We start from the raw sequence: 46,789 nt of genomic DNA, 5'->3' as shown, positions 1-46,789 counted from the left end.
GAAAATGATCGACGTTGTCTTGCCATTGGACACCTCTTCCTACGGTGGTGACTTTACCACCTAAATTGGTGTCCGGGTTCATTGAACCACTACACTTACTTCCCACCTTCGTTTTGTGAAAAACCACCATCAAAAGATCGCGCGTGTAGCCTTAGCCACAGATTCCATGCTCGGTGACTTTGCGGAAAAAATTGCCGGTCACTTTGTAAGTGCAGAAATTCAGGCATTTTCTTTTCAAGAATTTGATAAAGCCAAATCCTGGGTTATTGGCAATTCCCAATAGTTTATTTGTCAGGTAGTCCGGTGCCACACTGGCCATCGGTGTTACGACTTGGGCCCTGTCTCCTATCAAGTTCCAGGCCGATATGGGTATCCTGCTTACATTCATGTTTGTGTGGAACATGCTTGGGGCGCTGATACTGCTACCAGCCCTCGCCTGCTTCCTGCATAAGCGCAAAAGCACCACACAGACGCACCAGCACTGCCTTGAGTCACGTAAAGACTGCGTAGGCTAAGCCAACGGGCACACCCTCTGGGCCATCAGTATCTACCCCTTCAGATATTGATGGCCCAGCACCAACCTAGACCTAACATCCCCGGCCATGCGGTGTTTATTTGTGCCCAACTCACGCTGGATCAGCTAACAACACCTCCGTGCCATTCCCTCAAGCCTATATGTTCAGGAGATCATCATGCTGTATAACATCTTTACCCTGTTGAAGGTGTGCGTTGCTACTTTTTATCTGTTTTGCCTCGAGTCCCTGGTAATGGGAACGATGAAGGCATATCACTTAACTCTAATCTCCATCGTGACTGCTTTGCTGGTAGCCCACCTGATGGAATTCATTGCCGTCAAACAAAAACTCAAGGCGTTGCATCGAGGATCGACCAGAATTCATTTCCTCAATGTTTTGCTGTTCGGTTTCTTGCATTGGATACCTTTACTCTATTCTCCTGACACCAACCGGAAACTGAGCCGTACCGAATAACCGCCTGGGAGCACATCCTGCGCTCCGTCCTACAATACGGATGCCCTCGCGGAGCATGGGAAAACAGACAATCTTGATGGTATTCACCCAAACTAACGGACATAAAAAAGCGTAGCTTGGCCATCGTGAAGCGATGCCCAACCGGTCGACACAAAACGCCCCCTTGCCTGTTGGGCTTCGCGTTGCGAAGGCCAACCTACAGCCAAATCGCTTTATCGGTTTCCTCGCTCCCACGCTCCGCGTGGGAATGCATATACTCTCCGCCCTTATAATCCGGATTCCCACGCAGAGCATGGGAACCAAACGATGTTGACGGTATTCGCCCTAGCAAACAGGCATAAAAAAGGGAGGCATTAGCCTCCCAAAGCTCACTTTAACGGATGAGTAGAAGAAATTGTGCGGGGATGGATTGAGATGAATAGATTGAATACACCTAGAGGACGTTAGTTTCCACGTGCGCCATAAACTCGGCAGCTTCCTGTCGTGTGAAGAACTCGCCAAGACGAACAAAACCCGAAACAATGCTGGCTTTTACTGTAACCACCCGACCTTTTACGTCCCTTTCCAGGATCCATTTATCCGGTAATCCATCCAGCAAATGAAAGGGTGCGGGCTGACCGTTTTTAAACCGTGAGATCTCAACCTCTCCGGTACCGGCATCCTGAAATGCGGGAGCGAAATTGGCTTGCGCATTGTTTTCGCTTACACCACCGGTACCGGCAAACTCTCGGTTTTCTTCAGCCAGGCTAGGAACTTGGTGTCGGGTTAACATATTCGCCACCTCTTTTATCGTGTATTGAGGCTTAACTCTTTCTTCCTTACGTTCATTGACTGCAAATGCCTTGGATCCTTTGTTTCTTTAACTTACCGTGCTGAGCAATATTCGAAATCACCCAAAAGGGGGGTAATAACGGCATTTGGTAGGATTTGGGCGTGAGATTACCGGGGCTTGGTAAACAGAGCCGTCTGGATAACGCTCTTCGAACGTTATCCGGCCTTGAACGTTAAACTTTAAAGGTCGCCACCACACCCTGTAACTGATCAGCCTGAGCTGTCATCTGCTGGCATGCTGTAACCGTGCCTTTGGCACCATCAGCAGTTTGAATGCTTACATCGCTGATTGAGCGCACATTGCGCTCAATCTCACTGGCAACCATGGTCTGCTCTTCACCTGCAGACGCTATCTGAGCGTTGAACTCAACGATGCGAGAGATCGCCTCTGAAATGCTTTCTAGCGTGCGACCAACCTCCGACGAGTTAGTCACCGTTTGACCGACTTTCTCATGGCTAACCTCCATTGCCCGTACCGCATCGTTTACGCCAGCCTGCAGGCGGGTAATCATCTCCTCTATTTCCGAGGCCGAGTCCTGCGTCCGTTTCGCCAGCGTTCGCACTTCATCAGCCACTACGGCAAATCCACGCCCCTGCTCTCCAGCCCGGGCGGCTTCTATTGCAGCGTTAAGCGCCAGCAGATTGGTCTGCTCCGCTACCCCCTTAATGACATCCAACACCTGGGTAATGCTGTCGCTGTCTTTGACCAGTTGATGGATCACAGCCATCGCATCATCAATATCTCGGGACAGCTGATCGATGTCGGCCAGGGTGTTTGTCACCAGCTGCTGCCCCGTCGCAGCCTTGCGGTCCACCTCTTCTGATTCTTGTGATGCGATCAGGGTTTTGTCGGCCACTTCCTGTGCGCTGCCCACCATCTGATTGATTGCAGCCGCGACCTGATCCGTTTCCCGGCGCTGTGTTTCAGTCGCTTCGCTGCTTTGCTGGGCGATCGCATCAACCACTCCGGCTTGGGATGCCACCGACTCAACCGTCGTGGTAACCTGCGACAACAGTAATCGCATTCGCTCGATCATCTGATTGAACTGAGTGGCTAAAGTGCCCAGCTCATCTCGGTTGGAAATCTGTACCTGGCAGGTCATATCGCCCTGCGCCACACGCTCGGCGGCATCCAAAATCGCCTGAATGCTGCTGCGTACCGAGAAGTTAAAGGCCAACATCAAATAGTTGGTGATCACAAAAACCGCCAGGACAACGGCCAGCAAGCCGAAGTACCGGTTACTTTGTGCACTGTCCCTCACTTGCAGACGTGCCTCCACAAAGTTGAGCGCACCATAGATAAAGCTATAGATTGCCTCCCCCGTATCCGACTCCTGCTGGAAATACTGCTCCCAGTTATGATCCAGGTTCTCGTCGATCAGAATGTTGTTCTCAAAGCGTTCGGCCCCTTGTTTCAACTTCACCAACGTTGCTTCAGCCCGTGCAATCAGGTCCAGTCCAAAGACCCCCTCCGCCGCGGCAATCGGGCGTAAGCTACTAGCCAGGCGTTTCTGATCACTGACCAGTTCATCCATAACCCGATTAAGCGTTTCCATCACACTGGAATTCACCATCCCGGCCTTGACCACTCGAGTGGAAAAGGCACGCTGCTGCCCCTGATGCTCCAGCAAGGGTTCCATTCCATCCAACACCACCTTCATCAGGATAAAGTTGTGCGGGTCTCTGTCCTGATAGACGCCGGTCTCGTAACTTAGCCTGTGCACCAGTATCCAGGTCTCCAGCACCAGGGCATTGTTTTTTACAAACATCGCCGCTTCGTTCAGCGTGCCTGCACCTCTTTCCTCCGCAGCCAAGCTACGCAGCTTGGATATGAGCTCTATCAGCTTTTCCGCCCCATCCATTCTGGCAATATCCTGCTCAAGGTCGTTCAGGCCCTCACTGTATTTGCCCTGCAACGCATTCAACTTCGCATTCACGTCTAATCCGCTACCCTGAACAACGGTCAGGTCCCGTAGATCCGATGCGGTTTGGGTCAGTGCTATAGCCTGGCGCAGTGCTTTTATTCCACTTAACTCAGTTCGGGTAATCTGTTGTGACACAGAGATCTCATCCAGCTGCATATAAGCAAGGCTCAATAGCGGGATAAGAAACAACACATTGATAAGTGAAAACTTATAGAGGTAGTTCAATCTGTTCATCAGACCAATGGCCGGAGACAGCAATGCACTCAACATACTTCAGTCCTGATTTATTATTTTTTTAGTGGCCAGGTAAGCCTGGCTTACCTGGCGCCCCTTGGGTACGTCGGAGATATGTGGCGTAGGCCGCTTTGAATTCAAAGCAGTCAAAACTCGCCACCTAGACAAACGTCTAACGGACTATTCTGGCTAGTTTCTGACCTGCGAAGCTATTACCGATCAAGCCATTAAGTTGATAATTTCGGACAGGGCATTGAGGTGTGTGCAGGAGAGTAAAGCTAAAAAAGACCGGTACATCGCACCATGCACCGGCCAAGATCGATAATCGATATCAGAAGATTATTGAGGGACACAAAGTTTGTTTTACACCGGAGGCGAACGGTTGGTTAAACCTGCTCACGAATCAGTTTCTTGTTGATCTTACCGACGCTGGTTTTCGGGATTTCAGTGACAACGTTGATCTCCTGTGGGATCGCCCACTTGTTGATGCGGCCGCTTTCCACATACTGCTTCAGGTGTTCCTGCAACACCGTTGCACAGAGTTCAGCGCCGGCCACCGGAACCACCAGCGCCAATGGTCGTTCATCCCATTTCTCGTCCGGAACACCCACCACGGCCACTTCGCCAACAGCCTCGTGCTGACTGATCAGACTCTCCAGCTCCAGCGAGGAGATCCACTCCCCGCCTGTTTTGATCACGTCCTTGATGCGGTCTTTGATCTGCAGCACACCCGCTTCATCAATCGAGCCCACATCGCCGGTATGCAACCAGCCATTGGCCCACAGCTCCTCGCTTTTTTCCGGCTCTTTGGCGTACCCCTGGGTCAGCCAGGGTGCACGCACGACCACCTCCCCCATCGCTTCACCGTCGTGGGGTACGTCGTTACCCTCCGGATCAACGATACGCAGATCGACCATGCCACACGGCATCCCAGTCTTGATGCGCTGGGGCATCTGATCGCTCATCGCTACATCCCGCTCGTTGCTGTGCAGGTAGGTGGCGGTCAGCAGCGGACAGGTTTCGGACATGCCGTAGGCGGTATGGAACAGGATGCCGCGTTCGGCCATCTCACGTGCCAAGCCCAAGGTTGGCGCGCTGCCACCGGTGAGCAGTTTCCAGCCGCTCAGATCGGTGTCTTTGGCTTCGTCGCAACCCAGGATCATCTGCAACACGGCAGGCACACCATGCGAGAAGGTCACGCTCTCATCGCGGAACAGGCGCACCAGTTTGTTCGGTTCGTAACGGCCCGGATAAACCTGTTTTACACCCATCATGGTTGCCACATACGGTACACCCCAGGCGTGCACATGGAACATCGGCGTCATCGGCATATAGACATCGTCAGATCGCAGCAGCGGCAGGCCCTCGTAGGCGCCCAGTGTGGTCGCCATATTCAGCGTGTGCAGCACCAGCTGACGGTGGCTGAAATACACCCCTTTAGGATTGCCGGTGGTACCGGTGGTGTAGAACGTGGTGGCAACCGAGTTCTCATCAAAGTCAGGGAATTCGTACTGATCATCGGCATCCGCGATAAGGCTTTCGTATTCGCCAAGGCTGTTCAGAGAGGTCGAGAGCGGCTTGCCATCATCAGACAGCTGGATGTAACCGCGCACACTCGGGATCTGATCCACCAGGGTTTCGGCAATTGCCAGGAAGTCATCATGCACCAGCACCAGGTCATCCTCGGCGTGATTCATGGTGTAGGCGATCTGATCCGGGCTGAGGCGGATATTCACATGGTGCAGCACCGCACCAATCATCGGTACGGCAAAGTAGGCTTCCAGATAACGGTGGCTGTCCCAGTCCATCACTGCCACAGTATCACCGGCACCGATCCCGGCGTTGGTCAGTACGTTGGCCAGCTTGCGGATACGCTGGTTGAGGGTGCGGTAGTCGTAGCGGATGTTGTCGCCGTAAACAATTTCACGGCCCGGTTCGTAACGCTGTCCAGACAGCAGCAGGCTTTTGATCAACAGGGGATACTGATAAGCGCTATCGGTTGGTGCGAGGATTTTGGTTTTCATCGTCTTCTACCTTTCGGTGTCTGTTTATTATTTTTCAGGTGCACATCGACGTAGGTTGGTCTTCACATCGTGAAGCCCAACATCGGTTCTAAGCTGTTGGGCTTCGCTCTGCTCAGACCAACCTACGTTTGGAAGCTACTTAAAGTTGCACTGCGCCAGCATGGCACCGTAGGCCTGATCGCCCGGGATCACCTGCTCAATGGCAAAGATATCGTCGTCGTTTTTGCGCTCGTCGGCTTTTTTGATTCGTACCTGGTACATGTCGTGCACCATACGGCCGTCGTTACGCAGGGTGGCGTTGCGGGCGAAGAAATCGTTCGGTGGCGTGTTTTTCATCTCGCGCATCACCACATCGGCATTATCGGTACCGGTGGCTTTGATGCTGTTGAGGTAGTGCATGGTGGCGGAGTACACACCGGCGTGGGCCATGGATGGGATACCGCCGTGACGTTCCTTGAAGCGTGCGGACCACTGGCGGCTGTCGTCGTCCAGATCCCAATAGAATCCGGTGGTCAGTTTCATGCCACCGGCAATAGCCGGATCCAGTGCTTTAGCGTTCTGGGTAAAGGCCAGCAATCCCGCCACATCCATCATCTCAGTAAGGCCAAATTCAGAAGCGGTCTTGAGGGAGTTCACAAAGTCAGCACCGGCATTGGCCAGCGCAACTACGTCTGCACCCGAGGACTGGGCCTGCAACACGTAGGAGGAGAAATCGGTGGTGCCCAGCGGAACCCGCACGGAACCCACCACTTCACCGCCGTTCTTGTTGATTACCCCGGTTGCCACCTTCTCCAGTGCATGGCCGAAGGCATAATCGGCGGTGATAAAGAACCAGTTTTTCTTACCGGCCTTTACCATCGGTTTCACCGTACCCTGTGCCAGTGCCACCACGTTGTAGGTCCAGTGGGCGTTGTACGGACTGCACGCCTTGGTGGTAAAGGCATGGGACGCGGAGCCGGAGATCAGGGCGATCTTCTTGGCATCGGTGAGTACCTTGGTTACCGCACCGGTCACGGAGGATGCCACCAGCCCGGTCACGGCATCCACCTGCTGGCTTTCAATCCACTCCCTTACTTTGGCTGAGCCGATATCCGGTTTGTTCTGGTCGTCGGCACTGATCACCTCGATCGGTTTGCCCAACACCGTACCGCCAAAATCCTCGACAGCCATCTGGGCAGCGGTAACACAACCCGGCCCACAGACATCGGCGTATACACCGCCCATGTCGCCAAGCACGCCAATCTTCACCTTGTTATCTGAGATACCCTGCGCCTGCGCGGTTGAGAATGTCATTGCGCTGGCGATAACGGCGGTCAGCAGTGAAGACTTCATCGTTTTCATCATCTGTTCTCCTGGAACGTTTTTTATTGTTATTTGTTGCATGACAACTCCATTCAACAGCAGGAATCTGGCAACGGTTTGCCACAAATGCACCGAAATGTGCGCACAGGCAGAATTCGGCCAGGATTGGCAGTAGACTGAACGGAAATGGCAGACAGGTTTTATGTTCGATGATGTCAGGCACAAAGCTGGTACGGCGCTTCTTCTGGGTGATCCTGATGATCATCGCGGTGATGTTTATCGCCGTATACGTTTACTCCGTGCCCATGATCCAGAAAGAGGTGTACGAGATTGAGCGCAACTCTGCACGACTGGCACTGAACAATGTCTTTCAGCTCGCGAACAAGATGTACTCCAATCTGGAGAGCTTTCGTGCGCAGGCGTTGGATGCCCATAAGCAGCGTCTTAAGGCGGTGGTGGAACTCACCGAAGCCCAGATCGCCAATACCTTCGCGCAAGCTGAACGCGACAACCTCAGTGCCGAACAGGTGCGCACACGACTATTCGCCAACCTGCGCAACGTCACATACGGCAACGACGGCTATATCTGGGTGGCCGACCATGACGCGACCCTGCTCTCCCATCCCGACCCACGCTTCCAGGGCTTTGAGATTTCAAAAACCGACAACCGTGACCAAAGCCACCTCATCCGACAGGTGATCGACGCGGCGGTAAAAGAGGGCGAAGGGTTTTATCAATACAAATGGCAGCGCCTGAGTGAAGGCCCGGCCATCGACAAACTCTCTTACGTGAAGAACTTCCCGCAATGGGGATTTGTGATCGGTAGTGGGCTCTATCTGGATGACCTGGAAGCGGAGGTCCAGGCCCGTAAGCAAGCGGCGATTCAGGAGGTACGTGAAGCGCTCAGTGAGATCCGGGTGGCAAAAACCGGCTACCTGTATATCTTCGACAATAAAGGGCACTTGCTGGCCCACCCCAACCCCAACATCGATCAAACCAGTGCCCTTACCCTGATCAATCCCTCTTCCGGCCGCCCGATCATCGAGGAGCTGATCGACATTGCGGATACGGGCAAGGAGTTGCACTACAAATGGGATAGCCCATCCGACCCAGGTAACTACGTTTACGACAAAATCTCCCTGGTGCGTTCGATGGAGGGGTTCGGTTGGTATATCTGTTCGTCAGTCTATGTGGATGAACTACGTCACAGCTCGGTCCAGCTCAGCCAACGTATCCTCACTATCGCCCTGATCTCTATCTTGCTGGCGATGGGCTTGGCGGTGTTTTTTATCCACCGCATCGTGCAACCCATCAAGCAGCTGGCCCTCACGGCCGAGCGGGTTCGCGGGGGCGACCTGACCGCACGCAGCGGAATCCAGCGTGACGATGAACTGGGCATGCTGGCGCAGACCTTTGACAGCATGGTGCACCGACTGCGCACCAATATTCAGACCCTGGACAGCAAGGTGCAGGAGCGCACCCAGGAACTCGCTTTGCTGGAGGAGCGTCAGCGCCTGATCCTGGACGCCCTACCCGCACAGATCGCGTACCTGGATGCAGATCTACGCTACCTCTTCGTCAATCAGGGCTACGCCGATCTGTTCGGCGGTGATAAACAAAGCATCGTAGGCCGTTCAATTGATGCGGTGATCGATCCAGAGATGATGGACACCATCAAACCACAGATCGAACAATGCCTGGCTGGCGAAGAGGTTGCCTTCGAGTACAGTTTCAATCGTGACGGTCAGGAGATGATCACCAAGCGGATCCTGCTACCGGATATCAACAGCAACGGCGAGATCATCGGCCTGCTCAACCTCTCCCTAGACATTACCGCGGAAAAAGAGGCGGAACGCCGCCTGACTGAAGCCCAGCGGATGAACGCCGCAGGGCAACTGGCCGGTGGTCTGGCCCACGATTTCAACAACCTGCTGTCGGTTATTCAGGGTAACCTTTTGGCAGCAAGTGATCGCTTTATTGAGACCCAAGGTCTGCAAAAATACCTCACCCCGGCTATCCGGGCCTCCCGTCGCGGCGCCGATATCACTGCCCGTCTACTGGCTTTCTCCAGGCGTCAGGCCCTGGCACCCACAGCTGTTGACGTAAAGTCATTGATTGAGGACACCGTCGAACTGGTCACCAGCTCCCTGCCCGGCAACATCCTGGTGATCCAGGAGATTGAGTCCGACGCTGCGCTGTTTGTCGATCCCGGCCAGCTGGAAAACGCGCTGGTCAACCTGGCCCTCAATGCCCGGGATGCGATGCCCGAGGGCGGCGAGATTGAACTTCGGGTGCGCAACCTCCGTGTCGACCGACCTCTTGAATATGATGAACCCGTGCCAAGAGGCGACTACGTTGAGATACGGGTCAGCGACACCGGCTGTGGGTTTCCAGATGAGGCGCTGGCCCAGGCCTGTGAACCCTTCTTCACCACCAAAGGAGCGGGCAAAGGCTCCGGCCTGGGCCTCAGTATGGTGTACGGTTTTATCAAGCAATCCCGTGGCTTCATTACTATTGTGAATCGCCCGGCAGGTGGCGCCTGCGTCTCTCTGCTGTTGCCGTTAACCGACGTGGACCTTCAGCCACATCACCCCCAAAACGTGCCCGCGCCAACTCATCAGGATTTCACAAATCAGCTTATGCTATTAGTGGAGGATGATCGGGATGTACGTGCAGTGGTCCGTGATCAATTGATCACGTTGGGTTTTACGGTGTTGGAAGCCGGTGATGCAGACGAGGCGGAACAGCTAATCCGGTCGCTGCCGGAGATTGAGGGATTGGTCAGTGATATCGACATGCCCGGACGGCTGAATGGATTTGGCCTGGCAGAGCTGATGCGTGAACAGAACAGTAACAGCACCATCGTGTTGATCAGCGGAAACGCGGTTTATCAGCAGCCGGAGAGTACACACCAAACATGGGAGATTCTCCCTAAGCCCTTTGAGGGTGATACCCTGGCCGCGGCCATTAGTGCCGCCAAACGACCTCAAAGCGCCAACAGATAAAACAAGAACAATCAACGTTAAGGACAATGGGCATGAACAGAAGTGACCTGATCTATGTAATAGATGATGAAAAAGACATCTGCGATCTGGTCTGCACCGAGCTGGACTACTACGGCTTTGATATGCGGGCGTTTCACACCGGCGCACAGGCACTGCAGGCAATCAAACGCCAAACCCCAAAGCTCTGCATCGTTGACCTGGGCTTACCCGATATGGATGGATTGGCGCTGGTAAAAGAGCTATGTGACAGCGCCAATATCGGTGTTCTGATCCTGTCTGGGCGCGGCAGCCTGCCGGACCGGGTTTTGGGGCTGGAGCTGGGCGCCGACGATTACATCACCAAGCCGTTCGAACCCCGGGAACTGGTTGCACGTGTGCACAGCCTGCTGCGGCGGATCAACAAGGACGAGGGCCCAGCTCAGTCATGCACAGTAAAGAAAGCCCGCTTTGCCGACTGGATCTTTAACCCATCCACTCTGACCCTGAAACGAGACTCTGGCGAGGAGCTGACGCTGAGTACTGCCGAAGCCGACCTGCTTGGCACCCTACTCCGCGCGCCACAACAGATCCTCTCCCGCGATCGCCTGTTGGGAGAGCAAGCCATCCCTTACGACCGCAGCATTGATTCACGCATGTCCCGCCTGCGTAAAAAGCTGGAAGCCGATCCCAAAGACCCACGGATTATCAAAACAGTGTATGGTGCGGGTTATATGCTTTGTACGCCTGTTGAGTGGATAGATAGCGAAGGAAAGAATCGTTAACGGGAGACTCATCAGACCTTCAATGGATTGTGGAACTGTCCATTAAAGGTCTTGGCGCTATACAGGCAACATGCCGGTCTTGTTTTGCGTGATGAAGGGGAAAATTGACCTGAGCCTGACAAGGTTCTGCTAATAGAACGCGCTATCGGGGGAACGATCTGCCGCAAGACACGTTGAAGGCATGCGGTGAATAACCTTTCCTAGCCTACGCCTGGAAATGACCTTCTCCCAGCAGAGTGCCCTCCGGGACCCACTTTCGATGCTATGCTTTTTCTGACTGCGCCGACCTTTAGGCGTGCATCGCGAGGAACTGACATGCAACAGCGGGTTCTGCTTCTTCTGGGCTGTCTAATGCTCAGCCTCAGCCACCTGACAATGGCGGAATTCAATGTCCCCGAGCCTCTCAGACCTTGGAAAGATTGGGTAATGAGGGAGCACCTGTCCTTCGCCTGCCCCTTCCTCTATAACCGATTCGACCAGAAGCGCTGCGCTTGGCCCAGTCGTCTGGAGGTCACCACCGACAACACACAAGCGCAATTCATCCAGCAGTGGACTCTCTATGCAGAAAGCTGGATCACTCTCCCCGGCAGCACTACCCTCTGGCCGACCGACGTGAGCGCCAACGGCTCCCCGTTAAAAGTTACTGAACACAACGGCGTTCCCTCGGTGTTGTTAGATCCAGGACAATACGAACTCCGAGGCCATTTACGGTGGCGAGAACCACCACGCTTCCTCCCGATTCCGACGGACACCGGGCTGCTGTCATTGCGTGTAGACGGAAAGCAGGTCTCCAGCCCGGTGTTTGAAAACGGACGCCTCTGGCTGGGTAAACAGGAGACCGCGACGACGGAAGTGATCGATACCCTCAATGCCCGAGTCTACCGTAAGCTGGTGGACGCTCTGCCTCTGACAGTCGAGACAGAACTGCAACTAACCGTTTCTGGGCACGAGCGTGAGGTCCTGCTCGGACGTCTGTTACTGGCCGATTCAACGCCATTGTGGTTGCGGTCTCCTCTTCCTGCCCGCATAGAGCCAGATGGCCGATTGCGTATTCAACTCCGCCCCGGCAACTGGATTGTGCGCCTCAAGGCACGCTTCAACCATCCCGTATCCACATTGGCTATGGAACGCCAAGATGAAAACTGGCCGGAGCAGGAAGTCTGGGCGTTTCAGCATCAACGCCACCTACGCGGTGTCGAGATACAAGGGCCCCGCCTGACTGATCCCAAACAGGTCGAAGCACCGGCCGCCTGGCAAGCCCTGCCAACCTATCTGATCACCCCTGAAGACATATTCAAACTCGAAGAACGCTATCGCGGAGATGCCTCGCCGCCCCCCAGCGATCTTAGCCTTAAGCGCCAGTTCTGGCTGGACTTTGATGGTCAGGGGCTCACCGTTAAAGACCAGATGAGCGGGCTCATCCATCGGACCGACCGCTTTCGTATGGTACCCACTTATACGCTGGGGCGTGCGTCGCTTAACGGTATCCCCCAACTGATCACTGTGCTGCCGGATGAAGAACCAGGCCTGGAGGTTTCCCCCGGAAGCCTGTCGCTGGAAACACTCAGCCGGGTGGAGTTGCCCTTCTCTGTCACGAGCAGTAGTCTGCCGGTGGTGGGATGGAATCAACATGTTAACCAAGCATCCGGGACCCTGAACCTGCCGCCGGGCTGGCGTCTGCTGCATGCGAGCGGTGTCGATCAGGTCAGCCTCTCCTGGCTGTCTCGCTGGACACTATGGGACCTTTTCCTCTGTCTTCTGATTGCCGGCGCGATGGCACGTATTACACGTCTGCACTGGGGCGTACTGGCAGGGATAACCTTAGCGCTGACCTACCATGAGCCCTTTGCCCCGGTTGGACTCTGGCTCAATTTGATCTTGGTCATCGGACTACTCAGAGTTATACCAACCGGCAAAATGAAAAAGCTGCTGCGAGGTTATCAGTTGGTCAGCATACTGGCACTGCTTATGGTAGGGATCAATTTTTCGGTCGATCAGATCCGCAAAGGTATCTATCCCCAATTGGAACTTACCCAGGCGATCCACCGTCCCTTCAGCTACGAACCCCGTACGAGGGAGGTTGCCGACGCACTATCTCGTGAAGAGAGTGTACTGAGGACACCGACCGGTGAAGCGCCCCTTCTTATGCAACAACACAAAGTCACAAAATCCCTGGAATTGGACCCGGCTGGGCGCATTCAAACCGGGCCCGGTGAACCCAAATGGCAGTGGCACCGTGTTGGGCTCTCCTGGAGTGGACCGGTCACCCAATCACAAACCATGCAGCTCTACGTGATAAGTCCATTCATGACACGTCTCTGGCGTTTTACGACTGTAGCTTTGCTGGCCCTGTGGCTATTCAGTCTGTTACGTCAATCAGGCTGGAAACAACACCATCCAGCGTCGTGCGAGTCAGCTACAGGGGCACTCTCAGCGATCGCACTAACCATTGCACTCGGCGTTGCCTCCCCTCAGGCCGAAGCCTCTTTTCCTCCAGCACAGTTACTAGAACAGTTAGAGAACCGGCTTACCCGCCCCCCAACCTGTGTGCCCGACTGCGCTGCCATTCAGCGCATGCACATCCAGGTGAACGGACAGCAGATACAGATTCGGTTGGCGGTCGATGCGCTGGAACAGATCGAGATCCCCCTGCCACATGGACGCAACACGTGGGCGGCTTCGGCCGTCACGCTGGATGGACAACCAAGTCCGGTGCTGGGGCGTAACCATCAGGGTCAGCTATCAGTCATGCTTCCTGAGGGCAATCACCAAATCACGCTGCTTGGCACTCTGGCAGACGATACCGCCACGGTTCAATTCCCACTCAAACCGCGAAATGTCACGCTAAACGCGCCCGGTTGGCAGGTCGCAGGACTTGTTGATACGGCTGTGCCGGGAGATTCCCTGCAGCTTGAGCGCAAGGTCAAAACCACTCAGGATACAGCACAGGAACGCCTGCTGCCTGATTCTGCCCCTCCCTTTGTGACCGTCGTACGCACGCTGCAATTGGGATTGGAGTGGGAGGTAGTAACAGAAGTACGCCGCGTTGCGCCGCGCCGTGGAACAATTAACCTCAATCTCCCCCTACTGCCGAATGAATCGGTGCTGAGCGAGGATCAACGGGTAGAAAGAGGTGAGGCGATCGTGACCATGAGTCCAGACCAGTCCCTTGTCAGTTGGCGTTCCAGTCTTCCGGTCACTGAACTCATTACCCTGACAGCCCCCGGAATCGATCATTGGATTGAACACTGGCGCCTGAAGGCAGCACCGATCTGGCATATCCAATCAACGGGTATCAATCCGATCAAACAGGATGCCCAAACAGTGGATCCCCGTCCCGAGTGGCGCCCCTCGCCGGGCGATCAATTACAGTTGGCTATCACACGTCCTGAAGCTGTGGCAGGTGCATCCCAGACGCTTGAACATGTTGCCCTGGCCCACCGTCCCGGTGCACGTATGAGTGAATCCACCCTTAGCCTGCAGATCCGAGCCAGTCATGGCGGTGAGTATGCTGTGACGCTACCAGACAATGCCCAGGTCCACGAAATTGAGATCGATGGCCAACCACAAATTATCCAAAGCGAGCAGCGGCCCTTAAAATTACCGCTGCACCCAGGCCTGCAATACATCCAGATTAGCTGGCGGCAGTCGCTTGATGACTCGCTGCTTATGAAAACACCACAGCTGCACCTTTCCACCCCGGCCAATAATATCGACCTGACGCTCCTCCTTCCCCACGACCGCTGGCCACTCCTTCTAGGTGGACCAGCGATCGGTCCCGCCATGCTTTATTGGAGCATATTAATCGTAATCATTCTGATCGCGCTGGCCCTGGGCTGGAGCGTACGCCATTTCCGCTTAGACATTCCTGTAAGAGCATATCAATGGATCTTATTAGGGCTTGGTGTCAGCACGGTGACAGCGGTCGGCGGACTACTGATCGCTGTTTGGTTCTTTGCCTTTGAGCGTCGGCAAAAACTCTCTGCACAACTGCCACGCTGGCAGTACAACCTGACTCAACTCGCCCTGCTTACGCTCTCGATTGCCGCATTGGGCTGCCTCCTGGCGACAATACCGTTCAGCCTGCTGGCGACACCAGACATGAAAGTATTAGGCAACTTTAGCAATAACTTCCTCTTTAACTGGTATCAGGATATATCCAGTGAGACTTTACCCCAAGGCTGGGTGTTCTCCCTGCCTATCTGGGTATACAGACTCACAATGCTGGCCTGGTCTCTCTGGTTGGTTTTTGCCATGCTGAGATGGCTGCGTTGGGGCTGGCAACGTTTCAGCCATGGACTGCTATGGAAAAAGCAGCTGAAAGTGGCTACGGCGAGCACTGACCCGTGGGGTGAAACCAAACCGAGGGAAAAACCTACTAGCGAAAAGTAGGCTCCCGATAAGCCTAAAAGATCATAGTGTAACTAGCCACGAACGTTAGCAATTGCATTTCTCGCAGCACTTAATCATTTCCGGCGCGTGATTCTTTTAGTCGTCCAGTACTTATTACTCCCCGGTTAGGTGAACATACACATGAGCATCTGCGACTTCGGACGCATTCGATAAGGCCATGCCATGCCCCTTCCGACATAGTCCTTCCCCCCTCACAGCTATCGAACATTGCATCCCATAGGTCTAAGCATCAAGCTTTGCATCTACTTAGATCGAGCGTCGTCGCCGCGCTTCCCGCACCAAAACACTGACCGGTGCCAGCGTATGCGAACTACGCTTTAGGATGTGATGGAAAACGTCCAAATTCTGAGGAATCCCGATGTATATGACCAACCATGTGGCTTTTATCGGTTTCGGCGAAGCGGCAATCGCATTTGTGAATGGATGGGACAGAGCCGCTATCAGAAAAATAAGTGCCTTTGATACGGCAACACAATGGCCGGAGTCCCGTAATACTAAGCTGAAAGACTATGCTGCCGCAGGCGTGGAAGGGTGTGACAACCTTGAAGCCGCCGTCGCTGATGCCGGTTTGGTCTTTTCACTTGTAACGGCAGATCAGGCAGCTTCAGTGGCACAAGCTGTCGCAAGGCACATCAAGCCAGGACAGTATTATCTCGACGGCAATTCCTGTTCACCCAATACCAAAAGGCGCAACGCTGCACTCATTGAGGCTGCTGGCGGTCATTACTTGGACGTAGCTATCATGGCACCGGTTCACCCCGCCCGACACCAAACGCCGCTGCTAGTCAGCGGACGCGATGAAACCGCAATGCGGGATATTTTTGCCGCACTGGACATGAATGCCGAAATCGTTGAAGGAGGCGTCGGCGGTGCATCCACTATCAAGATGATCCGCAGCGTAATGATCAAGGGATTGGAGGCACTGAGTGCAGAGTGCCTGTTGGCAGCCCGCCAAGCGGGCGTTGACCGAACGATTCTCCAATCCCTCGCAAACAGCTATCCCGGCTTCGGCTGGCAGGAACAATCCGGTTATATGTTGGAGAGGATGATGGTACATGGGGTACGCCGGGCGGCCGAAATGCGCGAAGTGGCGGCCACCATTGAGGAGCTAGGAATCAACAGCGCTATGACCCGAGGGGCCGTCGAGTGGCAGCAACAAATTGGGGAGCTTGGATTAGCAGCAGAGACCGACGCTTTTGGAGCACTCGCTGACAGCATATTAAAGACGATTCACCACACTTAGTACCCACAATTGAGTTACACAGATAGAAAGATAATCTGCGTAAGCGAGACAGCTGCCACCTTTTGTAAAATCGATGGTCCCCACAATGGTTCATCGCACTTTGACGGGAAGGGCCACGTTGAATCTGCGGAAGAAATAAATCTCAGCCCGGAAGCTATAGGCCATACATTGCATGCTTTTATCTCCGGCGGACAGGTTTGGCAGAAACGCCCCCATCTTATCGAATTTGATCGATAAGCGAGGCATTCCTAGGTAACCGCGTCTTCAGTTCAAACGCTAACCATACCGCCCCCCGGATGCTAAATAAAAAACCAGCTACTGCTCAGTCACTTTGTTGAAGAAACAGGTAGGCGGCGAACGTCAGGTGGCCAGAAGTCGAAACCAGAAGAGGTTAGACCCCTTCAGAGCCGCTTTTAGTGTATCTGAAACTGCTTCATTGGTAGCGGCAGAAGCTACGGATTTCACCTTCTTGCGCTGGTTATCCAGCTCGCGGGCCTCTTACTCCACAACTTCCCAGCGATATACCTCCATCGCCCCAACCTCGACGTTGGCCTTGCGTTTCCCTCCCCTGGTTTTCCCTATCGCCTCGTTAGCCGTTTCACCACTACCGCCAGCTGCCGCGAATAGGGCTTTCATCAGTCCCTGACTGCTACCTGTTGGCAAAAGTGCAGATCCACGGGTAGCGATACCCAACGCCTCCTGTTCCAGAAATGCGAAATCCTGCATTAAACCCGTCGCGGGTTGGCTCAGGATAATCAGATCTTCCAATCCTTCCGGCTCTGGGTACAGTTCCAACTCAATGGTCACCGATTTGCCCGGTTCAATACGGTTCACTTCACCGGATTGTTCCGGAAAGTACTGAGTAATGCCGTACCGGCTATCTTTATACAGAACGCTAATGTCCTGGGATTTCTTTGAAATGTTGGTGATGGTCACAGACACTTCATCACCCTCTTTAAAAACCGGTATCGCTGTTGTTGGATACGCTTGAACCCGGCCATTTCGTGTCATGCTCAGATCGACTTTGATCTTAGATGAACCTTTTAACCCCGCATGTGACACCAACTGCTGCATTCGGACGATATTTTCCCCCCGCGCAATGCGGTTCAGGCCGCTGCCTGCAGCATCCACCAACTCGGCTTTACGAACGCCGTCCACAGGCTGATTAAGCAAACGTTGTGGTGAACGCAATGCGCTGCAGGATGCCAGTTCTTCTGCATTTAACAGCTGCTGATCACATGGCAAACTCTGATCTGCATGCAAGAACCACAGCGAGTTCTCAAACATACTCACTCTGAGATCCGCCTCGTCTCCCGCTTGCCATTGGCGCAGCAAAGGACTTCCCTTTGTCACCTCGGCTACAACCTGCTGTAGGACTTTCAGTTGATCCGCAGTCATCTCCTTTGATGCAACAGCCTGAACAGAAAGAGAAAAATCGACGACTGGATTAGTAATTACAGCAAACACCTGTCGCGGCAACTTCTTGACTGTTGTCGATAACAGTTTTGCGCGACTGGACAGCGGACTTGCCTTCACCACTTCCGCAGTCCCCAGCAGGTCTGCTTCACCGGCGACAACGGACTTATACAAAGAGACCCCCGTACCCATCGCGAAGCCCTGCATTTGCCCTGCCTGTATGACCAGTTCCTTGCCGGCCTTTGATACTGGCCATATTTTAATGGAGGACGGCTCCTCGCCAAATACAGTGGCATTCAGATCTGTTGCACTGATCAGAGGCTGGCTGTTACGCCAGGGCAGCATACGGTATTGGCCAAGAATATACTGACCAAGCTGGTCGTAACTAAGCCCCTTGTATTGCGAAAGTGCGTTCATCAACGTGAATGTGAACAGTCCATGATAACGACGCTCATCGCCCTGACGCGGCAAACGCATTTCCGGCGTTGTCTGAGTCGCCTGTGCGGCAGAAAATGCAATCAACGCCCCCCGTGTATTATTGTTCGAGTCGCTCGCTGACAGATCACTCATGAGGCTAAACGCGGGCGTTTCATTTTCGGATTCATCGTTCCAGCCACGCGAAACAACAGACCCACTTGCTGAGCCATACGCTGACTCGGGAATACCCAGACTGGCCGGTGATAGTTGCCGATAGCGCACATCCTGCAAAGAACCACCACGGGTCATAGTGCCGGAATGGCAGCTATCAAACACCACCCATACATCTGTTCCCTTATCACGAATGCGGTCCAGATAACCCGCAATTTCGTCATCGGTGATAGCATTCTTGACGGCCCCGATATAGCTGTCCCATTCAGACGCATCCGAGGGCAGAAAGATCTCATCCAGCCCATCTGTTTCAGTGTTGTCCGTTGCGGCGGCAGGCTGTCGAGATCCATGCCCTGCGAAATGCAGGTAATAAAAATCTCCCGCTTGCGCTGACTTTACCAGTGCCTCCAACTCACCCAGAATTTGTTCCCGCGTCGGTTTAGCAGACGCCTTCTCGCTCTCACTGAGCAATGTAATATTCTCTTTCTGAAAACCACGCTCAACCAACACCTGATACGCTAACTCGGTGTCGTTTTTGGGGCCAACCAAGTCCGCATCTTTAAGTTGAGGGTATGAAGTGACACCGACCAATAACGCTCGCTTTTCAGCCTTCGCGACAACAGAAAACACAAGACAGGAAAGTAGCAGACAGATTTTCGGCAACATGTTCACGGGAAAAGTCCTTTTATGGGATCAGGCTACTATTCAACCACAATCAATCCAGTCTGATAAACCACGCGCGTTTCGTAGCGGGTTAATAAAGACCTGCCCCTTTTTCCGACAATATTGGGCATCCAGCTATCTTAGCTTTGCAGCACGTTAGCAAACTCAATATATTGGGCATGAATCTCTTATCAGATGGAGTGCAGGTGTCAGCGATCACAACACAATATGGACGTTACTGGGGTAAGCTCAATCGACATACCCGGCATATTCTGATCAACTGCTTTATCGGAATAATTGTTGTACTGATCGTTCATAAAGCCCAGGATTTAAAATTCATTTCCAGTCAGGTGGCACAGGGATTCGACCTGATGCTACGCCTGCAGTCCAACAGCGATCTGGAAGATGTACCGCCCTTTGTTTTTCTGGACATAGACAGCGACAGCCACCTGGCATGGGGGGAGCCGGTTGTCACCCCAAGGGATAAACTCGCCCAGCTTTTGGAATATGCGCTGTCCAGTCAGGCCAAAGCCGTGATCCTTGATATCGATCTCAACCTCCCGGTGGATAGTCAGCCCATTGAATCAGTGCTGAACACATTCGGCTCGCCCGATGCAGGTTCACCACCTCTGATCCTGATGAAAACGTTCCGTGAATTGAGCCCGAAAAACGCAGATGGCTATCGAGAACTTCGCCCTTCTACCCTGGATTCACTGGTCGCGAAAACCGCACACTACCACTGGGCATCGCCGCTATTTGAGGTTGACAGTGATTTTATACTACGCCGTTGGAAACAGTGGGTTGCGGGTTGCAGCAACCACGAACCACGATTGATTCCGTCCAGCCAGCTCTTACTGCTAGCTGTTTACAGTGACCCTACTGCAAGAAACTTTTACGTTGCGATGGAAAAACTCACACCGTCAAGCTGTCTCGGTTGGAAAAAGGCAAGACCGGGGTTGCTCAATACTACCGTGCAAGCCGGTGAGCATGATATTCACTGGCAAGGGAGTGATCTGCAGCGCCTTATTATGTTCAACATTGGCTGGCCCTCATATCTGAACAGCAACGCGGGCGTTCCTGACACCACCTTAAAGGAAGACGGTCAGGCATATCGATTCAAAGCGCTGACAATTATTCCCGCCCACATCGTTACTGAGTCACCGGTTATACCCGATACAGCGCTGCTAAAAAACCACGTCGTGATTATCGGCAACAGCAGCCAGTACGGTGGGGATCTCCACGCGACCCCATTAGGCCTTATGCCGGGCAGCCTGGTGATCGTCAATGCGGTGCACTCGCTGTTCAGCATTGGTGAAATAGAACCACCACCGCTACCGGTCATTCTGCTTATCGAGCTGGGGCTACTGATCGGGATCAGTCTGCTATTCACAACCAATCCGCCAGGACGTGCATCCCTACTCTCCACCGGCTTGGTGGTATTTGTTATTTTCCCAATCGCCTGCATCGTGTTTAAAGAGGGAGTATGGCTGGATTTCACGTTACCCCTGATTGCCGTCGAACTGCATGAACTGCTCGCCATTGCGGAATACAAATTCAAAACTAAAAAACAAGAAGACTCATGTTTAGAAAGCCCTTCTTCCTGATTCACCTTGTCCTGCTCGCCCTTACCTTGCCGGTAAAGGCCGACACAATTAGCCAGTTGGGCTGGATAGAACGCGTGCAGGCGCCCCAAGATGGCTACTATGTGGAACGGGCCGGTCAAAAGCGCACACTAACACCACTGGCGCCGTTGTTTCTTGGCGATACCGTCGTTGTGACGGACAAACACGCAACGCTCTCGCTCATGGTCAATGGCAAACAGGTTAAGATCGATTCAGTATTATCTCCCTTCAGAGTCGTACCTGAAGAGGAGCCGGGTTTACTGTCGAATCTCAGCCAGAAGGTTGCATCTCTGCTCTGGACCGATTCCTCGACACGCGACGTGGGTGCAATATCCAGGGGCCGTGGACTCTCCATCAGCGGTTTGAACTCTATCTCCCCCCTGGTGCAATCCAGAGACAGTCTGCATTTTGCGTGGCAGAACGGTGTGCCGCCCTTTACCCTGATCCTTACGAATGCCGAAACAGACGCCCAGCTATATGAAGTGACAACGTCAGACCAGAGCGTGCAACTAGCGACTGCCTCAGGCCTTCCCAATGACGTTCTCGTGACACTGTCCGACAGCAACCAGCAATTGCGGTACACGCTGCAAACCATCGCCCAGGACCAACTTCCTCCAGTACCTGATTCGCTGATTACAGACCAGACGCCTGTTGAAACCGCTTCAGTTCTCTATTCAGTCTGGTTGTATGAGCAAAAAGATGGTAACTGGCAATTTGAAGCGCTGCAGCAGCTGAGTCTGCAAGCCAATGAAGGCAATCCGCTCGCCATAGAGGTGCTGAAATCACTTCGGCAATAAAACGCCACTCATGAACTTAAGTGCCACTACCCTGAGGCCATTCACAGCACCAGCACTCTGAGTAGCGTCTTAGTTTTCGGGGATAAACGTACGGATGCGACACTAAACCTTACTGCCTCGATCAGCCAATTCCATTTAACGCGATACATGCATCAGAACCTATTAAAGTTCTTGTACGTGTTAGGTAACTATGTTTATTTGTTTGGGGCCGGTAGGAGTTTTTCGGTCGATTCAAACATCATAAGCAAACCAGGAGTGCCAATATGCTGTTAAAGAATACGCTGGCTGTAGGAATAGTCGCAGCTGTGATCAGTTTTTCTGCCAATGCTAACTCGGGTAAAGACATCAATGCCGGTGAAGCATCTACCGACAGCCCCACTTCCGCTGTTGAAAAACTGGCTATGGCATCGCAGTTAATCGATTACGGTGTAGAAAACCAGGATCCTCTTGTCCTGTTAGTCGCAGCCCGAATGCAAGCCGCAATTCCCACCAAAGAAGATAAGCAAAGCAAGCAGGTAACCGGTAACGGACTGTCCGAATCCGCCACGAAAAAGTCTTCAGACCCACAACTATCCCCTCTCGAACTTGCCCGTGAGCTGGCGACCGAACAGCAGTTACAACCTGTACTCGCCCTGATCGACGCTCAGGAAGAAGTACGTGCACGAGGCTTGGTTGGAGGCCCGGCAATCCACTCGGATCGTGTTAAAGCGCGACGTAATGATATCTACACTCTGAACTTCAAAGGGGGCGAACAGGCCGCTGTCTTTGTGAGTGGGGATGGCGATACGGATCTGGACCTGTACGTTTACGACGAGAACGGCAACCAAATCTGCAAAGACACCGACGGCTCCGACACGATGCTTTGCCGCTGGACCCCTCGTTGGACTGGCGAGTTTGAGATCAAAATAAAAAACCTGGGTACCGTATATAACGACTACACCATGATTTTTGAGTAAATCTCGGATCTCGCAGTTTACAAATCATAGATAACGTCTCCCTATTCAGGCGTGTATTTAGCTTGAATAGGGAGACCAATAAAATATCAGGACCAACCAACCGGAGTTTAAGTATCAGTTTCAATCCAAACGCTGAGTTAGACCGTCGCTCGACATCTCATATTCCGTGCAGCGTTAACTAATTTAATGGTTCGTATGTAGTTGCATGGTTTGGTCACCACGATAGAAATCAAATAGTCCCGGCATCTGCACCTTTTCAACCCGCGGCCTGTTTTTACGTTTTGCCCCGCGACTCAACTTCAGCGCAGAGCTGTTACCTGCTTTTAAAAGCCGGTAGATCTGAGGCACACGCTGTTGACCAAACTTCAACCATTCACTGGCGGTAAGCACACCGTCCTGCGGCAGGAAGTCTGCCTGCTCGTTCACGAGTCCATCGTTCACAAGCGCATAGGTCAGCAAACCATGTTCAAGCAGACTGCTTTCCAGGGCAACATCGTTGGCTTGGCTGGCCGTCAGAATCTGCATCCCTTTGTACCAGGCCAACTGGCCAAATCCCTTACTGCCCATCGGCCCCGGTTTAAACGCGCCGCTGTCCACCGCAGCTGCGGAGTGGCAAGCATCGATAATCAGAATGAAGCGATGCACATCAATCCCTTCTATCCAACGGGACAGTTCCGTAGCGCTGACGGCGCCCTGGAGATTGTCCTGCATATCTACAGAGTCCGGCCCCATAGTCGAGGTCAGGAGATAGAATTCGCCCGCCTGATCCACATAGCCGTGTCCCGACCAGGTCATGATCACTGTGTCATTGGGTGTGCTTTGTGCAAACCCTTCGGGATCGGTGCTATCGGAACTCCCCGCATTCGCCAGACGTTGAATCGCAGCTCGAATTTGCGCTTTATCGATAAACTGACCGGGCTGAGTCACCAGCATTTTACGACCAATCGATGCATAGTCTCCAGATGCCTTAACATTGTCTGCCAATGTCGTTGCCAGCAGCCGGGCATCATTACCAGCAAATGCCAGATTCCAGGCGGGATTGGTGTAGTGGTCGATGCCCACGTTCAGGATGAAAGCACGGGGTGGCTGGATTATCCCTGTCTTCTCGGGCACGTACTGCGCATAGGCTGTCTGACTTTTGACCCCAGCAGCATTAAACGCCATTGCGCTGAACTCCACCGCCTGTCCCTTTTGCAGATTCGGCAGTGCAACCTGTTTAAACACGATGACCCTGCTGCCGCTATCACTTAAGTCGATCTCGCCATGATCTTGCGGATACACATCCACCTGCTGACCGTTACGGAATAACCGAAGATCGTAGGCTTTTGTCTGAGCTGAATCAGGCCACGCGCCTTTATTCAGTTCCACCGTGACATTGAGTTTGCCTTTGCCGTCGTCCTCCACCTGCGTAATCTCGACCTCGGGCTGCCAGCGATTGATTCGACGCAAATCAGGAATCGGACTGAACGGTGCATCATTGAGTAACCGGGGAATCAGCCGTGGCTCGTAGAAGTTTCGCAGGAAGATATCAACTGGGTAGGAACGCAACGGTTCCTGTGGCAGGCGCCAGGCCAGAAAATCAATGTTGCTCAGGTCATTGGTATCAAAGCGTCCCTGCTGATCAATCACCGCCCAGGTTTTATCCGGCAACAGGTACATCGAGAACATGGCCTCATTTTTGGTGAGCGACCAGAACTCGATACTGCCGACTTCCGTAGATACCATCAGGTAGCGGCCTTTTGAAGATAAGTTGATCCCTTTTGCGATACGATCAAACAGTACGTCACTACGTACAACCGAACCGGATTGTCGATCGACTTTACGCAGGAGCGTAGAGCCGGAGATTTCATAAGCAGCGATAAAGTGCGATGCAGTTGGATGACCTGCAACGGCAATCAAACGGCCAAACTCATCTGAAAAACGAACCTTTGGATTACCTTCAAAATCGTAACCCACCAAGTGGTTATCAACACCAATCCAGATGGTTTGGTTCTCTACATCAACCCAGGTCAGTTCGAGATCGTCGAAACCACCATATTCACTAGCAATGGAGATCTCCGCCCGGATCACGCCATCTTGCAGGGACCGGATAAGCACCTTTTTTGCACTGGCTGTGACTAACCGCTGCGCGTTTGAATCGATTGCGCCGATACGCTCACCTTCCAATGTCCAAGGCAGTAACTTAACCTCAGTCATATCGACGTTGCTCCGCCAGATACGGCGCTGACGCGTGTCACCCAGATACTGATCCCAGGCCGTAAAGTAAAGCTGCTCGCCAGACTCGAATACCTGAAGGTCCGCACGTACGTTGCTATCAACGATCTCCTTAGGCAAAGACAGGGGCTGAGTCATCAAAGTCCCCTGCTCGAAATGTCCCCAGCGGTTTTTCTCCGGTGAGTACCGTTGTACCTCATCAATTAGCGTAATCAGCTGACCGTTGATATACCCCGGATTAACCCGGGGATAGTGTTTTTCACGCACGATCTCCTGCCCGGTACTCATATCCCAGATATGCAACCGGTCGTAACTGGACGAAACCATCAACCGTTCGCGTTCCTCATCGTAGAATACCAGGCCCGGATCAGAAGTAGGCTGTTTAAGCCTGTTAACGAGCTTTGACGAGGGGTAGTCAACCACACGTAGATTCCTGGAATTCTTATCGCTCACGATTGCGCGATCACGCGACTCCGATAGCGCCACAAACCTGCTATCTTTCGCATCAGCCAAGGGCTGCAAATGCAGTGCCTGCATATCCAACCGGATATCACCATCTCTGGATGTCAGGAGAACCTTACGCCCCTCCTCCACGGCACCTACAACATGTACTGCGTTGGCAAAAGCAAAGTGTGTGACTTCATGTAAGCCGTCATTCAGGCTCCAGACGGCAAGACGGTACTTATCCTTATCCACCTCGCCGTTGGGGTTAAACCCTTTATCTGTCAAAGTGAGAAGCTGCTGCACACCGGGAATATATGTCAGCTCTCTTACGTATCCACTAACAGGAACACGATGCTGTATAGCTTGGCGTTCAAGATCATAGACAAACAGTTGCCCGTCGCTCACAAAGAACAAACGCTTGCCCCGATCATCCGTAGTAAAAATCACGCTCCCGTTAGCCGCTTCAACAATACGCGTCGTAGCCGGATCATGAGAATCCATTTCAACCAACTGGGCATACGGATTCGAGAAATACAGAGAGCCTTCAGCACGGTTGATAGCATAGGCTTTCCAGATATTGCTGCTGACCGGCAGGGTATACAGCGCCTCGCCCGTTTCAAGCGCCCACAAGGTCAGTAAGTTATCAGCGCTTTGCACTAGCAGGTGTTGATCATTATGGAGAAAGTCCATGTATTGCACGCGATCGCTGCTGTTGATACGCCGGAAAGGCAGTCCGTTATCCGAACCCCAGAGGGTGATCTGGTTGCCGTTGGCTAATGCAACGGTTTGGCCGTTTGTGCTGAGTTGACTGACTGTCGCCCAATCATCATTTTTAATCCCCGTGACCAGCGTGGCCCCGGTTTCGGCAGTACGTGTTGCAGCCCCCTGAAAGTAAGGGAAACCATTCTTTTCAATGTCGCTGTTAAAGACCAGTCTGTTGATAAAGCTATACAGGGGTACAGGCGTATTGAGGATCGAGCCTGCCTTGGCCCCCTGATTATGGGACTGATACAGTTCAAGCGCGGTACGGTTTAACGATTGTGCCAGAGCCCCGTAACCTGCCCCCGCATGTTTGATAATCAATTCAAGCGCTTCGTTACGTTGGTTATTCAACGCCAAAAGCGACACCTGATAGGCAACGGCCAAGTCAGAGGGTGAATTCTCCTCTGACAATACAGCAATGGCCCCCTCCAGATCGCCTGCAAGATGCCTCGCTAAGCTGAGATTTTGGCGGTACACCACCCGATCCATGCCAGAGAGGTCCTCACTGATATTGGTCAGTGTGTCGATGGCAGATGGATAATCACCCTGCTCGATATACAACGCCGACAGATTGAGTGCAGCTGACGATAGGCCCTGGTTGTTGAGTTCTGTAAAAAAAGTCACCGCATCACCAGTGTCACCAAAACTCACAACGGCTTGCCCAACGATATCAATCAGCAGGAAATAACGGCTCACCCACAACTCTGCCTCTAACGACTGCTCTTGTGCCAATTGCCCAAGATAAGCAGCCTGTTGTATCAGTTCATTCATCACGCTTTCTACGGTTTCCTGATCTGCAAATTGCAGCGCAAGCTCCATACGCAAGTTTGCTGTATCAATCAGGTAGTGGCGTAGATCGAGTGGCGTGCTGATCTGGTCAGCCCGAGCCAAAAGATCTGAAACCTGAACATAAGCAGCATCGCCCACAGACTTGATGCTAAACGCGGCCTCGCGTGCCCGATCAATCAGGTGCCAGACTTTTACCTGCGTATTGCCCGCAGTTTCGGCAGCACGCTCTATATGATCGGCCAATACTTCAGCACTGTATATCCTGGCTGCAGTATCAGGGTTTGAGTGAAGGGAGGCGTAGCCAAGCTGCGCTTTCAGCGCCAGGAGATACCCTAACCGCGTCTCGGCATCCCTTTCCTCCTCGTAGGCTTGCTGCAAATAGCGGTATGCCGTAAAACGAAGCTGCGCATAGCTATCCGAGTCAACAGCAACAGGGGTGGCCAAGGCTTTATCGATCGCCAGCATACCCAACCAATATGCTAAATAGGCACGCAACGACATCCGATCGCCTTCAGACAGTAAGTTGCTGTCCTCCCCCAGTTTGGCGTGCACGTCCGTGAGGGTGTGGATGGCTTTTTCATAGTTCTCGATATCACCCAACACTTGGCTTTTTGCATAGAGTGCAAGGCCTAACATTTGGGTCCGAAGGAGCTTGACGGTCGCCGGTTCAGCGGACTTCAGGTAGTTAGCCGCCTGGTGTGCATTCTGACTGGCAACAAAGATGTTGCCATCGCTGTCCTGGAAATCGAGTTGCCCAATCCAGTAGATCAGCAACCCTTCCCAGGCAAACAGGTCCGCCACCTTCTCAGTAACCTCCATATCGCGGCTACCGTCTTGTTTTGTTAACTGACGAAGAAGCTGCGCAAACTTACCCTTTATCTCCGCACGACAGGCTTTGATGGACTCAATGGACATCACCTCCATCGGAAAGTGTTTATCCATTGACAGAAAAGCATCACACGTAGGTGTGCCCACGGCACCAAAATACTGCAGATTCTGGCTCAACAAGAGTCGGCTATGGGCCTGACTAGCATGGGCGGAAAATGCGGATATATTCAGCAATAAGGCGATTAACACGGAGATAAGCCGCACAAGTACTCCTTACAAAGGATGGTTTTTCCATAAACAGCGTTAAGCGTCTCACATTGCAAATCGCTTTAAAACTGACAGCTCACCGCATCCGCCATTTACCTGCTATACAAGGTATGATGCGGTTATAAACCAGGGTTCAAACAGTGATGGGAATAGTGCGACCTACAGACAAAGATTATCTGACGGGCAGAGGAAATCCCTTTATGGTCACCTGCAGGTCACTCAATAATTTCACCGGCGGCGATCGGTTCGGGCTTCTCTTTTACACGGCTGCTATTAATACGCGTATCCACAGGCACAACCTGCAACGGGCCGGGCAAGTTGGACATCAGGCAAGGCATCAGCGATCTGCCGTCGATCTCCGGATTTAACCACTGCTGCAACATGTCCCGCTCCAGCATTACCGGCATTCGGGAGTGAATATGGCGAAAGCCCGGCACCGCATCCGTGGTGATCATGGTGCAGCTCAAGATTGTTTCCGATCCCTCTCCCCAACAATCCCAAAGACCAGCCAAGGCAAGTGCGCCTTCCCTTAAGCGGATATCGTAGGGCTGCTTGCCATCCTCCTTCCGCCACTCGATAAAGCTACTGGCGGGCAAGATACAGCGCTGCCTTTTAAAGGGATGCCGGAAAGCGCGGCTCTCGGCCAGGCCCTCTGCCCGCGCGTTAAACATGGCGTATTGGGTACTTGGCTCTTTGGCCCAGGAAGGCACCAACCACCAGCGCATACGGCATAACTCAACTCCAGATTCACCCTGCCGGATTACCGGTACCATCTCGGTGGGTGCGATGTTGTAGGTGGTCTGAAGATATTGCCGAATCCCCAGATATGCCAGTAGATCGCGGATGGCCGGATCATCAATGATGTTGTAGCGGCCGCACATGATCAGTCTCGTTACTCAACCTGTCTACAGCCTAGCAAAGCGACGCCTAGAGTCGTCAAATTTGCCCTCCGGTACCGATGATCTAGTATGAGGAAGAGAAGCGGAAAGGTCCCGCTAGCCACGGAGTGTCACGATGAAACACTGCCTGATCAGTATCCGTCATTTAATCATTGCGTTGCTGCTGGTATGTAGCACAGGATCTCCAGCAGCTCAGGATACGGGGGCAAAGGCATATATCAGCCAACTTGCGGTACAACTCCAACAAGCGCTTCAGACAGGTTTAGAGAAAAACCTGCTCGACAATGATCAGCATCTTGACCAGATCATCGACGAAAATATCCTGCCCTACGTGGACCCGGCACTTCTCAGCAAGCGGATTTTCCATCCCCGCTGGGAAGATATCATCGCGGCGGGCAAGCAATTACAGGCCCAAACCGCGGTTATCAGTTCATTGCGGCGCACCTATCGTATAGCCCTCAGGAGCTATAACGGACAACCTTTTTCCGTCGGAGACAGTCGCGATACGCCCAACTACAGTGTCGTCAGAATAACCGTCCAAACGGGACAAAATGCCCACTTACTGGATTTTGCAGTACGTCCAACCGAGGGAGATTGGAAGGTATTCGATCTGTCGGTTGACGGTGTGGTTCTGAGTAAAACGCTAAATGGCGCCATTCACCAGGAGCTGTCTGGTGATAGCATCGATGCAATCATTAGCGCCATCAACCCACAGTCGGATTCACAGTAAACGCATGGACGCCCTATGAATTCGCGCACCTATACGGCCTTTGCCTTTCTACTTCGCCACCCGTGGCTAATCCTGTCTGGTCTTACAACCCTGCTGATATTCCTGTTATTCCAGCTTCCAAGGCTGACCCTGGATGCATCGGCCGACTCGCTCGTACTCGAAGGTGACAAAGCTCTGGAACTGTATCGGGAAATGGGCAAACGCTATCAATCCAAAAGCTACCTGGTGGTGACCTACACCCCCAATGAGTCGTTGTTTTCTCCTGACGTACTCAAACGTTTGGCGCAGCTTCGCGATGAGCTGAAAACAATACCCGACGTGGACTCGGTTATCACCATATTGGATGTGCCGTTGCTTTACAGCCCTCCGGTCAGTCTCGGCAACCTCTCACGGGATATCCGCTATCTACATGAGGATGAAACCAGCACCGATCTTGCCCGGCAGGAGTTTCGCCATAGCCCCTTATACAAGCAACTACTCACCAGCCCCGATGAGCGCACCACCGTACTGCAGATAAATCTGGAGCGGGATGATAGGTTCTTTCAGCTTCTGGAGGCACGAGATCAGCTGCGCAGCAAACGCCTCCAACACAGGCTGATCCCCATGGAGACGCAACAGCTGGCCGAAGCCGAGCACGCATTTCGCTCCTACTCCATCCAGGCCAATGAACGACAACGCGAGCTGGTTACCCAGATCCGAAAGGTGCTCGACCGACACCGCGATCACGCCACAATCTTCCTCGGCGGAGTCCCCATGATTGCGGTGGATATGATTAGCTTTATCGAAAGTGACCTAATCACCTTCGGGAGCGCCATCATATTATTTATCATCGCGTTGATGGCGCTCATCTTCAGGCGCCTGCGCTGGATGATCCTACCGTTGCTCACCTGTGTGGTTACCTGCCTCATCATGCTTGGCTTTATCGCGTTCGCCGATTGGCAGCTCACAGTAATCTCCTCAAACTTCACGGCGCTGCTCCTAATCATCACCCTGGCGATAACTATTCACCTGGTGGTGCGATACCGCGAATACTATCGGGCACAACCGGGTTTCAGCCAGCGGCAACTGGTCCTTAGCACATTGGCCTTTATGGCCAAACCCTGCCTCTTTACTGCCATTACCACCATGATGGCCTTTGTCTCATTGGTTGTCAGTGATATCCGCCCGGTCATCGATTTTGGCTGGATGATGAGCATCGGCGTTGGCGTCGCGCTCATAATGGCTTTTACCCTGTTACCTGCGTGCTTGTTGATGATTCCCAAAGGTAAAAGTGAGATAAGAGGCAAAACCAAACCCCTTACCCACTACTTCGCCCGGATTACCGATCGATATGGCATAACGATCTTGGTCGTCAGTGGCTTTCTGCTGATCGCCAGTATTATTGGCATCATGCGCCTGAAAGTGGAAAACCGTTTTATCGACTACTTTCATGAAACCACCGAGATCTACCAGGGCATGCTGGTGATCGATCAGGATCTGGGAGGAACCATCCCACTGGATATATTGCTAAGAGCACCTGAGGCTGCCTCTCTGGCCACGAAAAGCACAGACAACGATCCGTTTGACGATGATCCGTTCGGTAACCCGGTAGATAACCCCTTTGCAGAATCAGGTACGCAAAGCACCAATTACTGGTTTACGCGCTCCGGACTGGAGCAAATAAATAAGGTGCAAACCTATCTTGAATCACTGGACGAAACCGGCAAAGTTTTATCGCTCAACTCACTGTACCAGGTGTTTAAGGATATCACCGGCGAAGAGCTGGACGACTTTCAGCTGGCACTGTTGCGTAAAAATCTACCGGCAGATGTTCAACCGCTGCTGATAGATCCCTACCTCTCTGCCGACGGTAAAGAAACCCGAATAACCGTGCGAGTCATGGAGACCAGCAAGGGCCTGCAACGTGATGAGCTTCTTAGACAGGTACAAACATTTTTGATCAACGAGATGGGCTACCAGCCCGACCAGGTCAGCCAGACCGGCATGCTGGTGTTATATAACAATATGCTGCAGAGCCTGTTTGGGTCACAGATATCAACATTGGGAGCGGTATTTGTCGCCATCACCCTGATGTTCAGCCTGCTGTTCCGCTCCGTTTTTCTGGCCTTGATCGCCGTAGCACCCAATCTGCTGGCTGCCGGTGTTGTACTTGGGGTCATGGGCTGGGCCAACATACCGCTGGATATGATGACTATTACCATCGCGGCAATCACCGTCGGTATCGGCGTAGATGACACAATCCACTACATTCACCGTTTTCGGAATGAGTTCCCCAAAGACCGAAACTACCGCGCTACCATGTATCGCTGCCACAACAGTATCGGTAAGGCGATGTTCTACACGTCGGTGATAATTATTGCGGGCTTCGCGATTCTTGCTCTCTCCAACTTTACTCCCACCATCTATTTCGGACTGCTTACCGGCCTCGCAATGTTCTCTGCATTGATGGGGGCGTTATTACTGCTGCCCCAACTGATCATCAGCTTTAAGCCACTTGGCCCTGAACAATAAGCGATACCGCCTACAGATAGCGGCTTCCACGAACTCTCCTATGCTTAGATATAAACACACCGTGCCCTAGGGAGGCTCAGGATGGACTGCATATTCTGCAAAATCATCGCCAGAGAGATTCCGGCAAACATCGCCTATGAAGACGATCGGCTCCTCGCCTTTCACGACATCAGTCCACAAGCGCCAAGCCACGTACTGATCATTCCCAAACACCACATCGCAACGCTTAATGACCTCAACAGCGACAATGCTGACCTGATCAGTCATATGGTGCTGACCGCCACCAAACTGGCCGATGAGCAGGGGCTGGCGAAAAGTGGCTACCGATTGATCTGGAACTGCAATGAACAAGGTGGTCAGGATGTGTTTCACATCCATCTGCATTTGCTGGGTGGCCGGGCCATGCATTGGCCACCAGGGTAAGGCACAGTGTCAAGCAAATCGTCTGCGATACTGTTCCCGCGCATGTACTGGTGAGATGCCAAAGAAATCTTTAAAGCAGTTACTGAAATGGCTCGTTGAAACGAATCCACATGCTATGGCGACATTGGTCACATTATCGTTGCTCTGCAATAGTAAACGCCGTGCATGTGTTATCCGTAGCTCTAAATAATATCGGTATGGTGACGTTTTCAAATAACTCTGAAACAACCTTTCTAACTGACGCCGAGAAGTACCCGTACAAGTCACAAGCTCATCAATGCTTAAGGGATCTTCAATGTTGCTCTCCATAATTTGGATGATATGCCTCAAATCATCGGGCAACGTGGGATTATCCGATATCCCGGATAACTTGAAGCTCTCTTGCTCTTCAAGCCTGTCACAGCTAAGAATCTCGCGAACCGCACGCATCACCTCTTTGCCTTTTAACTGCGCAATTAATTGAAGCATCATCTCCAAAGCACTGGCGGGGCCGGCACTGGTGATAATTCCTGGCTCCAGCGCCAGTGTATTCTCAGTGACCCGGACTTGACTGAAGCGCTCTCGCATAAGCGCATGATTATCGGGATGTAATGCACAACGCATGTTGTTCAATAATCCGGCGTAGGCTAAGGCTAACGCGCCGTTCCAGATTCCACCGACGATCATTTTACGTTTTACCGCGGCTTTCAGTACTGATGTTAACTGGCGGCTTTCTTCACTCGAACAACGAAAACCACCACAGACAATCAGCACATCACATGCTGCCAGCTCCTTCTTCCCCAGAGCCTCAAGCTCGCCATCGGATGTTATCTCTATACCCAAATCGCTGATCACACAGCTGGAGTCTATTCCAAAAGTCGAAAACTGAAAAAGCGGCGCGGTGTGTACCAGATTGGCTGTTACCAACACATCCACTGCCGCTGTAAATGACATCATGGAGAAGTTCTGAGGTAACACAAAGCCAACCTTCGTCACCTTCGTAGTGACCAGTGGCTTTAGGATAAACGCGCTATTCGCATCACGCATAACGTTACTAAACGTACGTGTGCCTTTTTCCAACTTACGTTTGGCGCTATCTCGCAAAACTATTTTACTGGAATCGGTATGATCAAAAGACTTCTGCATTTTTATTATTCTCCTGGCCAGAATCCATCTGCTTACTGACGCTCATCTCTGAGCCTCCGAACATGTGTACAGGGATACTGATAAGAAGATGCTATTAAGCCTTCCGACATTAATCCAACTAATAGTATTAATGCCTTTATTTGCAATATTTATACACCAAAGGTATGTTTAAAAATGTTTGCAGGCTTTAAAAAAAACCACTATCCATCATTTGCCATGAAAAACCTTCCCATGGACTTGCTCCGCACCTTTACTACCATCAACGATCTGGGTGGATTTACACAAGCAGGCGACCTGCTCGGCCGGTCACAGCCAGCAATAAGCCTTCAGGTAAAAAGGCTGGAAGAGATGTTGGATGTAAAGCTATTTAACCGGATTGGAGGACTGAAGCTCACGGAAGAGGGGCAAATATTATACAACTCAGCACTTAAGATCCTGGAGATGAACGACGCGATTGTATCTCGCCTGTCAGCCCCCTCTGTCAGCGGAACGGTGCGTCTGGGAACGCCTAACGATTTCGAAGTTTCATTCCTTCCTGTCTTGTTATCCAAGTTTTCCCGTGCTTATCCGGAGGTTACGCTGGACGTAAGTACTGACGTCAGCATCAATCTACGCGACGGTTATAAAAAAGGGGCATATGATCTGGTGATGTCAATGGATGAGCACCAAGGCCATGAGTTTGAGGAAGGTGACTATATTGTTGAAGAACTGTCCTGGATTGCAGATGCCGATTTCGTACTAAATACAGAACAACCGATACCGCTGGTATTGTACCCACAGGGATGTATTTACCGTAAGCACATCACAGATGCATTAAACCAAGCAAATATTCCATGGCGGGTACTTTACTGCTCCTCCAGCCTTTTAGGGATCCAATCCGCAATAAAAGCGGCGCTGGGTATCAGCGCTTTAGGAACAAGTACCATTCCAGATACTTTTAGAGCAGGCAACAAATGCGAGGAGCTACCACGCTTGGGCAAAGTGACGATAGGTTTTAACTACGATAGCCACAGTCTCTCCCCAGCTGCGACGTTGTTGCTGGACTTTCTGCGTAACGGCCTATTGCAAAGCCAGAATTATCCGGCGTCATTACAGATACCTTTAGAGGGTAAAAGCGGCTTTTTATCGGTACGATAGGCTGGCCCATCACCGCTTCCTTGCCGATAGCTGAAACAGTAGATTGCAACTGATAGGGCCAACATACCTGCCAACATAAAAAATAAAATACGGTACTGATTGATTGCCCCCAATTGTGCTGCATCCGCAGCACCGAGCACCCAACCACTTACGCCCTGTACTATTGCAACACCAAGAAAACTAAATGCGGTCATCACCGCCATCCCTCTTCCATGGTATGACGGAGCCAGAAACGTTCTACTATGGGACATCAGTAATGGGTAATTAAATCCAAAAAGACCTAAAAAGATAAAGGCCACCATCGAATACACTAGGCCTTGATCAGGGCGGACCGCCAACATCAATAATGCAAGCAATGTCAGACAGCTACTGCTGATTACCGTCACCTTCGTATGGGTAAAACGACGATCGGTCAGACTCAATAAAAAGGTGCCACCTGCCATTGCCACTGACATCAAAAGCAGGACCCGCCCCCTCTCAGCAGTATCGGAGTTGAAGATATCAAGAAGATAAGGGCCACCCCATACGCCCCTTATGGCAATAAGAACGGCATAACTGGTGAGAAACATGGGCACAATAGGCCACAAAGCCCTCACACTGATAATTTGTGCCATCCCCTTGAGCATTTGCTTATAGGATTCACGCGATACTTCGGGCCGATCACTTTCCAGGCCCAACAAGCAACACAGTGCAATCAACGCCGTTATTACCATAATGAGCTGTAATGCCCCCCTCCAACCCAACCATTCTGTGAGTAAAGCCAACGGCATAGTTCCCATCAGGTCACCAACACTGCCGATAGCTAGTACCATTGCGGTGATATAAGTAAATCGTTGCGGTTGAAAGCGTTTGCCGATAAAAAGCATGATGCCGGTGAAAACAGGGGCACACCCCGTCCCGACCAACATCAGCCCCCCAACCGCCAAAGGGTAACTTCTTGCAACACTGAACAGCCCAATGCCCATCACAGCAAACCAGAGTGAAAGACTGACCGTTAGCTTTCCACCAATCCGGTCGAGCAATACACCACTAGGAATCTGAGCAACCGCAAAGCTGATGAAAAAGCAGGATGCCAACCCACCCAACCGAACTTCATCCAGAGACAGCTCAGCAGCGACCTCTGGTGCAACAACTGCCAACATTCCCCTAAAAAATAAGCTAAGGGAATAAGCAGCACAAAGCAGAATCAGCGTCATCATTTGAGGTGTTAACTAGCCAAGCTGCTTTTCAGTTCGGAAATGCCCAACTTGATGCAGAGTCCACTGGTCAGCCCCCCTAGCGCATTCTCAAGCCGGGATTCAGACAGTGGCCGACTCAACTCAGCCTTAATATGTAAACGCATCTGCACACCATCCCAGAGGGATTGTTTCTGAAAATCATGATTGAGGTGTGACACCCGCGCTCCGTAGCTTTCAAGCATTCGGCGGATATCATGCTCCAGACCAAAACGATAGGCTCCCTTAATGTCCAGCGACAGGTGTTGCCTCACCCTGCAATCGTCTTCTATCTCCTTTAATAACACGATCTCCAGCCCATGCACGGCAAACGCTGCAAACTGCCGATGAGCAAAAGAAAGATGTTGTTTAGGCAAACAAACTTTATAGATTGCCGTGCAATGCCCCCCTAAAACGGCCTGCTGACTATCCAGGATAATGCCTTCCATCATGGCGAGCAGTTCGCAAAATCGCTTAAACAGTTCGGGCTGATCTTCTCCCGTTACAGTTAATACCCAAGTCACCATTGGAACGCTCCTAATAAAGATTGCGAGGGGAGCGAAGACCTCCCCTCTTATGGTGTTTTTTTGTTGGCCTTGCTTGGATCAGTTATCCAACAAGCTTGGTAGGTAGAGGCTCAGCTCTGGTACAAAAGTCACGACAAACACCATCGGCAGGTGTCCCAGCAGCAGAAACTTCATTGTTGGGCCGATATAGCGGTCGAGTGAGAGCTTCGTAACCCCACCTGCCATATAGAGCAAAGGGGCGCATGGAGGTGAAATGTTCCCCAAACCGAGGTTGGTACCAACAATGGCAGCGAAGTGAACTGGATCGATACCGATTTTCTCTACAACCGGCATGAGGATAATCGCTGCCAATACCCCTCCGGAGACGTCATCCACAATCATCCCCATCAGCAACAACAGCAGGTTGATGATAAGCAATAGTACGATCTTGTTGTCCGAGACACTGAGCAGCAAATCAGCAAATTGATTTGGAATCTGCGCCAGAATCATTCCGCGACTGAGGATGAACAGGAAAAACAACACCATAATCACTGATCCGGTCAGAATGGCGGCGTCCTTACTGGATTCATACAAGTTTCGGAACGTCATGGTGCGGTAGATCACAAATCCCACAAACAGGGTGTACACCAGTGCCACCGCGCCCGCTTCCGTTGGGGTTGCCACACCGCTATAGATCCCTCCCAGGATAATGAACGGCATGATGATCGCCAACGTCGCTCGCTTACCCGCAGTCCATATTTCGCGTCCAACTTCCCGCAGGGGTAATTTAGGTGCCACCTGGATACTGGTGTTATTGCGCAGGAAGAAGAAGTTGAGCGCACAATAGACCAATGCCAGCAGAATCCCCGGCATCATCGTTGCCAGAAACACCTTTGCAACGGACTGGCGAGTAGCAATCGCAAACACGATCATCGGGATACTGGGTGGTATCATCAGCGCCAGTACCGATGACACGGCGACCAGGGCGGTCGCGTGTCCTTCCGGGTACCCTTCCTTGATCATGCGAGGGACCATAATGCGACCGATAGCTGCGATCGCCGCAGAAGCGCTGCCGGAAATTGCACCGAACATCGCACAACTGAGCACAGTGACCGCTCCCAGGCCTCCTTTGGTACGTCCAACAAAGGCATTCACGAAATCCAGCAAACGCTCTGATATACCGCCGGTGCCCATCAACGTTCCCGCCTGCACAAACAGGGGCAGTGCCAACAGAGAGAACGCACCAATCTGCGAGTACCCGTACCCGGCATGGAAGGAGATGTCGGTTCCGGTCATCAGACCATAAGCCAGAGCCCCCAATCCGAACGAGAAGCCAACCGGAACCTCCAGTAAAAGCAGGAGAATCACGATTGCAATGGTGATAAAGAATATTGTCATGGCCGCACCCTCTTATTGTTTATTCGGGCCATTCTTCAGATCACGCACATCGGCGATGATCTGCAGGCAGTAGTAGAACCCCATCAGCGTAAATCCGGTGACCATACTGAAATCCCAGAGGTACTTAGGCCAACGCATATAGATACTCTTGCGCCCCAGGTCCAGATTGAACTGCGCGAAATTCAGAGCAAAGTAGCCGAACACGCACACCGCCAGCAGGCAGGCAAGACTCGCACCCAATCTAATACACTGGATGACAGTTCGGTTCTTAAAGATCAGGGCAACAATGCCTCCGGATATATGATCCTGCTCGCGGGTAGCGTAGATCATGCCCAAAAAGTAAGCCCACAGTGCCAGCATCGGCGCCAGCTCCTCGATTCCCAGAAAAGGAGACTCCAGGCCATAACGCATCAACACCTGGGCCGCCATCAGCAGTCCCAGAGCGATCGACGCCACAACCATGCCCACCGAAACGACCTGTGCTAGACGGGCCTCAATCCGGTAAAGCAAACTCTGACCGGTTTTCACATCTGCAGGGACCGGCTTCACATGCGCAGGCCCGACCAGATCATCCGGATGGGTGTACTCGATAGTCATATCAAGCTCCTCATGAATGTACTTTGACAACGAGGGCCTGCGACATTTAGGTACACAGGCCCTTTGGAAAACCACTCGGTCTTACAGACCAGCGGTTACCCTCAGGTCATCCATTACCTTTTTGCCAAGCAGCTTTTCCATGATTGGCCACTCAACCTCAATCACAGTTTTCTTGTAGGCAGCAGCCTGCTCAGGACTCTGTTCCAGTACTTCGATACCTGCGGCACGGATCTTGTCTAGCCAGCCCTGACTAAACGCTTCTGCATTATTCCACGCCCATTGTGTGGCGTGGTCTGCAGCCTGACGTACCCAGGCGCGCTCTTGATCACTCAGGCTTGCCAACCAACTTTTGCTGGCAATCCAGAACGTAGGTTCAAAGGATTCACGGGTATAAACGTAAGCACGCAGCACATCTTCAAACAGCAGTACTTCGTATGGAGGAGAGAAGGCGCGACCGTCAATCGCACCGGTTTGCAGTGCGGTGTGCACTTCAGAGAACGCCATTGGCATCACGGAGAAGCCAAGAGCGCTGTAACGGTCAATCGCCATCGGATAGTTAGGCACACGGATCTTGAAGCCCTTGGCATCCTGCGGAATGTTAACCGGGATATCCACGCCCTTGCGGACAACGTATCCGGTAAAGTCGGTAGGCAAAGTACCCAGCAACTCAACATTCAGACCGCCATAGATTTCACCGAACAGCGCATCCATCTTGCTACCCGGACCATAGACCTTGCTTGCGCTTTCCCAGTCATCAGCCACGTAGCCCAAGTTGGCAATATCCAGGCGTGGATCCAGCTCGGAGTTGGACCAAGCCATAGTCATTGGCAGAGCGCCCTGCATCACCTGCTCGGTAATAGTCGCCCAATCCCCCAGGTCTCCGCCGGGGTGATACTCGATCTTCACTGTGCCACCAGAGAGTTCATCCAATTTGGACATGAACTCCTGGGAAACGCTGTTGAAGATATGGTCGGTTGGCATCACATGGGCCAGGATATGCCCGCCTTCTGCGGCCTGAACGTCATTCGGAAGGGCCAACGTCAAAGCACTTGTGGAGAGTGCTACTGCGGCTAGTGCACCAGTTATTTTTTTTCTCACATTAATCACGGAACCACCTCTATTATTCTTATTTATCGGGTTAAAGATTTTTCGTTACCTGCTGACGTCGCAGCAGAGAGACTTACCTCCCACATCACCCAAGAAGGGTGATGCAGCAAGAGGTTGCTGCTTGTACCGGCCATAGCGAAGGCTAGCCGACACAGAGCTCTGCCGGCCCGAAGAGGACGAGCCCTGCCCTCTTCAGACCAACAGAAATTGGTCATCAGAATCGGCAATTAGGATTTGATGATGTTGTACTCAGGACCGAACGGGAATCGGGTGATGTTTTCTGCACCCTCTTCGCCCACAACCAGAATGTCGTGTTCACGGTAACCACCAGCACCGGGCATACCTTCCGGCAGCATCAGCATCGGTTCCATGGAGACAACCATGCCCGGTTCCAGAACGGTTTCAACGTCTTCACGCAACTCCAGTCCCGCTTCACGGCCGTAGTAGTGGCTCAAGGTGCCAAAGGAGTGACCGTAGCCGAAGGTGCGATACTGCAGTACATCGTGCTTCAGGAAGATCTCATTCAGTTCGGCTGCGATATCACAGCAACGTGCGCCCGGTCGAATCAGTTCCAGACCTTTTCGATGCACTTCACAGTTGATCTCCCACAGTTCCAGATGGCGGTCGGAGGCATATTCGGCAAACAGGGTGCGCTCCAATGCCGTGTAGTAACCTGCAATCATTGGGAAGGTGTTCAGACTCAGAATGTCGCCAGCCTGTACCTTACGACTGGTCACCGGGTTGTGAGCGCCATCGGTGTTGATACCGGACTGAAACCAGACCCAGGTATCCATCAACTCCCCATCCGGGAAAGTCCCTGCGATTTCTCGAACCATTGCCTGCACACCCGCCAGGGCAATTTCGTACTCAGGCACGCCTACAGCGATTGCATCACGAATGGCTGCACCACCCACATCAGCAACCCGAGCCCCCTGTTTAATCAACGCAATCTCTTCATCGGATTTGATCATGCGCATTTTCATGGTGGGTACGCCGATATCTGTGAATTCGGCATTTGGCAGAATGGCCTTCATCTTTTCCAGATTTTGCAGCGGCATGTGGTCATACTCGATTCCCACTTTGCCTCCGTCCTTGATCAGCTGCTTCAACGCGTGGAAGAAGTTATCTTTCTGCCAGTCGGTGTACACCACGTTATCGCCCAGTTGATTGCGGCGATAAGGCTGGCCACCATCAATATTGGCAGTCACCGTAGTGTAGGAATCCTGGGTAACAACCAGTCCATAGTCACGGCCGAAACGGCAGTAAACGAAGTCACTGTAGTAATTGATGTTATGGTAAGAAGTGAACACCACGGCCTGCAGGTCATTTTCCGCCATGTAGCGACGAAGCTTCTCCAGGCGGGAATTCATCTCCTCCTTCGAAAACGTTGGACGCACTTTTTCGCCGTTTGGAATCGACAAAGTGTGTGGCATCTGCATCTTAGAAATCCTCTTTATTGTTTTAATTAATCACTATTTACCCATGACGCTTTCAGGTCTGCGGGTGAAAATCGCAAGCGAATCAGCTGCTACGAATTCAGACTATCCGCCTTCGCCGCATAACAGAAATCAATAGTCAAAATGTTTCCATTAACATCACAAATGACACAACAACACCTAGGCTTACCGGGAGGTTGTTGCAAGAAGAGAGAGAAAAAGCGTATGGAAACTGGTCAACGAGGGGAATTTGACGTGAAAAAAGTGCTGTGCGCAGGGCACTGAAAGAGGTGATCGCAACAGCGCATTGTTTCATCATAAGGGTCTCCGGCTAGCAAGTGGACATGCCCCACATTGCTCGGAAAGGAAAGCTACCGCTTGGTCAGTAACTGTAATATACCGGCCATCTTCAGCTTACCAACGTCAAAAAGGGGTAGATTGCGTTCCGTTTAAAAATAGATAACGTCTTGTTATCAGAACAACTTGGCATATGCTCTGGAACTTAGAACTGACCGCAGCTATCTTGATTAAAAGCGAATTTATGTAACGCCTACACACTTCAAAGAAGCTAGCTGGCATACCGTCTTTTATTCGCTCCTCATTGCTGTACGCCCACTTACCGGGAATCGAATGTGGATCTTCCTTCGAACCAAGCAGCTATCCGCACTGACAATGAAACACCACAGGACTCACCGGCTGTTTTGCCGTCCGGGTGGTGTTCTCCATGATCGGTATTCCCATCAAAAACGGTCTTCAGTGATCCGATACGGAATTGGGCTTGCTCCCCTCTCTTACTTACTCAAAGACTCCCTGCTGCGCCTACCCTAAATGGCTCAGCCTGCCCGGTTGGTCATGGTTTCCGTGTTCAGATCGGCTTCTCCCGAAAGCCGAAGCACTTCGCGCCGCGTAAGATCCCGTAATTCGAGCGCCCGCTGCCATGAGCTTTCGCCAGCAGCAGACTGACTGGGTATAACAGCCCCGATCGTTATGACGATCTGCCCACGCCTTGGGAACCAGCTATCAGCACGCAACATCGACCTTGTCCCACGGATTGCTATGGGTACGATGGGCAGTTCCTGCCGAATGGCGGTGGTGAATGCGCCGAGATGAAAGGCCCTAAGACCGGGCATACGGGTGAAGGTCCCCTCCGGGAAAAAGAACAGCGGATCATCATGCTTACCCTGCGCGGCAAGGCGCAGAGTATCTGCGCTCCCCTGATCCGGATCGATACGGTCTACATACTCGACACCGATCTTATCCAGTAAGAACGAGATCAGCCGATTGTCTCTGAACTCCCCTTTAGCGACAAAGCGCACGCATCTGGGCAAAAAGGCGACCAACACATACCCATCCAGATAGCTGGCGTGGTTGCAAACATACACACAGCCTTCTCTCTCCGGCGGTAAATGCTCTAATCCTTCCAGACGAACGGAAGTGCCCGTCAACAGGCTCAACATCCGAGCGGCACGGCTTACAACCCTCCAGCGCGCTTTCTTACCCGGTATCAGAAGGAATACCGGCAACGCCAGACAAAGCAAGCCCCCATAGATCAGCCATCCATACCCAGCAAACGCATACTCCAGAGTTCGATAACCGAAACGCCTCATACGCCCTGCCAACTCTCCCACACCAATGCGCAGCCACTGCTGCCATTGAGGTGACTGCTTACTGAGCTCGCCCTGTTCATAGAGGGTTTTACAGGCGGATCTACGCACTTTACCGCTGGAGGTTTTTAATACCTGATTGGGGGCCAGAAGTACCACATCATCTGCGGGTTGTCCCAACAGATCCACCGCAAGCTGGTTGATCATTGTGGTCAATTCTACGCGGCGTTCCTCCTCCCGTTCGCGTGTTTCCGCCAGCACAACTAATCGCTCGGTAACACGCTCAACATTTTGCGATGTATAACGACTGCCAAATACCACCACACTCCCCTTGCGAATGCCCTCGACGTTCCCCACGGCGGTTTCCAGCTCGGCGGGATGAATATTGCGTCCTGCTATGATAATCAGATCTTTCTGCCTGCCGGTCACATAGAGCTCCCCGTCGCAGACGTAACCCAGGTCTCCACTCTCCAGCCAGTCGCCGTGAAACAGTGAGGCTGTCTGTTTAGGGTTTCGATAATAACCACTGGTTGAGGACGGTCCCCGAAACTGAATCCGCCCCTCCTGGCGATCAGGCAGTTCGCGATCACTGGCATCCACCACACGCAATTCGTGTTGGGGTATAGCCCGGCCACAGGCCACTACATCCAGCACACCTTTGTCGTCGGCCGTGCTGGGTATTGCCCAACCGGTCCGGGTAAACCGCTCGCGCTCGATTCGGTCTAGCAGGACGCCTCGCTGAAGGGTCGGAAAGGCGAGCCCCACACTGTTTTCAGCCAATCCATACACCGGCATCATCGCTCGGGGGTCAAAGCCACAAACAGCAAAGCGGTCACAAAAGGCTGACAAGGTTTGGGGGCTTACCGGTTCGGCACCGTTGAAGGCACAACGCCAGCTGGACAGGTCAAGTTGAGTTAGCGTCTCGTCCTCAATCAGTCGGACACAGTGCTCGTAACCGAAGTTAGGTGATGCCGACAGTGTCCCCCGATAGCGGTGAATCGCTTCCAGCCAGCGCTGGGGGCGACTGATAAAAGTGAGCGGCGACATAATCACCAGCTGCGCACCGTGATACAAACTCCCGAACCAGGCACCGATCAAGCCCATGTCGTGATACAGCGGCAGCCAACTGACAAACACATCGCTGGCGTTGGCATGCACCACCTGCCCCATCGCACGTACGTTTGCTAGCAAATTGGCATGGGTCAGCACCACCCCCTTCGGCGTTCCGGTGCTTCCGGAGGTATATTGCAGAAAGGCAATATCGTCAGCATGAAGTTTGGGTAGCAGAGGATGCTCATTGGCCCCTCTAAGCTGCTGCGCGGTTACCACATGACGCAACGAACGTACCCGGCTTTTGAGCAACCCGGCAAAGGGTAAAGCCTCCCTCTGCGTTACCATGATACCGGCCTGGGCATTCTGAACGATGCTCACGTGTCGGTTGAGGTGCTCTTCAATCTGGCTGATCCGGCCGGGGGGGTAGAGAGGGCAAGGGACTCCCCCCGCGTACAGAATGCCAAAGAAGCAGTAAAAATAGTTTTCGCACGTATCGAGCATTAGCACCACAGGCTCCTGTGGTTGCAGATCCAGTTGCTGCAATCCCAACGCTACCTGTATCGCGCCTGCTTTCAACTGGCGATAACTCAACGCAACACCGTCACTGTCGGGGGCGTACAGGCGGATATGCGTGCGATCCGGATCGGTTTGCAGATACCACTCCAACACTGCGGTTAACGTACAGGCCTGCTCCGGAACAGCGGACGTACTCGGTAACACTGCTTCAATATGCTCTATCTCAGGCAGTTCGAAAGCCGCCAACCTGGAACGCCCTCCCAGGACAGCACGCAACAGATCACGTGGGGTGTCGGCGCTACTCAGCAAGGCATCCGGCAACGCTACATCAAATATGCGCTCAAGGCGCAACAACAACTCGACCCTGCCCAGACTGTCAAATGCGAAGTCCGTAGCCAATGAGCTATCCAGACTCAATTCTGCTGAAAAGTGATGTTGAGGATGCAGCTCACGCGCAACCTGCTTTACGGTGTGTAAGAGTTGGGTGGCAGCCTGTTCGGCGCGTTCTGAATTATCCTTCAAAGCGGTCTTACCTGAGGTCGAGGCTCAGTAGCAGTATAGGAAGACAACCCAGATTACGGGGAACTACAGCGGGACCGTGCTCAAGAAACCAAAAAAGCGACCCCGGAAAGGATCGCTTCATCGTTACTTCTCTCTAAAAAGAACAAAGAGTACTTAGTTAGAACCGAAGTACAGATCCGCACCGTAGACGGGCTCTAAAGCGTTACCTGCTTTCAGGTTGCTGTTGTCTACCACCACCTGCTCCAGACCATCGAAATGGGACGTGCTGGCAAATTCAACACCGGTGCCGAAGTGGCTGATCTGGCTGGATTCTACCGCTGCAGATGCAGTACCGGCGAAGATAGCGGAAGTCAGGGCGATTGCAGTTGCGATGTTTTTCATGTCTGTATCCTCAAAAAAGCTGTTCTGTTCATTTAAGTCGTGATGGTTAACCCAGCCTCTGTTGCGGTTGAGATTAACCGTCATCCTGATAGAATTTTACATGTGGCTCGCTATTATCTTGCGCACAATCAATCTGCAAACCATAATAGCCAGCAACTAAATTGTGCGCAATATATTTGACCGCTATTTAAAATAACAATTCAGGATATGCTTATGAGCCAAATGAATAACGACGACGCACTCTGCCTGGAAAAGCAGAGCTGTTTTTCCCTTTACAGTGCTGCCAACGCAATGGTGCGCTCCTACCGTACCGCTCTGTTGGAATTGGATCTGACCTATCCCCAGTACTTGGCAATGATGGTGCTCTGGTCGGAAGACGGCCTCAGTGTGAAACGGATGGGCGAACGGCTGCACATGGACTCGGGCACCACCACCCCGCTGCTGAAGCGCCTGGAAGCCAAAGGATTGTTGCAACGTGTACGTTGCAAACAGGACGAACGTTCCTGCCTGCTGCAACTGACCGATGAAGGTCTGGCACTCAAAGAGCGTGCGTTGGAAGTGAAAAAGGCGATGGCGTGTAAAGCCCCCCTGACCGAGGAGGAGCTGGAACAGCTAAAATCCCTGTGCGACAAGCTGCGCGTCCATCTGTGTGATCAGTGAAGCGTAATAACAGCAGAAACAAAAAAGCCTTGGCATCAACCAAGGCTTTTTTGAATACACACTGTTAATCGTGTGATAGTGGCGTTCGAATCAGAACGGCACGTCATCATCAAAGTTTACCGGCGCACTCTGGTCGTATGCTGGAGTCTGATCAAACCCATCACTGGCTGGTGCTCCGGTCTGAATCTTCCAACCCTGTAGGTTGTTGAAATAGCGGCCATTGTATTCACGACCACGAATATCAAAGGCGACTGTTACTTCCTGGCCTATCTGCAGGCTATCCAACAGCGCCACTTTATCCTGAACAAATTCCAGATTGATGTCCTGCGGATACTTACCATCTTCAACAGTAACCACCATCTCACGCTTGGTGAAGCCACTGTTAAAGGTCTGTGGATCCTGAATTAACTTAACTTTACCGGTCAGCTCGTAAGCCATTCCCAATATCCCCTATACCAAACAAATACTCTTACTTCGGCCTATTAAATCAAAACGAAGCGAAAATTGCCGCTGAATTATGCAAAACCGGCCCACTTCCGCCATAAGAAGCAAGCGTCAGCCGCCAGAGCGAATAAGGAAGAAACATTGGTTGCGCTAAAGACTTGGTCGGAAGTGCTGCATGTCTTGTCCTGAAATAGTGTCAACCTATATCAGGACAGGACACACGCTGAGTACGCTTAGTGCTTGATTTCATAACACTCTCCGATTTGTTCCTCGAAAAGTGTCAACGTTATTCAGGACGGGACATCAGAAACAAAAAAGCCTCGGTCACAAACCAAGGCTTTTTCGTATCAAAATAGGCTGGCGGTGAGGGAGGGATTCGAACCCTCGATACGTTTCCGTATACACACTTTCCAGGCGTGCTCCTTCGGCCACTCGGACACCTCACCGCAATGT

At 52.3% G+C, this 46,789-nt stretch carries 30 protein-coding genes, 1 tRNA gene and 2 pseudogenes; 15 read left to right on the top strand and 18 right to left on the bottom strand.

Going from position 1 to position 46,789, the window contains the following annotated elements; translation table 11 throughout:
• Positions 1–106: 106 nt before the first annotated feature.
• The 3 genes and pseudogenes from QKW35_RS21355 to QKW35_RS19630 form a co-directional block, all read left to right on the top strand.
• Positions 107–283 (top strand): annotated as a pseudogene (locus QKW35_RS21355) (SpoIIAA family protein); the annotation flags it as partial.
• Positions 284–299: 16 nt separating this feature from the next.
• A pseudogene (locus QKW35_RS19635) lies at positions 300–515 on the top strand (hypothetical protein); the annotation flags it as partial.
• A 177-nt stretch (positions 516–692) separates the two neighbouring features.
• Positions 693–989 (top strand): hypothetical protein, encoded by a 297-nt coding sequence (locus tag QKW35_RS19630; protein WP_282355867.1) that lies wholly within the window; start codon positions 693–695, stop codon positions 987–989.
• Between the two features lie 433 nt (positions 990–1,422).
• Here the strand turns inward: QKW35_RS19630 and QKW35_RS19625 are convergent, their stop codons facing one another.
• The 4 genes from QKW35_RS19625 to QKW35_RS19610 form a co-directional block, all read right to left on the bottom strand.
• Positions 1,423–1,761, bottom strand: coding sequence for a hypothetical protein (locus QKW35_RS19625; protein ID WP_282355865.1), 339 nt, complete (start codon positions 1,759–1,761; stop codon positions 1,423–1,425).
• A 232-nt stretch (positions 1,762–1,993) separates the two neighbouring features.
• The gene (locus tag QKW35_RS19620; RefSeq protein WP_282355864.1) at positions 1,994–4,015 is read right to left on the bottom strand and encodes a methyl-accepting chemotaxis protein; all 2,022 of its coding nucleotides are present in this window, start codon (positions 4,013–4,015) and stop codon (positions 1,994–1,996) included.
• Between the two features lie 350 nt (positions 4,016–4,365).
• Complete coding sequence (locus QKW35_RS19615; protein ID WP_282355862.1) at positions 4,366–6,003, bottom strand: fatty acid--CoA ligase; 1,638 nt, start codon at positions 6,001–6,003, stop codon at positions 4,366–4,368.
• 135 nt (positions 6,004–6,138) lie between these two features.
• Entirely contained in the window at positions 6,139–7,344 is a 1,206-nt protein-coding gene (locus tag QKW35_RS19610) for an ABC transporter substrate-binding protein (protein WP_282355872.1), read from the bottom strand.
• Between the two features lie 170 nt (positions 7,345–7,514).
• Between QKW35_RS19610 and QKW35_RS19605 the strand changes: the two genes are divergently transcribed.
• The 4 genes from QKW35_RS19605 (at position 7,515) to QKW35_RS19590 (ending at position 16,727) form a co-directional block, all read left to right on the top strand.
• Positions 7,515–10,310 (top strand): cache domain-containing protein, encoded by a 2,796-nt coding sequence (locus QKW35_RS19605; RefSeq protein ID WP_282355861.1) that lies wholly within the window; start codon positions 7,515–7,517, stop codon positions 10,308–10,310.
• Between the two features lie 32 nt (positions 10,311–10,342).
• Positions 10,343–11,071: a response regulator transcription factor gene (locus QKW35_RS19600; protein ID WP_282355859.1), complete on the top strand. Its 729-nt coding sequence runs from the start codon at positions 10,343–10,345 to the stop codon at positions 11,069–11,071.
• Between the two features lie 765 nt (positions 11,072–11,836).
• The gene (locus QKW35_RS19595) at positions 11,837–15,463 is read left to right on the top strand and encodes a hypothetical protein (RefSeq protein ID WP_282355858.1); all 3,627 of its coding nucleotides are present in this window, start codon (positions 11,837–11,839) and stop codon (positions 15,461–15,463) included.
• Positions 15,464–15,842: 379 nt separating this feature from the next.
• Complete coding sequence (locus QKW35_RS19590; protein WP_282355856.1) at positions 15,843–16,727, top strand: NAD(P)-dependent oxidoreductase; 885 nt, start codon at positions 15,843–15,845, stop codon at positions 16,725–16,727.
• A 498-nt stretch (positions 16,728–17,225) separates the two neighbouring features.
• On the opposite strand, the gene QKW35_RS19585 is transcribed toward QKW35_RS19590, so the two are convergent.
• Positions 17,226–19,397: a caspase family protein gene (locus QKW35_RS19585; RefSeq protein WP_282355869.1), complete on the bottom strand. Its 2,172-nt coding sequence runs from the start codon at positions 19,395–19,397 to the stop codon at positions 17,226–17,228.
• Between the two features lie 203 nt (positions 19,398–19,600).
• On the opposite strand from QKW35_RS19585, the gene QKW35_RS19580 reads away from it, so the two are divergent.
• The 3 genes from QKW35_RS19580 to QKW35_RS19570 all read left to right on the top strand — a co-directional run bounded on the left by QKW35_RS19580 (position 19,601) and on the right by QKW35_RS19570 (position 22,769).
• Positions 19,601–20,998, top strand: a complete 1,398-nt coding sequence (locus QKW35_RS19580; RefSeq protein ID WP_282355855.1) for a CHASE2 domain-containing protein — start codon at positions 19,601–19,603, stop codon at positions 20,996–20,998.
• Positions 20,974–21,813 (top strand): hypothetical protein, encoded by an 840-nt coding sequence (locus QKW35_RS19575; RefSeq protein ID WP_282355854.1) that lies wholly within the window; start codon positions 20,974–20,976, stop codon positions 21,811–21,813. Before QKW35_RS19580 ends, QKW35_RS19575 begins: the two co-directional genes overlap by 25 nt.
• A 263-nt stretch (positions 21,814–22,076) precedes the next feature.
• Positions 22,077–22,769, top strand: a complete 693-nt coding sequence (locus QKW35_RS19570) for a hypothetical protein (RefSeq protein WP_282355853.1) — start codon at positions 22,077–22,079, stop codon at positions 22,767–22,769.
• Positions 22,770–22,952: 183 nt separating this feature from the next.
• Here QKW35_RS19570 and QKW35_RS19565 read toward each other — a convergent pair whose 3' ends face one another.
• Together QKW35_RS19565 and QKW35_RS19560 are read right to left on the bottom strand one after the other, a co-directional pair.
• Complete coding sequence (locus QKW35_RS19565; RefSeq protein ID WP_282355852.1) at positions 22,953–27,920, bottom strand: caspase family protein; 4,968 nt, start codon at positions 27,918–27,920, stop codon at positions 22,953–22,955.
• Between the two features lie 368 nt (positions 27,921–28,288).
• Positions 28,289–28,954: an SOS response-associated peptidase gene (locus QKW35_RS19560; protein WP_282355850.1), complete on the bottom strand. Its 666-nt coding sequence runs from the start codon at positions 28,952–28,954 to the stop codon at positions 28,289–28,291.
• Positions 28,955–29,087: 133 nt separating this feature from the next.
• Here QKW35_RS19560 and QKW35_RS19555 point away from each other — a divergent pair, with 133 nt between their 5' ends.
• The 3 genes from QKW35_RS19555 (at position 29,088) to QKW35_RS19545 (ending at position 32,636) form a co-directional block, all read left to right on the top strand.
• Complete coding sequence (locus QKW35_RS19555; RefSeq protein WP_282355849.1) at positions 29,088–29,702, top strand: MlaC/ttg2D family ABC transporter substrate-binding protein; 615 nt, start codon at positions 29,088–29,090, stop codon at positions 29,700–29,702.
• Positions 29,703–29,717: 15 nt separating this feature from the next.
• Positions 29,718–32,213 carry an efflux RND transporter permease subunit gene (locus QKW35_RS19550; RefSeq protein WP_282355848.1) on the top strand — a complete coding sequence of 832 codons (2,496 nt, stop codon included), beginning with the start codon at positions 29,718–29,720 and terminating at the stop codon, positions 32,211–32,213.
• Between the two features lie 81 nt (positions 32,214–32,294).
• Positions 32,295–32,636: a histidine triad nucleotide-binding protein gene (locus QKW35_RS19545; RefSeq protein WP_282355847.1), complete on the top strand. Its 342-nt coding sequence runs from the start codon at positions 32,295–32,297 to the stop codon at positions 32,634–32,636.
• Positions 32,637–32,645: 9 nt separating this feature from the next.
• Here the strand turns inward: QKW35_RS19545 and QKW35_RS19540 are convergent, their stop codons facing one another.
• Positions 32,646–33,761, bottom strand: a complete 1,116-nt coding sequence (locus tag QKW35_RS19540) for a GlxA family transcriptional regulator (RefSeq protein WP_282355845.1) — start codon at positions 33,759–33,761, stop codon at positions 32,646–32,648.
• Between the two features lie 174 nt (positions 33,762–33,935).
• Between QKW35_RS19540 and QKW35_RS19535 the strand changes: the two genes are divergently transcribed.
• Entirely contained in the window at positions 33,936–34,898 is a 963-nt protein-coding gene (locus QKW35_RS19535) for a LysR substrate-binding domain-containing protein (protein ID WP_282355844.1), read from the top strand.
• Here the strand turns inward: QKW35_RS19535 and QKW35_RS19530 are convergent.
• From QKW35_RS19530 to QKW35_RS19495, 8 genes are all read right to left on the bottom strand, one after another.
• On the bottom strand, positions 34,838–36,097 hold the full coding sequence (locus tag QKW35_RS19530; protein ID WP_282355843.1) for an MFS transporter: 1,260 nt from the start codon (positions 36,095–36,097) through the stop codon (positions 34,838–34,840). The two genes, QKW35_RS19535 and QKW35_RS19530, sit on opposite strands and share 61 nt — an antisense overlap.
• Positions 36,098–36,105: 8 nt before the next feature.
• Positions 36,106–36,639 carry an ACT domain-containing protein gene (locus QKW35_RS19525; RefSeq protein WP_282355842.1) on the bottom strand — a complete coding sequence of 178 codons (534 nt, stop codon included), beginning with the start codon at positions 36,637–36,639 and terminating at the stop codon, positions 36,106–36,108.
• A 78-nt stretch (positions 36,640–36,717) separates the two neighbouring features.
• On the bottom strand, positions 36,718–38,016 hold the full coding sequence (locus QKW35_RS19520) for a TRAP transporter large permease (protein WP_282355840.1): 1,299 nt from the start codon (positions 38,014–38,016) through the stop codon (positions 36,718–36,720).
• A 12-nt stretch (positions 38,017–38,028) separates the two neighbouring features.
• Positions 38,029–38,613, bottom strand: a complete 585-nt coding sequence (locus tag QKW35_RS19515) for a TRAP transporter small permease (RefSeq protein WP_282355838.1) — start codon at positions 38,611–38,613, stop codon at positions 38,029–38,031.
• An 81-nt stretch (positions 38,614–38,694) separates the two neighbouring features.
• Positions 38,695–39,651 (bottom strand): TRAP transporter substrate-binding protein DctP, encoded by a 957-nt coding sequence (gene dctP, locus QKW35_RS19510; RefSeq protein WP_282355836.1) that lies wholly within the window; start codon positions 39,649–39,651, stop codon positions 38,695–38,697.
• A gap of 296 nt (positions 39,652–39,947) precedes the next feature.
• Positions 39,948–41,159, bottom strand: coding sequence for a M24 family metallopeptidase (locus QKW35_RS19505; RefSeq protein ID WP_282355835.1), 1,212 nt, complete (start codon positions 41,157–41,159; stop codon positions 39,948–39,950).
• Between the two features lie 830 nt (positions 41,160–41,989).
• The gene (locus tag QKW35_RS19500; RefSeq protein WP_282355833.1) at positions 41,990–44,851 is read right to left on the bottom strand and encodes an AMP-binding protein; all 2,862 of its coding nucleotides are present in this window, start codon (positions 44,849–44,851) and stop codon (positions 41,990–41,992) included.
• A gap of 153 nt (positions 44,852–45,004) precedes the next feature.
• Positions 45,005–45,232, bottom strand: coding sequence for a hypothetical protein (locus QKW35_RS19495; RefSeq protein ID WP_282355831.1), 228 nt, complete (start codon positions 45,230–45,232; stop codon positions 45,005–45,007).
• 213 nt (positions 45,233–45,445) lie between these two features.
• Here QKW35_RS19495 and QKW35_RS19490 point away from each other — a divergent pair, with 213 nt between their 5' ends.
• Complete coding sequence (locus QKW35_RS19490) at positions 45,446–45,892, top strand: MarR family winged helix-turn-helix transcriptional regulator (protein WP_282355830.1); 447 nt, start codon at positions 45,446–45,448, stop codon at positions 45,890–45,892.
• A 90-nt stretch (positions 45,893–45,982) separates the two neighbouring features.
• Here the strand turns inward: QKW35_RS19490 and QKW35_RS19485 are convergent, their stop codons facing one another.
• On the bottom strand, positions 45,983–46,330 hold the full coding sequence (locus tag QKW35_RS19485; RefSeq protein WP_282355829.1) for a DUF3127 domain-containing protein: 348 nt from the start codon (positions 46,328–46,330) through the stop codon (positions 45,983–45,985).
• 364 nt (positions 46,331–46,694) lie between these two features.
• A tRNA-Ser gene (locus tag QKW35_RS19480) sits at positions 46,695–46,782 on the bottom strand.
• Between the last annotated feature and the right edge of the window lie 7 nt (positions 46,783–46,789).

The sequence above is a fragment of the Pontibacterium granulatum genome (assembly GCF_029961155.1).
Taxonomy (GTDB): Bacteria; Pseudomonadota; Gammaproteobacteria; order Pseudomonadales; family Balneatricaceae; genus Pontibacterium; species Pontibacterium granulatum.
Note: the sequence above shows the minus strand (reverse complement) of the source record. Positions and strands in the feature narration are given on the sequence as shown.

What these genes read in the sequence shown, in the direction of transcription:
- QKW35_RS19540 (WP_282355845.1), bottom strand. Translation starts at nt 33,761, where the DNA reads ATGCAGAAGTCTTTTGATCATACCGATTCCAGTAAAATAGTTTTGCGA.
- QKW35_RS19550 (WP_282355848.1), top strand. Translation starts at nt 29,718, where the DNA reads ATGAATTCGCGCACCTATACGGCCTTTGCCTTTCTACTTCGCCACCCG.
- QKW35_RS19490 (WP_282355830.1), top strand. Translation starts at nt 45,446, where the DNA reads ATGAGCCAAATGAATAACGACGACGCACTCTGCCTGGAAAAGCAGAGC.
- QKW35_RS19485 (WP_282355829.1), bottom strand. Translation starts at nt 46,330, where the DNA reads ATGGCTTACGAGCTGACCGGTAAAGTTAAGTTAATTCAGGATCCACAG.
- QKW35_RS19590 (WP_282355856.1), top strand. Translation starts at nt 15,843, where the DNA reads ATGTATATGACCAACCATGTGGCTTTTATCGGTTTCGGCGAAGCGGCA.
- QKW35_RS19525 (WP_282355842.1), bottom strand. Translation starts at nt 36,639, where the DNA reads ATGGTGACTTGGGTATTAACTGTAACGGGAGAAGATCAGCCCGAACTG.
- QKW35_RS19530 (WP_282355843.1), bottom strand. Translation starts at nt 36,097, where the DNA reads ATGATGACGCTGATTCTGCTTTGTGCTGCTTATTCCCTTAGCTTATTT.
- QKW35_RS19515 (WP_282355838.1), bottom strand. Translation starts at nt 38,613, where the DNA reads ATGACTATCGAGTACACCCATCCGGATGATCTGGTCGGGCCTGCGCAT.
- QKW35_RS19605 (WP_282355861.1), top strand. Translation starts at nt 7,515, where the DNA reads ATGATGTCAGGCACAAAGCTGGTACGGCGCTTCTTCTGGGTGATCCTG.
- QKW35_RS19585 (WP_282355869.1), bottom strand. Translation starts at nt 19,397, where the DNA reads ATGTTGCCGAAAATCTGTCTGCTACTTTCCTGTCTTGTGTTTTCTGTT.
- QKW35_RS19565 (WP_282355852.1), bottom strand. Translation starts at nt 27,920, where the DNA reads ATGGATAAACACTTTCCGATGGAGGTGATGTCCATTGAGTCCATCAAA.
- QKW35_RS19615 (WP_282355862.1), bottom strand. Translation starts at nt 6,003, where the DNA reads ATGAAAACCAAAATCCTCGCACCAACCGATAGCGCTTATCAGTATCCC.
- QKW35_RS19535 (WP_282355844.1), top strand. Translation starts at nt 33,936, where the DNA reads ATGTTTGCAGGCTTTAAAAAAAACCACTATCCATCATTTGCCATGAAA.
- QKW35_RS19545 (WP_282355847.1), top strand. Translation starts at nt 32,295, where the DNA reads ATGGACTGCATATTCTGCAAAATCATCGCCAGAGAGATTCCGGCAAAC.
- QKW35_RS19555 (WP_282355849.1), top strand. Translation starts at nt 29,088, where the DNA reads ATGAAACACTGCCTGATCAGTATCCGTCATTTAATCATTGCGTTGCTG.
- QKW35_RS19620 (WP_282355864.1), bottom strand. Translation starts at nt 4,015, where the DNA reads ATGTTGAGTGCATTGCTGTCTCCGGCCATTGGTCTGATGAACAGATTG.
- QKW35_RS19625 (WP_282355865.1), bottom strand. Translation starts at nt 1,761, where the DNA reads ATGTTAACCCGACACCAAGTTCCTAGCCTGGCTGAAGAAAACCGAGAG.
- QKW35_RS19560 (WP_282355850.1), bottom strand. Translation starts at nt 28,954, where the DNA reads ATGTGCGGCCGCTACAACATCATTGATGATCCGGCCATCCGCGATCTA.
- QKW35_RS19630 (WP_282355867.1), top strand. Translation starts at nt 693, where the DNA reads ATGCTGTATAACATCTTTACCCTGTTGAAGGTGTGCGTTGCTACTTTT.
- QKW35_RS19575 (WP_282355854.1), top strand. Translation starts at nt 20,974, where the DNA reads ATGTTTAGAAAGCCCTTCTTCCTGATTCACCTTGTCCTGCTCGCCCTT.
- QKW35_RS19570 (WP_282355853.1), top strand. Translation starts at nt 22,077, where the DNA reads ATGCTGTTAAAGAATACGCTGGCTGTAGGAATAGTCGCAGCTGTGATC.
- QKW35_RS19495 (WP_282355831.1), bottom strand. Translation starts at nt 45,232, where the DNA reads ATGAAAAACATCGCAACTGCAATCGCCCTGACTTCCGCTATCTTCGCC.
- QKW35_RS19600 (WP_282355859.1), top strand. Translation starts at nt 10,343, where the DNA reads ATGAACAGAAGTGACCTGATCTATGTAATAGATGATGAAAAAGACATC.
- QKW35_RS19610 (WP_282355872.1), bottom strand. Translation starts at nt 7,344, where the DNA reads ATGAAAACGATGAAGTCTTCACTGCTGACCGCCGTTATCGCCAGCGCA.
- QKW35_RS19505 (WP_282355835.1), bottom strand. Translation starts at nt 41,159, where the DNA reads ATGCAGATGCCACACACTTTGTCGATTCCAAACGGCGAAAAAGTGCGT.
- QKW35_RS19520 (WP_282355840.1), bottom strand. Translation starts at nt 38,016, where the DNA reads ATGACAATATTCTTTATCACCATTGCAATCGTGATTCTCCTGCTTTTA.